82 protein-coding genes (1 of these 82 cut by a window edge) are annotated in these 54889 nt (G+C 36.6%); 28 read left to right on the top strand and 54 right to left on the bottom strand.

What is annotated here, in order from left to right:
* Positions 1-64 carry the 5' end (the start) of a hypothetical protein gene (locus tag BN1546_RS26340; protein WP_090739351.1) on the bottom strand. The gene continues 377 nt to the left of window position 1, outside the view, so the window shows 64 of its 441 coding nt (coding positions 1-64); the start codon lies at positions 62-64; the stop codon falls past the left edge of the window.
* A gap of 403 nt (positions 65-467) precedes the next feature.
* On the opposite strand from BN1546_RS26340, the gene BN1546_RS26335 reads away from it, so the two are divergent.
* Entirely contained in the window at positions 468-878 is a 411-nt protein-coding gene (locus tag BN1546_RS26335) for a helix-turn-helix domain-containing protein (protein WP_090739350.1), read from the top strand.
* 12 nt (positions 879-890) lie between these two features.
* Positions 891-1349: a hypothetical protein gene (locus BN1546_RS26330; RefSeq protein WP_255305647.1), complete on the top strand. Its 459-nt coding sequence runs from the start codon at positions 891-893 to the stop codon at positions 1347-1349.
* 49 nt (positions 1350-1398) lie between these two features.
* Here BN1546_RS26330 and BN1546_RS26325 read toward each other — a convergent pair whose 3' ends face one another.
* The 52 genes from BN1546_RS26325 to BN1546_RS26110 form a co-directional block, all read right to left on the bottom strand.
* Positions 1399-2430 (bottom strand): tyrosine-type recombinase/integrase, encoded by a 1032-nt coding sequence (locus BN1546_RS26325; RefSeq protein ID WP_090739349.1) that lies wholly within the window; start codon positions 2428-2430, stop codon positions 1399-1401.
* Positions 2431-2679: 249 nt separating this feature from the next.
* Positions 2680-4386 (bottom strand): DUF262 domain-containing protein, encoded by a 1707-nt coding sequence (locus tag BN1546_RS26320; RefSeq protein ID WP_090739348.1) that lies wholly within the window; start codon positions 4384-4386, stop codon positions 2680-2682.
* Positions 4387-4820: 434 nt separating this feature from the next.
* The gene (locus BN1546_RS26315) at positions 4821-5030 is read right to left on the bottom strand and encodes a hypothetical protein (RefSeq protein WP_090739347.1); all 210 of its coding nucleotides are present in this window, start codon (positions 5028-5030) and stop codon (positions 4821-4823) included.
* A gap of 92 nt (positions 5031-5122) precedes the next feature.
* On the bottom strand, positions 5123-5521 hold the full coding sequence (locus BN1546_RS26310; protein ID WP_090739346.1) for a hypothetical protein: 399 nt from the start codon (positions 5519-5521) through the stop codon (positions 5123-5125).
* 59 nt (positions 5522-5580) lie between these two features.
* Positions 5581-6168: a hypothetical protein gene (locus BN1546_RS26305; RefSeq protein ID WP_090739345.1), complete on the bottom strand. Its 588-nt coding sequence runs from the start codon at positions 6166-6168 to the stop codon at positions 5581-5583.
* 100 nt (positions 6169-6268) lie between these two features.
* Positions 6269-6865, bottom strand: coding sequence for a hypothetical protein (locus BN1546_RS26300; protein ID WP_090739344.1), 597 nt, complete (start codon positions 6863-6865; stop codon positions 6269-6271).
* A gap of 2 nt (positions 6866-6867) precedes the next feature.
* Positions 6868-7122 (bottom strand): hypothetical protein, encoded by a 255-nt coding sequence (locus BN1546_RS26295; protein ID WP_090739343.1) that lies wholly within the window; start codon positions 7120-7122, stop codon positions 6868-6870.
* Between the two features lie 54 nt (positions 7123-7176).
* Positions 7177-7494, bottom strand: a complete 318-nt coding sequence (locus tag BN1546_RS26290; RefSeq protein WP_090739342.1) for a hypothetical protein — start codon at positions 7492-7494, stop codon at positions 7177-7179.
* A gap of 65 nt (positions 7495-7559) precedes the next feature.
* Entirely contained in the window at positions 7560-7853 is a 294-nt protein-coding gene (locus tag BN1546_RS26285; RefSeq protein WP_255305646.1) for a hypothetical protein, read from the bottom strand.
* Between the two features lie 38 nt (positions 7854-7891).
* Positions 7892-8092 (bottom strand): CHAP domain-containing protein, encoded by a 201-nt coding sequence (locus BN1546_RS26280; RefSeq protein WP_090739341.1) that lies wholly within the window; start codon positions 8090-8092, stop codon positions 7892-7894.
* Positions 8093-8123: 31 nt separating this feature from the next.
* A complete protein-coding gene (locus BN1546_RS27530; RefSeq protein ID WP_176702384.1) occupies positions 8124-8294 on the bottom strand; it encodes a hypothetical protein in 171 nt (56 codons plus the stop codon).
* 35 nt (positions 8295-8329) lie between these two features.
* Positions 8330-8602 (bottom strand): hypothetical protein, encoded by a 273-nt coding sequence (locus BN1546_RS26275; protein ID WP_090739340.1) that lies wholly within the window; start codon positions 8600-8602, stop codon positions 8330-8332.
* A gap of 34 nt (positions 8603-8636) precedes the next feature.
* Positions 8637-8801: a hypothetical protein gene (locus BN1546_RS27525; RefSeq protein ID WP_176702383.1), complete on the bottom strand. Its 165-nt coding sequence runs from the start codon at positions 8799-8801 to the stop codon at positions 8637-8639.
* A 67-nt stretch (positions 8802-8868) separates the two neighbouring features.
* Complete coding sequence (locus BN1546_RS28365) at positions 8869-8994, bottom strand: hypothetical protein (RefSeq protein ID WP_255305645.1); 126 nt, start codon at positions 8992-8994, stop codon at positions 8869-8871.
* Between the two features lie 26 nt (positions 8995-9020).
* Complete coding sequence (locus tag BN1546_RS27520; RefSeq protein WP_176702382.1) at positions 9021-9194, bottom strand: hypothetical protein; 174 nt, start codon at positions 9192-9194, stop codon at positions 9021-9023.
* A gap of 83 nt (positions 9195-9277) precedes the next feature.
* Positions 9278-9664 (bottom strand): hypothetical protein, encoded by a 387-nt coding sequence (locus tag BN1546_RS26270; RefSeq protein WP_090739339.1) that lies wholly within the window; start codon positions 9662-9664, stop codon positions 9278-9280.
* Between the two features lie 65 nt (positions 9665-9729).
* Positions 9730-10017, bottom strand: a complete 288-nt coding sequence (locus BN1546_RS26265; RefSeq protein ID WP_090739338.1) for a hypothetical protein — start codon at positions 10015-10017, stop codon at positions 9730-9732.
* Positions 10018-10108: 91 nt separating this feature from the next.
* Entirely contained in the window at positions 10109-10303 is a 195-nt protein-coding gene (locus BN1546_RS26260) for a hypothetical protein (RefSeq protein WP_090739337.1), read from the bottom strand.
* Between the two features lie 14 nt (positions 10304-10317).
* A complete protein-coding gene (locus BN1546_RS26255) occupies positions 10318-10518 on the bottom strand; it encodes a hypothetical protein (RefSeq protein ID WP_090739336.1) in 201 nt (66 codons plus the stop codon).
* 40 nt (positions 10519-10558) lie between these two features.
* Positions 10559-10846: a hypothetical protein gene (locus tag BN1546_RS26250; RefSeq protein WP_090739335.1), complete on the bottom strand. Its 288-nt coding sequence runs from the start codon at positions 10844-10846 to the stop codon at positions 10559-10561.
* 19 nt (positions 10847-10865) lie between these two features.
* Positions 10866-11354: a hypothetical protein gene (locus tag BN1546_RS26245; protein ID WP_255305644.1), complete on the bottom strand. Its 489-nt coding sequence runs from the start codon at positions 11352-11354 to the stop codon at positions 10866-10868.
* 74 nt (positions 11355-11428) lie between these two features.
* Complete coding sequence (locus BN1546_RS26240; RefSeq protein ID WP_090739333.1) at positions 11429-11980, bottom strand: hypothetical protein; 552 nt, start codon at positions 11978-11980, stop codon at positions 11429-11431.
* 81 nt (positions 11981-12061) lie between these two features.
* Positions 12062-12274: a hypothetical protein gene (locus BN1546_RS26235; RefSeq protein ID WP_090739332.1), complete on the bottom strand. Its 213-nt coding sequence runs from the start codon at positions 12272-12274 to the stop codon at positions 12062-12064.
* 112 nt (positions 12275-12386) lie between these two features.
* Positions 12387-12761, bottom strand: coding sequence for a hypothetical protein (locus BN1546_RS26230; protein ID WP_090739331.1), 375 nt, complete (start codon positions 12759-12761; stop codon positions 12387-12389).
* A 42-nt stretch (positions 12762-12803) separates the two neighbouring features.
* Positions 12804-13043 carry a hypothetical protein gene (locus BN1546_RS26225; protein WP_090739330.1) on the bottom strand — a complete coding sequence of 80 codons (240 nt, stop codon included), beginning with the start codon at positions 13041-13043 and terminating at the stop codon, positions 12804-12806.
* A 66-nt stretch (positions 13044-13109) separates the two neighbouring features.
* Entirely contained in the window at positions 13110-13349 is a 240-nt protein-coding gene (locus tag BN1546_RS26220; protein WP_090739329.1) for a hypothetical protein, read from the bottom strand.
* A 26-nt stretch (positions 13350-13375) separates the two neighbouring features.
* Positions 13376-13588 (bottom strand): hypothetical protein, encoded by a 213-nt coding sequence (locus BN1546_RS26215; RefSeq protein ID WP_090739328.1) that lies wholly within the window; start codon positions 13586-13588, stop codon positions 13376-13378.
* Positions 13589-13651: 63 nt separating this feature from the next.
* The gene (locus BN1546_RS27515; RefSeq protein ID WP_176702381.1) at positions 13652-13822 is read right to left on the bottom strand and encodes a hypothetical protein; all 171 of its coding nucleotides are present in this window, start codon (positions 13820-13822) and stop codon (positions 13652-13654) included.
* Positions 13823-13837: 15 nt separating this feature from the next.
* The gene (locus BN1546_RS26210; RefSeq protein WP_090739327.1) at positions 13838-14239 is read right to left on the bottom strand and encodes a hypothetical protein; all 402 of its coding nucleotides are present in this window, start codon (positions 14237-14239) and stop codon (positions 13838-13840) included.
* A gap of 52 nt (positions 14240-14291) precedes the next feature.
* Positions 14292-14495 (bottom strand): hypothetical protein, encoded by a 204-nt coding sequence (locus tag BN1546_RS26205; protein WP_090739326.1) that lies wholly within the window; start codon positions 14493-14495, stop codon positions 14292-14294.
* Between the two features lie 43 nt (positions 14496-14538).
* Positions 14539-14664, bottom strand: a complete 126-nt coding sequence (locus tag BN1546_RS28360) for a hypothetical protein (protein ID WP_255305643.1) — start codon at positions 14662-14664, stop codon at positions 14539-14541.
* Between the two features lie 59 nt (positions 14665-14723).
* Positions 14724-15032, bottom strand: a complete 309-nt coding sequence (locus BN1546_RS26200; protein WP_090739325.1) for a hypothetical protein — start codon at positions 15030-15032, stop codon at positions 14724-14726.
* A gap of 48 nt (positions 15033-15080) precedes the next feature.
* On the bottom strand, positions 15081-15341 hold the full coding sequence (locus BN1546_RS26195) for a hypothetical protein (RefSeq protein WP_090739324.1): 261 nt from the start codon (positions 15339-15341) through the stop codon (positions 15081-15083).
* Between the two features lie 78 nt (positions 15342-15419).
* On the bottom strand, positions 15420-15749 hold the full coding sequence (locus BN1546_RS26190; RefSeq protein ID WP_090739323.1) for a hypothetical protein: 330 nt from the start codon (positions 15747-15749) through the stop codon (positions 15420-15422).
* Between the two features lie 78 nt (positions 15750-15827).
* Complete coding sequence (locus BN1546_RS26185) at positions 15828-16286, bottom strand: hypothetical protein (RefSeq protein WP_090739322.1); 459 nt, start codon at positions 16284-16286, stop codon at positions 15828-15830.
* 218 nt (positions 16287-16504) lie between these two features.
* Positions 16505-16822, bottom strand: coding sequence for a hypothetical protein (locus tag BN1546_RS26180; RefSeq protein WP_090739321.1), 318 nt, complete (start codon positions 16820-16822; stop codon positions 16505-16507).
* Positions 16823-16905: 83 nt separating this feature from the next.
* Entirely contained in the window at positions 16906-17217 is a 312-nt protein-coding gene (locus BN1546_RS26175) for a hypothetical protein (protein ID WP_090739320.1), read from the bottom strand.
* Positions 17218-17305: 88 nt separating this feature from the next.
* The gene (locus BN1546_RS26170; protein WP_090739319.1) at positions 17306-17545 is read right to left on the bottom strand and encodes a hypothetical protein; all 240 of its coding nucleotides are present in this window, start codon (positions 17543-17545) and stop codon (positions 17306-17308) included.
* Positions 17546-17578: 33 nt separating this feature from the next.
* A complete protein-coding gene (locus BN1546_RS26165; protein ID WP_090739318.1) occupies positions 17579-17953 on the bottom strand; it encodes a hypothetical protein in 375 nt (124 codons plus the stop codon).
* A 64-nt stretch (positions 17954-18017) separates the two neighbouring features.
* A complete protein-coding gene (locus BN1546_RS28355) occupies positions 18018-18152 on the bottom strand; it encodes a hypothetical protein (protein ID WP_255305642.1) in 135 nt (44 codons plus the stop codon).
* 37 nt (positions 18153-18189) lie between these two features.
* Positions 18190-18405 carry a hypothetical protein gene (locus BN1546_RS26160; RefSeq protein WP_090739317.1) on the bottom strand — a complete coding sequence of 72 codons (216 nt, stop codon included), beginning with the start codon at positions 18403-18405 and terminating at the stop codon, positions 18190-18192.
* Between the two features lie 180 nt (positions 18406-18585).
* Positions 18586-18849, bottom strand: coding sequence for a hypothetical protein (locus BN1546_RS26155; protein ID WP_090739316.1), 264 nt, complete (start codon positions 18847-18849; stop codon positions 18586-18588).
* Between the two features lie 77 nt (positions 18850-18926).
* On the bottom strand, positions 18927-19172 hold the full coding sequence (locus BN1546_RS26150) for a hypothetical protein (RefSeq protein WP_090739315.1): 246 nt from the start codon (positions 19170-19172) through the stop codon (positions 18927-18929).
* An 84-nt stretch (positions 19173-19256) separates the two neighbouring features.
* Positions 19257-19646, bottom strand: coding sequence for a hypothetical protein (locus BN1546_RS26145; RefSeq protein ID WP_090739314.1), 390 nt, complete (start codon positions 19644-19646; stop codon positions 19257-19259).
* A gap of 127 nt (positions 19647-19773) precedes the next feature.
* Entirely contained in the window at positions 19774-20115 is a 342-nt protein-coding gene (locus BN1546_RS26140; protein ID WP_090739313.1) for a hypothetical protein, read from the bottom strand.
* Positions 20108-20401, bottom strand: a complete 294-nt coding sequence (locus tag BN1546_RS26135; RefSeq protein ID WP_090739312.1) for a hypothetical protein — start codon at positions 20399-20401, stop codon at positions 20108-20110. The genes BN1546_RS26140 and BN1546_RS26135 overlap by 8 nt, the downstream gene beginning before the upstream one ends.
* A 28-nt stretch (positions 20402-20429) precedes the next feature.
* Positions 20430-20585, bottom strand: coding sequence for a hypothetical protein (locus BN1546_RS27510; RefSeq protein WP_176702380.1), 156 nt, complete (start codon positions 20583-20585; stop codon positions 20430-20432).
* A gap of 56 nt (positions 20586-20641) precedes the next feature.
* Positions 20642-21700 carry a hypothetical protein gene (locus BN1546_RS26130; RefSeq protein WP_255305641.1) on the bottom strand — a complete coding sequence of 353 codons (1059 nt, stop codon included), beginning with the start codon at positions 21698-21700 and terminating at the stop codon, positions 20642-20644.
* A 971-nt stretch (positions 21701-22671) separates the two neighbouring features.
* The gene (locus BN1546_RS28350; protein ID WP_255305640.1) at positions 22672-23820 is read right to left on the bottom strand and encodes a hypothetical protein; all 1149 of its coding nucleotides are present in this window, start codon (positions 23818-23820) and stop codon (positions 22672-22674) included.
* Between the two features lie 392 nt (positions 23821-24212).
* Entirely contained in the window at positions 24213-24707 is a 495-nt protein-coding gene (locus BN1546_RS26120) for a hypothetical protein (RefSeq protein ID WP_255305639.1), read from the bottom strand.
* Between the two features lie 299 nt (positions 24708-25006).
* Positions 25007-25570 (bottom strand): hypothetical protein, encoded by a 564-nt coding sequence (locus BN1546_RS26115; RefSeq protein WP_090739311.1) that lies wholly within the window; start codon positions 25568-25570, stop codon positions 25007-25009.
* A complete protein-coding gene (locus BN1546_RS26110) occupies positions 25554-26528 on the bottom strand; it encodes a ParM/StbA family protein (RefSeq protein WP_090739310.1) in 975 nt (324 codons plus the stop codon). Before BN1546_RS26110 ends, BN1546_RS26115 begins: the two co-directional genes overlap by 17 nt.
* Positions 26529-26843: 315 nt before the next feature.
* On the opposite strand from BN1546_RS26110, the gene BN1546_RS28345 reads away from it, so the two are divergent.
* Complete coding sequence (locus tag BN1546_RS28345; RefSeq protein ID WP_255305638.1) at positions 26844-27599, top strand: hypothetical protein; 756 nt, start codon at positions 26844-26846, stop codon at positions 27597-27599.
* Positions 27600-27948: 349 nt separating this feature from the next.
* On the opposite strand, the gene BN1546_RS26100 is transcribed toward BN1546_RS28345, so the two are convergent.
* Positions 27949-28989, bottom strand: a complete 1041-nt coding sequence (locus tag BN1546_RS26100; protein ID WP_090739309.1) for a tyrosine-type recombinase/integrase — start codon at positions 28987-28989, stop codon at positions 27949-27951.
* A gap of 218 nt (positions 28990-29207) precedes the next feature.
* On the opposite strand from BN1546_RS26100, the gene BN1546_RS26095 reads away from it, so the two are divergent.
* From BN1546_RS26095 to BN1546_RS25980, 25 genes are all read left to right on the top strand, one after another.
* Entirely contained in the window at positions 29208-31445 is a 2238-nt protein-coding gene (locus tag BN1546_RS26095; protein ID WP_090739308.1) for an AAA family ATPase, read from the top strand.
* 129 nt (positions 31446-31574) lie between these two features.
* A complete protein-coding gene (locus BN1546_RS26090) occupies positions 31575-32684 on the top strand; it encodes a hypothetical protein (protein ID WP_090739307.1) in 1110 nt (369 codons plus the stop codon).
* Between the two features lie 118 nt (positions 32685-32802).
* Positions 32803-33087, top strand: coding sequence for an HU family DNA-binding protein (locus BN1546_RS26085; protein WP_090739306.1), 285 nt, complete (start codon positions 32803-32805; stop codon positions 33085-33087).
* Between the two features lie 84 nt (positions 33088-33171).
* The gene (locus tag BN1546_RS27505; RefSeq protein WP_176702379.1) at positions 33172-33312 is read left to right on the top strand and encodes a hypothetical protein; all 141 of its coding nucleotides are present in this window, start codon (positions 33172-33174) and stop codon (positions 33310-33312) included.
* Between the two features lie 86 nt (positions 33313-33398).
* Positions 33399-33602, top strand: a complete 204-nt coding sequence (locus tag BN1546_RS26080; protein ID WP_090739305.1) for a YonK family protein — start codon at positions 33399-33401, stop codon at positions 33600-33602.
* A gap of 1 nt (position 33603) precedes the next feature.
* The gene (locus tag BN1546_RS26075; protein ID WP_090739304.1) at positions 33604-34863 is read left to right on the top strand and encodes a hypothetical protein; all 1260 of its coding nucleotides are present in this window, start codon (positions 33604-33606) and stop codon (positions 34861-34863) included.
* A 64-nt stretch (positions 34864-34927) separates the two neighbouring features.
* A complete protein-coding gene (locus tag BN1546_RS26070) occupies positions 34928-35821 on the top strand; it encodes a hypothetical protein (RefSeq protein ID WP_090739303.1) in 894 nt (297 codons plus the stop codon).
* The gene (locus BN1546_RS26065; RefSeq protein ID WP_255305637.1) at positions 35821-37494 is read left to right on the top strand and encodes a DNA-packaging protein; all 1674 of its coding nucleotides are present in this window, start codon (positions 35821-35823) and stop codon (positions 37492-37494) included. The genes BN1546_RS26070 and BN1546_RS26065 overlap by 1 nt, the downstream gene beginning before the upstream one ends.
* A gap of 13 nt (positions 37495-37507) precedes the next feature.
* Entirely contained in the window at positions 37508-39004 is a 1497-nt protein-coding gene (locus tag BN1546_RS26060) for a hypothetical protein (protein ID WP_090739301.1), read from the top strand.
* Between the two features lie 16 nt (positions 39005-39020).
* Positions 39021-40631 carry a hypothetical protein gene (locus BN1546_RS26055; protein ID WP_090739300.1) on the top strand — a complete coding sequence of 537 codons (1611 nt, stop codon included), beginning with the start codon at positions 39021-39023 and terminating at the stop codon, positions 40629-40631.
* Positions 40632-40670: 39 nt separating this feature from the next.
* The gene (locus tag BN1546_RS26050; RefSeq protein ID WP_090739299.1) at positions 40671-41168 is read left to right on the top strand and encodes a hypothetical protein; all 498 of its coding nucleotides are present in this window, start codon (positions 40671-40673) and stop codon (positions 41166-41168) included.
* Between the two features lie 129 nt (positions 41169-41297).
* Positions 41298-42275: a hypothetical protein gene (locus BN1546_RS26045; RefSeq protein WP_090739298.1), complete on the top strand. Its 978-nt coding sequence runs from the start codon at positions 41298-41300 to the stop codon at positions 42273-42275.
* 120 nt (positions 42276-42395) lie between these two features.
* Entirely contained in the window at positions 42396-43172 is a 777-nt protein-coding gene (locus tag BN1546_RS26040; RefSeq protein ID WP_090739297.1) for a cell envelope integrity protein TolA, read from the top strand.
* Positions 43173-43177: 5 nt separating this feature from the next.
* Positions 43178-43603: a hypothetical protein gene (locus tag BN1546_RS26035; RefSeq protein ID WP_090739296.1), complete on the top strand. Its 426-nt coding sequence runs from the start codon at positions 43178-43180 to the stop codon at positions 43601-43603.
* Complete coding sequence (locus tag BN1546_RS26030) at positions 43600-43896, top strand: hypothetical protein (RefSeq protein ID WP_090739295.1); 297 nt, start codon at positions 43600-43602, stop codon at positions 43894-43896. The genes BN1546_RS26035 and BN1546_RS26030 overlap by 4 nt, the downstream gene beginning before the upstream one ends.
* Positions 43897-44556, top strand: a complete 660-nt coding sequence (locus BN1546_RS26025) for a hypothetical protein (RefSeq protein WP_090739294.1) — start codon at positions 43897-43899, stop codon at positions 44554-44556. It begins immediately after the preceding gene.
* The gene (locus tag BN1546_RS26020; RefSeq protein WP_090739293.1) at positions 44556-45041 is read left to right on the top strand and encodes a hypothetical protein; all 486 of its coding nucleotides are present in this window, start codon (positions 44556-44558) and stop codon (positions 45039-45041) included. The genes BN1546_RS26025 and BN1546_RS26020 overlap by 1 nt, the downstream gene beginning before the upstream one ends.
* A 13-nt stretch (positions 45042-45054) precedes the next feature.
* Positions 45055-45801, top strand: a complete 747-nt coding sequence (locus BN1546_RS26015; RefSeq protein ID WP_090739292.1) for a hypothetical protein — start codon at positions 45055-45057, stop codon at positions 45799-45801.
* Positions 45802-45893: 92 nt separating this feature from the next.
* Entirely contained in the window at positions 45894-46649 is a 756-nt protein-coding gene (locus tag BN1546_RS26010; protein ID WP_090739291.1) for a hypothetical protein, read from the top strand.
* Between the two features lie 115 nt (positions 46650-46764).
* Positions 46765-47265, top strand: a complete 501-nt coding sequence (locus BN1546_RS26005; RefSeq protein ID WP_090739290.1) for a hypothetical protein — start codon at positions 46765-46767, stop codon at positions 47263-47265.
* Positions 47266-47270: 5 nt separating this feature from the next.
* On the top strand, positions 47271-47750 hold the full coding sequence (locus BN1546_RS26000; RefSeq protein WP_176702378.1) for a hypothetical protein: 480 nt from the start codon (positions 47271-47273) through the stop codon (positions 47748-47750).
* Between the two features lie 5 nt (positions 47751-47755).
* Positions 47756-48757 carry a tyrosine-type recombinase/integrase gene (locus BN1546_RS25995; protein ID WP_090739289.1) on the top strand — a complete coding sequence of 334 codons (1002 nt, stop codon included), beginning with the start codon at positions 47756-47758 and terminating at the stop codon, positions 48755-48757.
* A gap of 26 nt (positions 48758-48783) precedes the next feature.
* Positions 48784-49203 (top strand): hypothetical protein, encoded by a 420-nt coding sequence (locus BN1546_RS25990; protein WP_255305661.1) that lies wholly within the window; start codon positions 48784-48786, stop codon positions 49201-49203.
* A 66-nt stretch (positions 49204-49269) separates the two neighbouring features.
* Positions 49270-54273 (top strand): phage tail tape measure protein, encoded by a 5004-nt coding sequence (locus BN1546_RS28340; protein ID WP_255305636.1) that lies wholly within the window; start codon positions 49270-49272, stop codon positions 54271-54273.
* Positions 54274-54382: 109 nt separating this feature from the next.
* Positions 54383-54805, top strand: coding sequence for a hypothetical protein (locus BN1546_RS25980; RefSeq protein WP_090739287.1), 423 nt, complete (start codon positions 54383-54385; stop codon positions 54803-54805).
* The last annotated feature ends 84 nt before the right edge of the window (positions 54806-54889 follow it).

Below are 54889 nucleotides of genomic sequence, written 5' to 3'. Positions count from 1 at the left end.
GGAGTAGCCCCTTAAAACCCATTTCAATTAATTCCACTGATAAACCGCATGATTCATTACCCATTTTTCCAGTCCTCCAATGTGTTATCATGTTGTTCTCTTTTCTGACGTAAAATAAGAACGTATGTTTGGTTTTTCCGATCTACATCTGATTATATCTTAAACCAGTGGTATAATCAATGAATGATTTGGAAAAAATATACCTTCGACAACCACTCCCATATAGTTGTGCGTTTAACGACCCGTCTAGTCGTGTTTCAGGACTTACATTATGTATGTTACTATTCTTACATTAAACCAAAGGTTTAATATAAGAATAGCGTTATACATAATGATATTCTTGAACAGAAATATATACAAGGCGCAATAATTTCCAGTAAAAATTTAGGACTTATCTACAGTTACTTATACGCTGTGATACTACAAAGGGTTTCACTTGTGGTAAAATAAATCATGGAGGTGTCCTTTTGCGCTCAGAATATGTTCCTGATGAGTCTAAAAAAATTTTTGGCGAACTCATTAGCATAAAAAGAAAGGAAAAAAAATTACATTTAAAAGATGTTGCAAAATATTGTGATGTGTCGTTGAACTTCATAAGTCTGATTGAGCGTGGCATAAAATCTCCTAGTGATACTGTGATTGTTAAATTGTCTGAAATTTTGGAAATAGATGAATACATACTATTTCAAATAGTGGGCAAAATTCCTCCAACAATCAAAGATAATGTCAACACCCTGATAGGCGAACATGAAGGCTTGAAGGAATTGCTTGGTGAGCTGTCTAAAAAGGTAAAAGATGAAAAAATGAGGGAAAAATTATATCAAGAAGTATATGAAGTTTACTTGGATTTCCTAAGAAGAAATGGTTTGGATAAATAAAGGGGATACAGCATGATAAACACAATCAACCTAGAGGGATGGTTTATTGCGCAGTTAGCAACACTTTTTGGCTATGAAAACGCAGTACGAATAGAAGATGCGTTGATGATACTATGCACACTTCTTCTTGGGTACATGTTGGGACAGCTAAAGGTTGCCTATCTGTTTAAACCAAACTATCTATTTACCAGCAAATTAAAAAATCTCGTTTTCATAAGAAACAAACATGGCGATATAGTGCAGTATGATTTCAAGTTTCCCAAGACGTTTTTCGAGAAAGTTGAAATCATAATTGGATTGCATATGGCTAATCGAAACAAGTCTAAGAAATTATCTGTCGTAAAAGCAAAGTGGTATTCTCGATTAGCCTTTGCGCTCCTAATATTACTGATTATATGGCTTGTTTTAATATTTACATTTATGTTCAATGTTGTTGAGCTTGAAGACCTAGAACGAATGAAAAGTATGTAACTATAAAAAGTATATAAGCATTTATGAATTGGAAATCGCAATGGCGCAATTAATTGTCCATTGCGATTTTGCGTTCACTAATCTTTTGGTTGATCTCTTTCATTTCAGACGGGTACAATTCTTTTAGTACATCTACATTCAAGAAATCACGCAAAGACCACTTATATTTCATATTATATTTATTACAAATCTCTTCTATTTGCGCTCTTTCAATTTGACCGTCACGTTCGTATAGGCTTAATGCCATATAGATCATGCCACTACGGACTATGTTCTTTGATACAAGGGCATCCTTGTATTCTTCCATTTCTTCAAGGCTTCTAACCATATCCAAGCGGTTGTATATAGTATGGTGGCTTACCCGTTGACCGCCTCTTGGCAGACCTTTATGCATCGTGATAGCACTTTTAAGTACATATTCAGAAGGAGCTAGTTCAACTGTGTCTTTTAGGTTCGCTGTATAATCTGCTTCGCCGTTCAGTCTATAATATTCTTTCTCCTGATTTGCCAGTATTGCCATTTCAATTAAAGAGGTATCATTTTTGTCAACATTTACAACGCGAACTATTTCACCCTTATCATTGCGTAGAGAAATTTTTCTATTCTTAATGTCTATATCATCTATTTTTAAATTAGCTAATTCATTTACTTTAGTCCCTTGTATACCATTCCAAAGTGCTTCAATTATGAAGCTGTCTTGCTTGTTTACCAATGTGCTAAGTATTGCTTCTTTTTCTGCATATGAAAAATACGTTTTTCTTTCTTGTACAAACTCAAAAAAATATTCTTGCCTTCTTTTGAGGGGATTTATCAGTAATTGAGAATGATTATTATCTATAGCCCATTGGACATAGTTAGCAAGTACGTTGCAATATGACCTTGCACTTTCTTTAGTTCTTGGTCTAAGAATGTTCTTAAAAAAATATTCCCAATCATCTTCGTTAAAATCGAATAAATCTTTTCCGAATTTGGTTTCTGTTTCGTAAGCTTTTCTAAATAGTCTAGTATATACCTCCTTAGTTTCTTCGTTCTCAAAGGGGTCTAGATATGTTGTTTTAATATTAAGGTTGTAAACGCTCACGATGGGTACACTCTCCTAAGTTTTTTTGGCGACCTCTGCCTTTTCTTTATTATATACGTTTTAAGACTCCGAATAAAGTACTGAACTCACACACGTTCTGCGACTATTATAATATATGTGTGTGGAAAAGGCAAAGGGTATTGAGTCAAAATTAAATTCCTCAATACCCAATATATACTCTGAGGTGTGTCCTGATCAACTGGTATTTGCCTATCCTACACTAACGCATTGTGCCTATGTGAGCATTCTTCATGCAGTCTCCTGCTCATCATCCATATCCATTTGTCTGTCGATACCATTTACATCGGCAAGATGTCTGTCGAATTGCTGTACTCCTTCTTCCATGCTAGATGCCTGTCTAATCATTTGAGTAAACTGTTTCAAGGAAGCAGACATTTCATCCAAACGAATCAAAACATTTTCTTTCTTCGAGGAACCAGCTTGGCATGACTTACCATATTTACTTTCCACGCTATAGCGTGTAATTAAGAAACTTCGTATAAAGTCTCCATATAATTTCGGTTGAAGACCCTCTTCCATTGCAGTTTGTGCATTCCAGAAGATGATAGGGATGTGAATTTTTTTCAAAGATTTTTTTATTTCATCTATATCATAATCTTCGAATGCTAGAGTCAAATAAGTGGATACCTCTTCGAATTGTTGTATAAGTTCGTCAGAAATAGTTTTATCAGACTCTTTCAAACGTAATACATATTGCTCGATATGCCCAGCACCAAAACCCTTGATTTTTTCTTTCCCTTCCTCCAAAAGCATAGCGATTTGAAGGATGATCTCTTGGTCTACGAATCTGTTTCTAGCTTTACGAGACAATTCAATATCATCTTTGAAAAATGGTAGATTCGCCAGTTCGTTAATAGATTCGATCAACTCACTATGCATTGCTCTTGTCATTTCTATGCGAGTCAATGGAGAACCACTGTTTTGTTTAACAAACATTTCGTCTCGTTCTGCTTCTGTCATATTCTTTATAAGGACTAACGTAATTGTTTCGTCAAGGATTTCTTCCTGCATTTCTATAGGCAAATCTTTGAACTTCATGCCACTAATTTTGAATCCATATACATTCTTTGTCTTTTTGCTTAATGCCCATACACCATCAATATAAGTCAAAAGAGTTGTCAGGCGTTGCTTACCATCAAGAAACCACTTTTTCCCATCACTAGAATCCTCTACGAGTACAGGAGGAATATAATATCCATACAAAACAGAATGAATTAAATCACTCTTCTGAATATCTGACCATGTTTCATTACGTTGAATCACTCGATCAAACCTAAGTGTTGTTTCATCTTCGTCATCTGGAATAGGTTCCCCTTTTGCCTTCGCTTCTTCCACATCTGCTTTTCGTTGCGCTCTAATTATTTGATCTTTTCTCCACTCTTTGAACAAACTCTTAATAGTAACATCGCTGGTAGATTTCACGATTCTTGTCTTACGAACAAATTTCTCGCCTTCTCCTTTCTTTTCGCTATCTTTTAACAGTTTGTTTTCCCCAATTTTCGCTTCGCCATCATCCTCTAACATCATTTGCCCTTCCAATAATTCTTTGCCTTTATCTTCATCTTCTATTACACCATCACGTTTTCCTTTATCAAACTCTTCGTCAGCTAAATCTTCTAGTTTCTCACCTTGTTTATCAAGAGATTCTTGCTCTGTTTCTCCATCTTTCTTATCTTCTTCTCCAGCAGATATTTCAGATGTGCCAGCATTAACTTCTGTGCCAGCGTCAGTCTTAGATGGTTCAGCAGGAGGTTCCACTTGTCCAGCTTCTTCGCCTGTAGGTTTTTCATTTTCACTTGTTGATTTTTGTTGCTCTTTGAGTTTCGCTGCCGCTTCCGCTTTCTTTTGAGCTGCTGTTTTTAATGGTGGTTTACGAGGTGATCTTGAAGTTGGATTTGTAGCAGTTCCCTCAGTTGTTTTAGTAGTTTTAGCCATGATTAATTTCTCCCTTCAATTCGTTTGTTTATAGTTATATGACAGTTCATTAAAATCACACACTTGTTAGAACTTTCTTCGGTTTTCATCTGCCGCCAGTAAATATTGATACTATAAAAAATAATATAAAGAAGAAAATGTAAGATACAAGAACCTCTTTAGTCAACGAATAACCAGTTATATTAAAATGAACTTCACAAATACGATCTCCGATGTTTTTCATGCAAGAAGCGACCTCCTTGCGAATCCTATTAACATTATATCACAGAAATTTATCCTGTATACTGTAGGCAGGAATCTTTTAGGGGTTTTTACTTGCCAACCGCGTACTGATGATTCGACTATAATGTGAATTTCCCCCTTTAAAATGAACTTGTCCTTCATATAGGGTATGATAATTCACGCGCTTATATGAAGGACAAGTTTCGACAAAGCTATGATATGAGAAATTGAGCGTAAGTAACATTTGATCTTGGAGGAAATACAGATACAGAATCCATGTTTACTCCCCTTTCTCTAATAGCAATCAGCTCTAAGAAGATTTCTCCTTTGTTGTCTAACTCTAAGACAACAAACCCCTCAACATCCTTATAACTCAAAATCCACTTGTCTAACTTGCCTTTAGGTAACAAATTCGATTTCAATATAATCACTCTCCTTTTTTATTCCATCACCTCCTAGTGTATGTATTTTTATTTTAATTTATACTTAATTATACGGCGTTATGGTTATCAGATTATCCATAGACAACCTCACCAAACAAAGCATACTGCAAGATGCAGTCACATGTTCCAGCGTCACCTTGTTCCAGATCGCAATCATGCGGACGCTGTTCACAATTCAACTGTAACCCCTTTATAAGCTTGTCTAGCGTTAGAATCCAATCCTCATCCTCATCTCCTTCAAGAGAATAGAATTTTATACTACCACCATCCAAAAGTATCTTCGTTGCCCAAGTGGAATTAGGCTCATCCTTTGGTTTAGCTTCCCATTCTGGTTTGTCTTTGTTGTCGAGTCCAACCCAATAATTACTTCCACCTTCAAAGGTGCCCACCATGATACACGCAATGTCGTTTTCAGTAATATTCTTCTTAATCGTAACAGTACCCACACTTTTATCATCAAACTCTAACATCATTTTCACTCCCTGTTCATGATTAATTCATATAATAGTTATATAACTATAGAAGCAAATCACACATCTGTAAAAATTTCTTTCAGGTGATTCATATGCTTTGCACTGTTTGCGATCATGTTGCTCATAATAATATCCTGATATTTTTCGAAAGAAGATTTAAGTTTCATGTCTATATCATCTGGATGCTTTAGCTGAAAGTATACTTTAATTGTAAGCATTTCCGATACTGCATCCATTGGATTCCCTGTATTGGATGGACAGTAAAGCAGATATTCACCCTTATAAAGAACAACACCAAGACCAATTTCTGTAGCTAGATCAATGTCAACTTCCTCATTGATTCTGTAAAACACCTGATTATCAATCTTTGGATATGGCGTTTCCGCAACTGCTTCAACGTTTTTTCCTGCAACCAAACTTTCAGCAAATGCGCGATATCCTCCTGCAACATTTTTAAATAGTTTAGTGCTATTCTTTCCAAGGAAACCGCCCAAAGAATGAGAAGCAAAATCTCTATCTAAAACCATAAACGAAATGATATTGAAGTCAACACCCTTTGTTAATCCATTTGCATTGACTCCATCAACCATCCACTTTGACACCCCTTCATCATCGTTTTTGTTCATATATATTAATTCTCCCATAGAGAAACCTCCAAGTAGCTGTTATATTTGAAACCTACTATTTAATATGTTTTCAAAACATGCCATCATCTAAAGATGAAGACACGCTTTCAGAACACATTTATTTCATTTCATCTTTGAAAAATAGATTCAAAAGATAGTCGTACCATTCCTGCCCTTCAAGATCAACACTAAGATGTGTTGCACAAGGTTCATCGCTTAAAGGATTCCATACAAAAAATTGATAGTTAAACGTATTAAATTTAACTTGTAACATTCTATTGTGCATGTCACGCAACCAAATCCAGTCTCCACCTTTGTCAAAGTCCTCTGTATCGACTTCCCATCCATCCGACTCCGCTTTTGAAATAATTTCATCAAGATTGTATCTATCAGAAAACTTTTTGCCTGTAAATTCACCTGTAACCTCTTTCAGTTTTTCCTTTTTAAACATGCCGTTTTCATCGTACAAATTAGGATTAGCGGCTGGTATATCCCATCCGAACATCGAACCATTCTTCATAGCTATCGCTTGAGCCTTAGTGATACCACGATCAGCATTTACCGCATCAGCAGTTTCTTCACCATACCATGGCTCATTTCCTTTTCTAGTAGGACTATACCCCATTTGATATCTATGAACCATAACCACTTCCCCTGTTGTTTCAAGCGCTACAAAACAATATTCTGGCAATCCTTTTTCATCTATATTAACCATTATCATTTACCTCCTATGTAATCATATTTATTTTTAAGAAGAAAGCTTGCTAAATCATTCATCATAGAAAAAGTATCCCCTTTAACAACCTTCAAGTCAATACTAATTTCTTTGCTGTTGCCTACATGGAATATCCTAGCGATTTCAAAGTTGTCTTTGGTTTCAACAAGAAAAATGGCTGTATCTTCTGTCATTTTTAGTTTTGCATAATCAGTAAACTCTCCATACCAATCTTTAAGTTTATCTGTAAATAACATTATATTTCACCTCTTTGATATTAGTTATATAAATGTAACGCGAAATAGCACTCCTTATATTGTTTCTTTCGCATCTTCAATATTACGTTTCAGACTTTCAAATTCTTCAACAGCATTAGTTAAAGATGATAAAATTGAATCTATGTTTGTAACTGCTTCAATTGTTGATTGAAACCGATCTAATGTAGATTCTTGATCTTCATTTAATTTACTCTTATTTTCTAATCTTTCAATTTGTTCTTCCATTCCTTCTCTTAGGCTCTCTGACAATTCGGATGCTTCTTTTATTAGGTTAACAGGGATGATTGATAAAATTTCATTTATTTTCACTTCGAGTTTGTCAAATTTATTATTCGCCTGTGTAATATTCATTTAAGTTTACTCCTTTCTCAAAAGAGGTGGGGGCAAATCATCAATTAGAACTGTCAACGAATCCCCTATATATAATCAGTTGCACAATATCCGATTGCTTGCGGACATCCATATAATGCTATGTTGTCTTGTTCGCCAAGACGTTTAATAGTTACCAACCTTACATCATTCCAGCCAATTCGATCATCTTTATATGCATCTTCCTTTATTACAATATCCTCTATATCAAATAGATTATTCCAATCTTTTACGATGTATTCTTTCATCTCTTGTACTGATGCAAATTCCTTTGCTTGCTCCATAGATTCGTCAATGTTACCTTTGTGTGGACGATAAATAATTTCATTGACTGTTCTCATATTTTAACCCTCCTGTATCTATATGGAAGTCATTTTATTTACAAAATATTTGACACAATCTCTCTGCTACAATCGTTTCCATCGACAACACCAAGAATCAATTCTTGTGGTATATTTCTGCGTGTTGCACCTGTTGCAACACGAACTCTACCATCTTCTAAAACTCTAATCACTATACCAGTTTCGCCATATGCGTTATCCTTAAATATAAGAATATCTCCTTCAATTGGTTTTATCATTTTTCGCAACCTCCCATCTTATACATTTTATTTACCATTCTCTTCCGTTTCTTACCGCTTCGAGTTCTTTTTCTGCAAATCTTATAAAATCATTGCATTTGTCTTTGCTCAAATCATCATTATAATTAAGTGGGTCATGCATTGTTTTTACTTTCTCTAAATTTCTTTCATAATAAGCAATTAATTCTTCTTTTTTTCTCATTGCTTCATTCCTCCTATATAAATGGAAGTCATATTTTATTTAGATACGTCGAAAGTCCATCTGCCAGTTTCCATGAACTCATTTAATTCACTTTGAGCGTCTTCTAACTTATAGTGAAAGTCTCTTGCGTCATCAGGCATCAAATTAGTAAGTTTGTCAATAATGCCCCAACCCTGAATGACCTGTGTCGCTTCTTCATCAGCGTTCATCCACTCTTTTGCTGTTTCTTCATCTCTTGATACTTCAATAAAACCACAATCTTTGTCAGCAGTTGCCCACATTTTAATAATTTCAAATGTATTATCCATTTTTCATTCCTCCTATATAAATAGAACTCACATTTCATTTAGATGTACTAATATCTTTTAATAAATTTTTTGTTTCAGCTTCAACTTGTTGCATGTAAAGATCGAAATTACCTTGAAAATGATTTTTAATTTCCTCTTTTGACAAATTTGGATAATCTTTTTCATTTATTTCTATTGTTACTGATAACTTAATTTTCACAATAATAAACCTCCACATTAAAAGGATAGGCGTTATAAGGCTCTTATAAAGAGAAGACAGTCATATTTTATTTATCTTTTAATCTAATTTCTTTTGATGTATCAATTTTTTCACTCTTACAAGCAGGACACTTTGAACCTTTGCTTCCACCATATATAGTATAGACCATATTACAATCCAAACATTTCGCCATTCTATATCAACCTCCTCAAACTTATATCAGTATTCTCTTGGAACCCCATATCCTTCAATGATCATATGCTCGCCTTCAACACTTACAGACGTAATACCAACAACTAGGATCGCATTCCCTTCATTGTCACTCGTATAATCTCCAACCTGTAATACCCTTCCAATCATTTTCACTTGGTATTTTCTTTTAAATGTCAGCATTGAGCCACACCCTCTTTGTAATATGTAACTAATCGCTTACACCTATAGTTATATAGGTGTAAGATCAAATAACACATTACGTTCTATGTTTCCTCCAATTCATATTCATATAGAGAACAACCAATTTCCTCGCCATCTTCTGTTTCCAGATCATACAATGCTATACCTTCCATGGATTCATCATATCCTGGGTGTTCATCGGTACTTGTCGCTACATGTGTAACGATCAGCGTCTTGTCACGAAAATCATCATACCCATCATTATCGTTGTCGCTTGCTACTTTTACTGAATCTCCTACATCAAATTTCGGCACTTCTTCTTCGCCATCAACTTCAAAAGAGTAGCTTCCAGAATCGTTACTATCAAATCCGTTTTTATACCCTTCTAAAACTTTCCTTTTTGCTTCGTCAAAAGCATTTTCAATATCACCCATTGTTTTCCCATTTAATTCAACTGTAACTTTCATCATGTCGTCGATCACCTCATTATATAGTTATATATCAGCACATGTAAATCACACACCGATGTTAGAAATTATTTAACGATATAACAATATTCTACTTCCCAACGTCTCCCTTCGTCTGGCTTTAGATTCATATACCAATCAAGCCGAACGCCTATATCTTTACCATCCAAACAGTTACCAAATAAAGAACTGCCAATCATGTTTGGATCAAAAAATTTAGCATCCCCTGAAACCTTGTAACTTCTTTCTTCGACAGTAAATCCACGATTACCAAAGCTTTCATCGGAAAATACAATTACAGCTTCTTTCCAATCTTTATTGACTTCCAATTCTTCAAATGGAATTTTATTTTCCATGCCGATCACCCTCGTTTAGTTTCATATTTATTTATAATTTATTAACCGAACAAACATATTTTCATTTGATATATTAATTGAAGTGTGATTTTTAATTTTCTTTTTTAAGTATATATTTTATTTGGTTGATTTCATAACCACACTCAGCATATTGTCTGACACATTTATACTTTTCCTCAAATTTTTCTTGCTTTATATAAAGATTCTTCATTTTATTTTTCAATTCAACTTGTTCTGGAGTATCCCAATCCTTAACCTCACATATAACTTCATATGATTTTTTCATATTTCACCTCTTAATTAATAACTGTCTATGAAATCCTTTGCTTCCTGCATTGTGCCAGCTTCCCATTCTGCCTGACGCAATCCAGAACCATATTCCCATTCTTCTTTAGTGTAGCAAAGGAATACATCCATATCGTATTGATCTTTCTTCTGCTTGATCTTCCAGCCTTGATATGTAATGATTGTAGATTTACTTTTCGTTTTGGTTTGTCCCATGTAAATCCTCCTATTTTATGATTAATTGCTTGCTTCTATTTTAGTCTTTATGATCTCTTCCTTTTCTCCAATCTGTATTCCAATGTTCAACTTTCTCGCAAACAAAACTTAAAATTTTTCCATCGGCATAACTTCTCCATTCAACAACACTTTTATCTTCAAACTCTTTATCAAAAACAGATATATGCTTTCCGTTTGGTTCAGTTGGAAGATGAATTGCATTAATTTCTTGAATCTCGCCATCATTATCGAGAAATTCACCCTTGCCGAATAAGACAGTGGTAAAGTCGTACTCCAGTTTGTTACCGCCATACGTAAACTCTGCCATGTTAATCCTCCTACAATTGTTATTTAATTGCATCCCACAATAATTCGATGCGCTTCTGAACATTTTCCTTTTTGGCTGTCCCTGTCATCGCATACTCTCTGTATTCTGAATGTCTGTATGCACTTTCAGAAAAGAACATTTTTACTCTTTCAGTGAATGCAGTTTTATCCATGCCTAATTTAATTGCTTTATCTGCCAATAAAAATACAATTGGAATATTCGTTCCTTTCCCAGCATTGCGTGAAGTCTCAATAATTTCACTGATGTAATTGATAATGCCAAAGATGTGTTCTTTACTGTATATTAATGGCTCTTTGCTATAGTAGAAGTCATATTGTTCTTTGTGTGTATATCCTGCACTTGGATTGAAATATAAATACAAACAAGACAGTGCATTTCGTGTTGAAAATTTTAGCCTATAGTTTTGGCTAATAGCTTCACTATTTCTTAATAATTCATCCAATGTTTCTAACTCATGAAATAGCAAATTAACTCTTATCGTTTTCACTTTCGACAACTCCCTATCATATGATTAATTGCTTGCTTCTATAGTTATATAGAAGCAAGATCAAATCACACGATTTATAAATAATCTTGAATTTTTTTGGAGCCACCACATAGCTCAAAGTTGTTCATGATAAAGCTTTCAATTTCCTTACGCGTATGTCCATCAAACTCTTCCAAAGAAGATGAAAGATACATTTCAGTCAAAGCATCATGCATATGAGGATATTCTTTTTCAACTATGTTTAATATAGTGTCGAAGTGGTGTAACCAAGCGCAATCATAAAATACATTCGCTTGTTTGTCGTATACACCAAATTTTGTTCTCCCAAAACCCTTCATTTTGTAATCTGTTTCTAGTATTTTATAATCTTCTCTTTCACAAATTACATCAAATATTAATTTAGCGTCTTTTCTCCAATTTTCAAGAGTTATAGCAGACAATCCTTCTTTTTTGGCATAAGTTTGTACTATCTCATCTAAAGTATTATCTTCTATATCTCTTAAAAAATCATAACACGCAAATTGTTTTGCCTTGTAGTATTTTCCTTCAACCTCTTGCTCAACATATCTTTGTAAAGCTATTTTTATCATAGCCATTGGATCAACTTTGAAATGAAGTGTTTCCATCGAATCATCAACCTTCCTATTTATAATATGTAACTTATTGCCCACGCCTATTCTTATATAGGCGTAGACTAAAATTACACATTAAGAATTTTCAACTTTTGTAGACCTTCCCCATGGCGCAACGTCACCTGTTACTTTATTTTCATGAAAAACATAAACAGCGTCACTTTGTACTTGATTTTGAAAAGTTAAATCGTTAATTTTTGCTATATTTTGAGCTTCATTTTTTAAGAACTCGATTTTCTTGTCATTATATAAAGTTTTCATTTTTCTTTTAAACTCTTTGTTATCCATCTCTACTTTCCTCCCAATAGGTATAGGTGCAAGTTAAAATCACACATTAATTTTCAAATGTTCGTGTTTCAACATCATTCATTTCGCCCCCTTTCCTCCATAGAATCAAGTTTTATTTAGAGTTGTTTAGACGCTTGAAAATATCTTCGTCGTCATGGATGGAAAAATCAATGAAATCAAATTCAATATCATCCACAAACATTTTCGCTTCCATTGAAAGCATTCCATATGGAATAAAATTTCCTATTGGTTCTCTGGAAATTTCATCATTAATGTATTGCTTTAACGTAAGGAATACCTGTCTTCCGTCAGCAATTACGCCACGATTAACAGCAATTTGGATGCCATCAGTTTTGCCAGTATTGATAATTGGTGTAATAAAATTCAACTTATGAAGAACTTCCCATTCGACAAATTGATTAGCATCAGTTCTTGTTTCAAGATTCATATTTACCAGCTCAATAAGCTTGACCTTCTTCTTTTCCATTTTCATTCTCCATTCTGTAAATTGAATTAAGATTCTATTCAGTCACATTATACCGCCCTTTCTGAAAATCTGGTCAAACTTACTGAATGCGTTGCTAAACACGACAGGTGTTTTCGTTTCTTTCCCATCACTTATTAACCTTACGTAAAAATTATTGGTTTCTTTGTCAAATCCCACGAACTCAACATAATTTTCTTCTTCGTCGTGTATTTCATAAGTTTTAACTTCGCCATTTTTCAGCGAACTCAGTGTCTCAAGAATAAAAGCTAACTGATCTTTCATTTGAAGCACCTCCTATAATGTGTAACTTATAGACCACACCTATAGTTATATAGATGTGGTCTAAAATCACACATTAATTTCAAGTTTGTTTGCGACATTGTTCACAAAAACGTCTGCATTAACAATAGGTATGCCTTTCTCTTTAGAAAGACGCATTGTAATCTTTTTCGCATAGGGAATTATCTCGCTATTGTTATTTATTTCATCTATGGCTTTATCAACTATAGACTTTGCTTCGACAACTGACAGATTAAAAAGAGTGCATATACCTGCCATCATTTTAATTGTATCAACTTTTACGTTCATTTTGCTATCTCCATTAATCAAAGTTGTTATTTAGAATCACACTCATTAGCTTGTTCGTATGCTGTTTTTTGTTGTTTCATTTGCTCTATTGACTTCCAATAGAAAGTTATAAGATGATCATCTAAAGTATGATGAAACTTGCCTGTTTGTAAAAGCGGTAATATTGTATTAATATCTTTTCTTTGATCTAATACTAGCATCATCGACAAACCATTTTTAAATTCTTCAACCTCATTCATTACAGCGTCACCCCCTATTATTTGATTGCTTGCAACCTTGCAATAGATTCGAATGCTGTTATATTAATCTTCAAAATCAAAATCATTGTCTATTGCATAATCATCAATAATTTCAAGCGCTTGATCTCCATTGACATGTCTCATTACATGTTCCAATATGTCTGTATCTGAATAACCCATCCCCCGTAATAATCCCAATCTTTGATACGCCAATTCGCTATTTGTTTTTGCCATTTTAAATTCCTCCTTTCATTGCTTCTCATTTAATATTACAGGAATATTGTCGCTAAATCGCTCTAGCTTGTTAGGGTTGTTACAATAGTAATTCATACATTCTGTAAAGCTAGACAAGAACCCTTGATACTCTTTTCTATGATCTCCTTTTAAAATATAAAACCTTTGACCCTGACCAAGTATAAGGGCAGTTGTTTCCCCTCCGTATGCTGATTCATATGGGTTATGGCTAATGTAGAATCCTTTAAATTCATTTGTTATATTAGGCTCCATGGTTAAACGACCATCGTCATGATGAACTAACCCACTATTTTCAAAAATTTCAATCCAGTTTTCTCTTCCATCCACAGTTGTATTGTTTGGAATTTTCAGTAATGCTGACATTTGTTGCATTGTATTTTGGTTAATGTAATCCATTTTTATTAATCTCCTTCTATGAAAAAGAATATAAAGTCAAGGTTTTATTTAGTTAAATGAAATGTTTCAGATTATCAAAAATTTCCTTGCCTTCTCTTGTGAGAGGAAGGTTGTCAACAGTTATCTTCGTAACCGCACGAACTAGGGCTAATTCGTTTTCCTCTCCACTCAACGCACCGCTTTTCTTTGCCTTTTCGATGTTGTTCTGAATTTCAAATAACACAAAATCAATATGTTCCTTCATTTTTTCGTTCATCGCAATCTCTCCTATTCTCAATAAAAGTAAACTTCAATTTAAATCATTGGCAAGCTGGGCATGGACGATCTTCACTAACCCAATCAAACCCACCTTCACCATCAGGCTCTTTGACTCGCACTGTTTCAATTTGCGTTCCGTTGCACACTTTACATTTGTCTTCGTTCATTCGATCACCTCCACTTATAGCTATATGAGCGTAGGACTAAATCCCACACTCACAGAAAATTAAATCCAACTTGACGCATCTTCTTCGCTTTCATCGCTATGTGAACCATATCTTTCACCTGATTCAAGCATTCTTAAACAGGTGATGCATGTTACATTCTCAGGTGTTGCGCTTTCATCGTATGACAAGACAGGCAAACCAAGATTACCATGACACATTGCAACATGATTCCCCTCGTCATCATGTTTTGCTTCGAAACCTCCACCTTTAATTAATCTAGCGTGGATTGGAAGCCTACTATAGTGTTTGCTTGGATTATAGTATTGAATAGTTCCTTTAAAATCTGTTGGCGTTTTAATATGTATCATCCTTTTCTTTTCTACCCTCATATATAGTTATATACAATTGAACTAAAATCACACACTCATTTGATTTTCAATCATTTTTAAAGTCGCTAATTCAGATGATAAATGTTCTGCTTCATATGATAGGTCATCAAGTCTCTTGCTAAACCATCTCAATCTTTCAGCAAGACATACATATCTTTCTGCTTGATCCTCTGGCAATCCAATATTCATATTATTTATTTCAGCAAGTAAGGTTTGCATGTTTTTTTCAACTCTTTTAAGCCTTGACACCTTTTCCTGAATCAATTCTTTTAACGTTTGAATATCCACTTAAACACCGCTTTCCTATGTCTTTATGAGTAAGAAAGCCCATGACCATTATACCATAGTCATGGGCTTGTTTGTCATTTATTGGACTTCATAGAATAGATCATTTTCATCTTCATCAAAACAATGTGCAATCAATTGGTTATTGTTCCGAATGAGAAATGCATTTAGCTCATTTCCATCAATTGTAATGTCTGGACTTTGCACACCAAGTTCGCTAAACCTTCCTGAACTTGTCCAAGCAAGACCAAAAAAGCTATTTGCGTTCATCTGTTCGTCATAAAATTCTGACAAAAATTCATCAAGTAAAGCATATACGCCAGCCTGTTCAATGTGGCTCCATTCGCGCTTGAAGTCCTCTTTTGTTAAGTCCGCTTCGATCAGTGAGAATTTTCCGTTTTGAATTTCCATGTCATATCATCCTTTCATTTTTTTGTTCGTATATAGTTATATGAGTTCACATCAAAAACACACGATAAAAACTAAAAATTAATAACAAGCATCACCATGCGGAGCTGTCACCATAACATGACGTTTTTCACCATACCTATTAATTTGAACTACTTCTACAGAGTTGTCAGCAAAGTTAATACGATCAACTTCTCGCCATTGTGGTAAAATTTCCTTACAGTAATAACAATAGCGTTGATAGCGTAGAAGAAGCCTAGCGACTTTCTTGTGTTCATCGTTTGTCATTACATCTTTATCCGATAAGTCAAAAATCTCCATCCTATTTTCAAACACTGTCACCCTTTCAATTGACCTTTTATGACCAGCACTATAAAATGCGCTTTTCCTATCAAGGTATCGTATGAGTTGAGCAATCGAAGTGTATTGAAAATTGCGCTGCTTAATAATATATTCATCATATGTCATGTGTTCAATAGTGCCATCTTCATATGTAACGCTTCCCATTCTATCAGTGAAACTTGCACTTTTAATGTTCATTATTTTATCACCTCATATATAGTTATATAATAAAAGCTAATAATTACACAGCTTTAAAAATTAATGCTCAATCAGGGGAAAAGGGTGATTAGAGGGAACCCGATTGAACACTAATTTTAAAAGCCATATAGTTAATTCAGCACACAAGCGGAAAAGGGTAATAAGAGGGAAAGCTTGTGTGCTGAATTAACTAGCCAACCGTAGTTGGCTATGCTTTATTATTTTTTCGGCATGATAATACCCGACATTTCACCCTCATGCATTCCAATGCCTTCTGGCGTAAATGTCATAGCTGTAAATATTACTGACACCTTGATTGATCCGCATTTTTTCGGGCATGGACATTCTATGATGTTTAGTTTTGTGTCTAACACAATGTCGAACTTCTTGTGCAGTTGTTCGTGAATGTGTTCTACCGCTTCCAGAACCACCATTTGCATATGAGCCTTTTTTTCGATTAATCCAAATGCCTTATGTAGCATTTCCTCAAAAGAAGCCTTAGCGTTTCTGTTAGTGTTGTTTGTAGATGTTTTCATTTTATATATCCCCATTCAGTTTAGTTTTTTGTTTGATTGTAGTTATACAATTGGGGATGCAATTCCACACATCCCCATTTTTTTCATTCAAACTTGCATTGTTTTACCATTGTATCAATCATTTCATCGCTCACCATGTTTACTGCTTCTTGTAGCTTCTTAGCTGATTTACGATTTACTTCTAGTAGAAGCATTTTTACACCGCTAAACCCCAACATCTTTCTCATGCTATAACCATCATGTTTTTCTACGGTGTATGGTTGAACATGCACATAATAACCTCGTGCATCAACATTGGATGTAAAGTAGTTCATTCCACCTAAGTCATAAACAATTTTAACTTCCACTCTCATTTTGTTCATTTCAAAATCCTTCACGATCTGTTTTTCTGCCATTATCTATCATCCTTTTCCGTTTTATTTTCCCACATATAGTTATACAAAAAGAGCGCGGTTTCCCACGCTCTTTAAAATAAGCTTAAATTCAATTTTCCAAATATGCTGGCTTCACTTCATATTCAATATAACCATACACTTCCATAGGACTCATATTTTTTCTCGGCTTCACATAATCTTCTTCAATAGACCAATCATCAAATTTAAACCACTTGGTCATAACAGCACATTCACATGTTCCATCAACATAATAAACAGCTTTTACTGTTACATGTTTAGTTATTTCAACCCAATCTATTAATTTTATTTTTTTTAATTGCACAGTCATTAGAGACACCATCCTTTATAAGAATATCACACATTAAACCAAATATTTTCCGTTTTCGTGCGGCTTGCGTGTATCCATTCTTTCTTGTCCTAATGTGATACGTCGCTTTGATTCATCAAGTGTTCTGTTTAGACAATTAACGATAGTTTCCAAAGTGGAATCAGGTGGACATTCTACGCCTTTACGCCCTGAACCTGTCTTTCTGTTTGGCTTGTGGACAGTGCTACACGACAAGGAAAGTGCATATTCAAACCTTTTGCTAAATCCCAATGTTTCAAGTTGCATGTATGCGCGGAATCCTTCTGCGTCTTCGACTGTGAAATATGTTTCACCTTCCACGATAATTTTGAATGGTAATGTTTTATCAGCCTTGATTGCTTCCGTGATTTCGTTGAATGATTTAAACATGTGAATTGTCTCCTTTTGTTTTGGTTTCATATATAATTATACAAGTGAATGATAAAATCACACACTAATTTAAAAGATTCCCAAGCGTACCACCTACCATAACAAACACCATAACACCGATCATACCATAATATAAGAGTTGACCTTCTGTATCACCTTGCAGATCAAAATAAACATCAATTTTATTTTTAAACTTCATGTAAAATTCTCCTTAAATGATATGGTGTATTGATATGTCATTCACTAAAAAGCGTCATTCTGTTATTTTTCTTGTTTTCATATTTTAGTGTAAGGCGACCATGATTATCTGTAATTATGAAAGAATCTCTATCTTCTTTATCCGCTATAATACTTTTGACAGGCTCTAAGTCATTTTGCTTAATGGGAAGAGACTTTATACAGTTTTTTGTCATTCCTTCAATAACACCTTTTAAAAACTCTATACGTTCCATTACTTAATACACCACCATATTATTTTATTTATTTTCATTCATTCTATTAGCTCAATATATAGTTATTTGGTTCAAGCACAAAAACACACACCAAAATGAGTTTGATACATGTTTTCAGGCATGAAAAAGGCGCGTAGCTAACGCGCCTATACATGTGTGTTATTAATAATTAACCTTCAACTAATTTTTATATACAAAAAATTGATCCTCATTTAAGCGTTCATCATTAAATACACCTGTCACTATATCGCCAACTTTAAGTCTATTGTCACCTACTACATTATCAGCGGTAAACCATAGTTGCGTACCTTCTGTGAGGTTGACAGACTTCATAAATGTATAACCATCTTGGACAATATGTGTGTCTGTCACTGTATATTCTTCTGTTTCAATTGTAGAAGCAAAAGAAATTAAAGCCTTGAGTAAAAGCATAGTTTTCAACATATATTAAAAACTCCCTTTGATTATATTATGTATGCTAATATAAAGGCGCGAGACGATCCCCACGCCTTTTAAATGATTTATACAATTTCACTGTAGCCCTCATCTAAAAAGTGTCTACGATAGGCATTACATGCGCGTGTGGTGGATTGTGTGCCATAGCTTGCATCAATACTAAATGTTTTGTTCACATCATCCACAGTACAAATTGTGGTGTTATAGTATATAAAGAATCTAGTTCCTTCTTCTTGTTTAGAATACTTCACTTGGTGACTACCAATCTTTTTATCATTGTTAGCTTGTGCGAGTTGTTGTACAGTTTTCATTTTTTTCATTTCCCCTTATGTTATGTATTTTTACCTCATATATAGTTATACGAGTGTGGAATAAAATCCCACACTCGTATAAATTTAATTTTGTATTTTGTTGTTTATCTCTTTGGTTAACTTGAGAATGCGCTTTTTCATTTCCTTTTTAGCATTACCTTCTGTTCCATAGTCTCTGACTAGACTATTCGAATATGATTTTTCAAGCTCATTATACGTTCGCTCGTCAAAGCTGTTATTGTACCAGTCATGTATTATCCTTACAGACTCTTTATCATTTACTTTATAACTGTCGTCCCACACTTGAATGTCACAGATCACGTTTGAATGCTCATCATTAAATGCATATGTTAAAAACTTTTTTAACTTGCTAATATCATTGTCAAAGGTGCTGCTACTCATCTCAAATGTTCCCACTATGCTATTCATTGAACCTACTTTAAAACTGGTTTCCACTTTAATAAATTTACTCATTATCTTATCCCCTTTATACTTATTTCCCTCATATATAGTTATATGTTTTGATCCTAAAATCACACGCTAAATTCATTTTAGCACGACATTTTAAAATCAAAAAAAGAGAATGAGCGTATGCCCATTCTCACCAAATATATTTCCCTGTTATTTCTGTTTCGTCTTCTGTTTGTACATCATCTAAATATTTAACAATCAGATAGCGACCTATGACGCGCTTTTTGAATTGTTCTAACGTTTCACCCTTTAGCGGTTCAAAGTCCATAACCCAAAAGCCACCTGTTTGATCCTTGACTGTATATACATAGAACACTCCATCTATTTCACTATATGAAGCATTTTCGATTTTGATAGTGTCTGTATATTCGATTCTTTCGTTTGTTGTGGTATATGCGTTTGCTGATTCTTGAAGTGTTGCACCTATGAATGATACGACTAGAAGCATTGCAATAATGAACTTTTTAAACATGTTTTTGTTCCTCCTGTTTGCTATTTTTTTTGAGTTGTTCAACCACATTCATTGCAGCATCTAAGCTGTTATAATGTTCAAGATATTCCCCTTGTACTGTCGAATCGTCTTGCAATTTAGCGATAGAAAGTTTATAGGGATTGTCAAACTCTTCATGGCTAGGTTGATATACAATTTCATACGCTTCATTACGGTTGATTTTCCCCACTTTGACTGTATAGTCATCTTTCCAAGTGTGTTTGCCATTCCATGCTTTTTTAACAAGCTCTTTCGCTGATAGTGTCATTTTAATTCCCTCCGTTTTTTGTTTTGTATTAGGACACAATAAACATTTCTGAATTTCGTCTATTTAAAGCAGCTAGTTCTTTTTGGGTCATGATAACCGCGCCGCGAATGTTCAATTTAGGCTTTCTCTTTTGGGCTTCTTTGCGTTGTTGGTATACTCTTTCTAAAGTTTCTTGTAGGCTCATTATTTTCCCCTCCTGTATATTAGTTATATGGATGCGCGAGAGAATCCCACACTTTTTTATACTGCTTTATAAAATTTTTGTTCCATTTTATTAAAAGTTCTATCAGTGCGTTTCCCAAACATTTTGTCAATTTCGTTCTTTTTAAATCCTGCTACACGCAATTGAATTATTTCCATTTCTGCATCTGTGAAAATACCCATTTCAACCGCCATCTGTAAAGCTTCTTCTTCTGTACTGTATGATGCGCCTTCTTCTTGGATATATTGTTTTTTGGCTGTTACTACTTTGGTTTGGTTGCGCAATTCGCGTGTTCTCACTTGGATAACGTTAGATATGCGGTAAAATATTGTTGTCAGTGCATTACCTGTATTATCAAACATAGATTCATTAAATGTTAGGCGATATGCATCAACAATCAGATCATTTAGGATATCGTCCGCATCGAATGCTTGGATATTACCTCTATTACTGGATGCTTGCATATAAGACTGCTTTTGTTCGATGTTCTCAAGGGCTTTAGATGTGTTCAGCTTCTTGTATCCTACGCCCATTTCTAAATACTTATTAATTACTTTCCTTGCATAGTCACGCATGAAGTACGCAACCATAACCGCTTGTAAGTCTTCTATTGATGTAACGTTTGTTAGTGCGTTCATACCATCAATATAGTTGAAGCGTTGCGCGTCCATATGTGCGCCTTCTTGTTTGTTGGCGTTCTCTATGTATCGCAATATGATCCCTTCCACTGTTTCGCGTTGTTCCTTTGTAAACTCATTCATGCTATCAGGTAATCCAGTATATACAATCTTTTCGGCTGGAGCTATTACTTTTTGTTTACGTTTAGCTTGTACTTTCTTTGGCTCATTGGAAGTTTGTTTAGGTTTCTTTGTTTGTTTAGCTTCTTCAACTGTTTCGGGTGTGATACCTGCTGTTACTACCAGCTTCACAAGTGTAGTCATTGATTCGCGTTCGAACAGTTCGTTTATTTCTGTTAGTCTGCAATTAGAAACGATTGCATGAGCTAGTGCCATGCGTGCGGCTCTGTCACCTTCCATTTTAGATGATACCATGTTTACCGCTTTAAAGAATGCGGATTTACTTTTAATGTTTACCATTGTGTTAACCACCTTTTCCTTTTAGTTGTAGTCCCTCAACCACATTCTTATTGTATCATAGGAACCGAAATAAGTACAGTCCATAAAATGGTAAATTGAATGTTTTTCAAATATTTTTTGCTTTGCATTTAAGCGTTAAAAGATAGGTTTGAATAGGATGGATAGGCTTAGGTGATGGAATGTGTTAGGTGGCATTGTGTGAGGTGTGAGAGGTAGTGAGGTTTGGAGTGTTGGGTGTTGGTGTGTGAGGTTTGGAGTGAGATAGTTAGCAGTCAGGTAGAATACTTGCGTTCGCGCGCCCTTGTTAATTAATGAGCGATGCGAAAAAAATTTTTTTAAGATGAAAAGTTTTTCTCTTAGGAAACATTTTTGAAGACAACTAAATAATATTTTTTATTGAAACAATTTAGACAAAGCTCAAACAATTTTAGTCATGACAAAAAGTTTCCTTAAAGAAACATTTCTGCACTAGGTTAAAACTGTTTAGAGTTAGAAATGTTTTTAACGCTCAGAAAAAAATAACGGTCACTTTTCCCATAACATAAATTATGTGAAAAGGATTGACAAGGGTGGGGGCATGGTTTACAGTTGAAAACCAAAAATTACCATTACATAACTGTCGAACACATACTCACGGCAACCAGACCACCTAACCGAGCCGACGAGCGCTAAAATACCCTCTCGTAGCCACGATAAAGCCCTGTCGTAACACCAGTCGAAATATACTAGAATCCCTCCTAGAGCCTTAGAGAGGCTTTCTATCGTCTCTGGTGATCCAATAGGGCAAAACACACCTATCGACACCTGTCATTATCTACAGGAATGCGATAGCGGTCAAAAATAAATCTATTCCACGATGTATAAACCTATCTACTACAGGCAATAATGATAATAGATTGCTAGACAAGAAGCTGCTATGATCTCTTACACTCGTTAGAGCGCAAAGATCGTCATAGAGCAGATGTGGCAGCTCACACGTAGAGGATAGAGGAATACTTGTCGTAATTCGCTACGATCCTCTTGATGGATTCTGGACGCATCATACGATATGCCCATTCAATGCAGCCTACAACATGCTCTTTGACAGCCTTATAATTATAATTCGGATAAATGCTCAAGCAAATCTTTTCAAACTCAGGAATAGAGCGCACAGCTTCACTCATGAGCGTATTTTCCTCAGAGTCATAGTCTTGCATATACTCTGTAGCAAGAGTGCTATAGATCGAATCTCTAGTAGCCTTATAAGCAAAGGCACACATCTCATCAACAGTCATTTCCGCATTCTGATGCGTTTTGTCTTTCCAAATCTGATAGATACGTTTAATGATTCTAGTACCAGTTTCAAGAAGATAGGCACGATCAAGAGAAGCATGTTTAATAGTTTTCCATGCTTGCGTAATCTTCTGCCAGATGAAACGTAGTCTAAAGTTGAAAATACCAGCATATAATGCATTAATCTCCTTTGGAACATATTTGATTATAGGCGTGTTCTCAAAATGAGTCTCAGACACATTAATATGTAAATCTCTTTTTTCAAGGTCTTGAGAAGGTAAAGACAAGGTAGCATCCTCAAAATTGCTTGGAGCGCTTGTCCCACAAGGGATTTCAGCGATTTCAGCTTTCCGATCAGCTTTCTCCTTCGGTTTCCAATCAAGGTTTAAGTAACCAATAATATGTGAAAAATATGGATGTATAGTGAAGAAGTGTACAGCACATCCTAAGCCGTTTTGTTTCTTAGAACATCTGTTCGCTTTGTAGAGTATATCTTGCTCTCTGAGTACTTTCAGAGCTTCATATACAGTAGATCGAGCAACACCATACTTATTAGCGATATGATCTGGACTCGCATAGATAAATCCACGCTCAAGAGATAGGAAACAGATATAATCAATCGCCTGTCTCGTTGAATCTTTCAAATTGAACCACTTATCGCCAAATACACCTTCTATAGTGTCCAGAAGGGAGTATTTAAGGTCTTTATAGCCATTTCTATCTGCATTGGGTATATAAGGCTCCATATGAGCCAGATAGTCAAACTCTAGGGTTGATATCTTACGATTTTTAGCCATATAGTCGTAATTAGGCGTGTTTAAGACACTTCCAAATAGGAAATCAGTCATTTCGGGTGTTTTTGATCTATTTTTAGCCCATTTTGAGTGATTTCAGGCAAAAATCGAGCATTTTTAGTCGATTTAAAAGGTTTTTAAACATTTTAAACACGATTTTTAATGCAAATTAAGAGAGTTTAAAGGTAATTTAAAAGAGTTTAAAAGGTTTTAAACGTTTAAAATGAAAAATTTACCTAAATTCTTTCTCAAAGGTATTGCATTTTTATCACAGTCTGCTATAATTAGAGATAGCTTAATAAGGCTATCGCATAGGTTTTTAAAACAAATTAAACCTTTCGTAGCTTTGTGTGATTTATCGTATTTAATATGGGTTGGACGACCCTTTGCTTTACCTACTTGGATGCTCCTATCGTACTGGTAATACGATGGGAGTATTTTTTTGCCTAATTTTCTCCTTTCCGCATTTTTAACAACTCGGTAATAGTCAATGACTCTGCAATGAATGATCCATAATCTTCGTCTATATTAGGGTAGACATTCACTATACGCACATGGAGTCCATCGAATTTAAATACTAATCCTTCTTCTGCTTTCTTTGGCAGTGATTTTATGGATACAAGGCGGTTCTTTTCTTCTTTTGTAATACCACCTAGATCGTATCGCAAAGTGAATCTGTAATTTTTGTAGTAATCATAAAGAAAGTACTTGCCCTCTATGGCTTCTGATAACTTTTTATATCTTTCCTCTAAATGATAGGACGATAGAACGCAATTTTCCGTGTACCAATCTAGTGCAACGCGCAGACCTAAATAGGACTGAGAAGTATTATCGCTCCAATAGCCGCCTTCATGTGCTTTTATAAGCTTTTCAATCCTATCTCCTATGCCGCTATAAAGAATAAAGGATAACTCATGTGGAACGTGGATTATATCTCCCATGCAACCACCTCGATTTTAAAAGGTTTTAAATGTTTCAAACTGTTTTAAAGGTGCGATCATTGCTAAATAACCACAAGGTCAACATGACACCAGAATAGACGGTGCAATTCTAGTGCCGAAAACATGTAATTTTTAGTCTTTTATATACTTTTAACTGTAGCACATCATCAAAATGGTGTAAATATGCAAGAAAAAATACTTTTTCTTTTAAAATATCTTTAAACATTATAAAAGGTTTTAAATACTTTTAAACTATTTTAAACGTTTAAAAGGTACGGTTTAAAAAATAATCCCTCCACTTAATTAGCGGAGGGGTCTGTTGGTAGTTTTGCATTTGGATTGGCTTGCAAAAAACCACCACCAGAAGGTCGCTTTGGAGCAATTCGTTTCGCAGGTTGTCTTTGTTGTTTTGGAGTATTATCCACCTTTATCTCAACTGATGGACTACTCAAACTCTTTCTAGTCGCTGCTACTACAGACGCAGGATTGATCTTCGGAGTAGTAGGCATCGCTGAAACTTCCTTGTGATCAGGTGTGGATTCTACAACCTCATTTTGTGTCTGAATATCGCGAGTACGATGGAAAGAAATTGGAAAGTGAGAACTAGAGTTGGGAGACTGTATAGGCTGACCAGAGAAGTATATGGTCAACAAATGTTTAACTAATCCACTAAAAGAACTATGATCGAGAATGGATTGTTTCAATAACCCCATCTGCAACGAGTCATCCTTGTTAAAGGAGACTCCTTGCGTGATGTATTGACCTTTGGTGTCTTCGATCAGATCGAGAAGGTACTCATCAATATTAGATTGGTTAAGGGTAATGTTTCTCCATTTCTCTCTTCTACTATTCTTCTTCGACATATTCTTCATCACTTCCATACACATCTGATGTTAATGCATACTCCATCAAACCGCGAACCTGAATAGTAAGTGGGTCTTCTGCGACATCCATATTAGGAAAACGCACTTTCATCTCTTCTGCAATCTCTGGCACTAATGCACCGCCGCCGAAGATCGTCATTGGGTCGTTATCATCAAAGAAAGGACTGAGTTCATTGTAAATGTTCTCGATATATTCCTTAACGTATTCTTTTAATTCATCCTGTTCTTTATCTAAGACACTTCTAATGTCCAATCCTTCTTTTTCGATAGTGTCGCATTCATCCCAAATAGGGTAGAAGAATCCAGTATCTTGATCTCCAAATGTGGTTCCGAATCCAACAGTTCTGCTACCTAAATCAACCCATCTGTGTTTTCCCCAAGGTTTAATAGCATAACTAGCAATAATGGCTTCTGGAGCTACATAGCACTCTTCGATTTTGAATTTATAAATAGAGCCATTAATATTAATCTCATGATCGCCTATCAGTCTACCAATGATCAAACTCATTTCTTCTTCACTATAGCGAGAGTATGGAGTAGTGGTGATGAGATAGTTAATATCATATCCATAAAGAGCAGTTCCCATTAGAATAGACAAAACGAAGTAGTCAGTGGATTTAGTTGGAGTGAAACTGGATAAATGTCTTCTTGTACTATTCAGTAACAATCCGAAAAAGTAGGTTTTGTTATTCCAAGACACTCTGTATGTACCATCAGGATATTTCGCAGTGCCAAAAGGGTCATAACTGCTACCAAATCCCTTTTTGCTTGACATAATGACAGGTTTGTCCATGTCTTGTGTAAGAATCTTAGTGTTAAACCCTCCATTATCAACTGCAATGATTCCAATTGAAGGTTCTGCTTCCTCCACGATAATGTTTACTGGTTCGACAGGTTGTTTTGGCTCGCTCTTTTTTCTAACTGCTTGTTGTGCCATGCATGTTCATCCTTTCTTGTATTCAGCTTTGTATGATTAATCTATCTGTTTAGCATGTTACCACAGTAACCATTGCTTGGCAATACCTTTTAAACATTTAAAACAGTTCAAAGTTCGACAGAAGCTGCAAATGTTTTAAATGTATTAAAGCTTTGAAACGGTTAAAAATATTTCAAATCTTTAAAATGACTTAAAGGTTTTAAAGGTTTAAAATGACTTAAAGGTTTTAAATAAGAGAAAAATATGTTACTTTTAGGATTGACTATAAGTGCTGAATAAAGTACTATTTATATTTACTAAGAATGGGGGAGTGGCATGGACAAAGTTGCTTTGGAATCATGGCTCAATGTTGGTGAATGCGTTAATGTCCAGATGCCGAATGAAATATTCGAAGACTTGGCTAAAGCGGATTTCAAAAGTTTTAACCACAAGTGCTTTGCATATGCTTACTATTATCTGACTTGCTATATTTACAGAAACACTCTGTATGGGGATGGTAAGACAGAGCAGTACAGCCAACAAAATATAATAAAGGTTTTTACAACGAATAAATCATCTGTGTCTTACATCACAAAATCCGATGGGATATTGGATGAAATGAACTACACAAAGACAACGACTGATTATCCAGTAGCTTATTATATGCATGATGGCATTTTGGAGTTTGGTCTTATAAAGGAATTGAGAAAGAAGATACCTGACCTAGAAATCAATCATAGTCCACGATTTTGCGTCAAGGAACCAATCAAAGGAATGGCGAGATTTGATGGGGAAGACTATACAGGGACATTCTATTCGTTTCAGAATACACATAAGATTGATGTGAATCAGTTCATTACCATTGTGAACGATGGGAAGCTTGGACATGTTGGATTATATTTGTTTGGATACATTAGTATGATGTGCGATAAGTTCTCAAAATACAGAATCACAAACGAGGAACTTGCCAAAATGGTAGGTTGCAGTGAAAGAACCATCCAATCATATATGATAAGACTTGAACAATTAGCTTTAATTCAAAGTACAAAGGTGACATTGAACAACAAGACTCAAAAATTATATTCAGTGTGATTTGAGAAACCATGAAGTTGGGTATGTGTTAACAGGCTACCAGACAAACGGAATTTGGTGTGTACGCTCTCGGAGGACGCAAGTGTAGTCATTGGAGGGGTGAGAACAAAAATCGCTTATACGAGCCATAAAATGCCTTAGAATTGATGTACGGTACTTTCTTTAGTTCCATTGAATATCCCAAATATTACTATAAACCTAAAAGTAACAAATTCTGCCGCCTTTATAAATAGAATTAATATATATTAATATATATTATAGATTATATAATATAAATATACTATCAAATTATAAAGGGTGCGAAATTTGTTACTTTTAGGTTTTTCACTTTTAAAGGGTAGCCGCTTGGCTACCCTTTATTGATAATTCTTAGTAATTCATGCTGTGCGCTATTACTCATCTGAGATATTGCCATGATTAATTGTTCATGAGATAAGTCTTTAATTTCATCAATAACATTTGCATCGTTGTCCAATGTGTAGGAAGGCTTTAACGTAAGATCATCTTTAAGTGCTACATAGCTGTTCTGTGTAGTGATGATAGATTTATGCTTTCCTTGAATCTGAGCCTTCGTCAGATCACCTGTTTGCTCCAATACTCTATTTACACCGCACTTCTTAAAACTATGAAATTTAATGTTTCTTTTTGGGTCAATTTCAAAGTAAGCCAAAATCTCTTTCAAAAACTTTCCTACTTTGTGTTTATACAGGTTCGGGAACAGTTTACCTTCCGTACCAAGCATTTCTCTCAACTCATTATACAACTTATCAGATACAGGAGTTTTGTGTCTGGTTTGTTTATCGACCTTATCAATGTAATTAACCACTACACCTTTTTCGTTTTTCACTCGAAAATCTTCCCAAGTCAGAGAGAGCAGGGCTTCCAATCGAATAGAAGAGATGCAAGCCAGCTTTAAAAGCATAGCCATCTGATTTCCTTCCATTTGTTCAATATGAGCGTATTCGATAAAGATAAACGCTTCATCCCATTCCAAGTTGCCATATCCATTCCGATCTAAATCAGCGCTATCCAATTTCAAGTTGTCAAAGATATTGTTGTTGATATGTTGATAGTCTACTTTCAGAGCATCCAAGAAACTTCCAACCGCTTCAATTTTAGCTTTAATAGATGCATTCTTTAATCCTTGTTCTTTTAAATGATTGTGATATGTGAAAGCTTCCAGACTTGTCAAAGTTTCAATATCACTCAAACGTACATAATCCATTTCTTTTTTGAAAGTAAATTCGAAGAACTGCTTGATGCTTCTTCTATAGTTGTCGGCTGTGTTTACTGATCGTTGACCTTTGATGTACTCCTTGAAAAAAGAAACAAATTTATGATCATATGTATATGCTACGTTATCAACTGTTGCTAGTGCCAAGTTACTCATTTGTATCATCTCCGTTTCACATAACTGTTATGTGAACAATATATCATTTCCAATTTTAGGAGTCAACAAAAAACTTTAAAACATATAAAACTATTTTAAATGTTTTAAACTATTTTAAACAAATGGACGGTTTTGGACACTCTTGAAGTTTATTAAATATTGCAAGGAGCCGAAGAAAGTACTATAATAATATTAAAGAATATTTGGGGAGGTTTTTTATGTCTGATGAACAGTTTGAGATAGTCGTCGTTCCTGAACGGCGTGTCTATCCTAAACCGTTTGCTGAATATAATGATTTCGGCATATTTGCGGTGAACGTAGTGGAGACGGGAAATTGGGATTTAGTAGAACAAAATTCATATGGGAATATAACTCTAAAAGGAAACATGCCTGACTTGCAGATAGGGAAGACCTACACAGCTAAGGTTTCCAGAAAGAAAGACCCTAAGTTCGGAGTAGGTTACGAAGTCGGTCTGATCTATATGAAACAATTCACTACATTAGAAGAACAGGTAACATTCCTTTCTACTATATTAAGTGAGTTTCAAGTGAAAGCTCTAACGTATGCTTATCCAGATGCCAATCTCATTGATCTAATCAAGGATGATAAACTTGATCTGAGTATAGTAAAGGGTATAGGAGACACCACACTAGCAAAGATCAAAGAGAAGATCATAGAGAATGAGAAGTACCAGAGGGCAATTATAAAGCTTACTGGTGAGTATGGCATTCCATACAGCGCCGTGAAGCGTCTTTCGGACAAGTACGGCTCCCCTGATCTTCTTATAGATAAGATCAGCAAAAACCCTTACATCTTGACTGAGGTTGAAGGGTTTGGATTTAAGAAGGTTGATGAGATGGCTCTAAACATGGGGGTGTCAAAGGAATCGAAACATAGAATCACTTCATGTGCTGAATATGTTCTTAACGAAGAAGCTGGCAATGGTCATTCATGGATGAAGTTAACCACATTAATCAACGAATCCATTAAGTTATTAGGATTAAGTATTAATGGCATTAAAGATGCTCTGCTGGAAGAAGCTGTGGCACAGAAATACATGATTGCAGAAGATGACAACATGATCTATATGAGAGAATACTATAAGTATGAATCGAAGATTAAAGATAATGTTGTCCGTATTCTTGGAGCCAAGTTCGAACATAAGATTGAGGGCTTGGAAGAGATTATAGCAAATGTAGAAAAGAAACAAGGTTTCCCATTCACAGCAGAGCAGAAGCAAGCAATCAATTATGCTGTTGAGCATAATATTCTGATCGTAAATGGTAAGGCTGGTACAGGTAAAACATCTGTAATCAAAGGTATTGTTGAAGTGCTGAGGTCGATACAGGGTTTAGAGTATGCTACATGCGCTCTGTCAGGAAAAGCAAGTCAGAGAATCCAAGAATCTACTGGACTAGACTCATACACAATACACAGGCTCTATGGATATCATCCTAAACTTGGGTGGACATTTGATGAATTTAATCATCTACCTAAAGATATAATCATCCTCGATGAAGCGTCTATGGTCAACTCTGAACTATTCTTCTATGTAGTGAGAGCGATTAAAGATGGGGCGAAGCTAATCATTACTGGAGATACCGCACAGCTTGAACCAATTGGAGTTGGTAATGTACTCGTTGATCTGCTGGCAAGCAATAAAGTTCCAAAGGTTGAACTTACAATCGTTCATCGTCAGGCGCAAAAGTCTGGTATCTTGTCTTGTGCGAATTTGGTGAGAGAAGGGAAGAAGTTCCTCTCTAACTCTGACTATGGTCACAAGAAACTTGGAGAACTAAAAGACTTGTGGACATATGCATATGATAATGATGAAGATGTATTTAAGAGAGTTATGGCGATTGCCAAGAAATTTAATGGCGATATTCTCGACTTCCAGATCATTGTTCCGATGAAGACCAGAGGAATAAACTGCGCAAAGAATATTAATGAAGCTTGTCAGAAGCTATTTAATCAAGACCCCGATGATGTAGACTCTCGAAATAAAGTTGAGAGAAAAAATGTTACCTTCCTTGAAGGAGATAAGGTCATTCTTAATGGTAACAACTATGACAAGGGTGTGTTTAATGGAACGATTGGTATCATTAAATATATTGACACAGCGTTCATTCAAGATGGAGAAGCGTCTGGAGAGATTGTGATTGACTTTGAAGGCGTAGGCGACATTAGATTCACGAAGTCAGAGATGAGCAAGCTAGACCTCGCATACGCGATTACAGTACACAAAAGCCAAGGTAGTCAATGGAAGTATGTGGTGTTTGCAATGGACTACTCATCCTATGTGCTTCTGAATCGCCAGTTGACCTATACAGCCATGACAAGAGCAAGTAAGTTCCTGTTCATGCCTATCGAACTTAAAGCGTTACAACATTCTGTTGACACAAACAAGTCTACCAAGCGGAAAACATTCTTACCTGAATTACTCAAAAGTGCCTAAGAAAGTAGCCACTCTTTTTGAGTGGCTACTTTTATAAAAAACTTTTTAAGGGGAGTTTGCGGGTGCCGAAGAAAGTACTATAATTATAAATGTAGAGAATAATACAACACCAAGAGGGGTGCTTAATATATGAATAAACTGTCTGACAGTCTGGATTACACACTTGTTTCTATAGAAGAAAGAATGGAATTGGTCAAAAAGTTGGTGGAGGAAAATGATGAAATGCTCGTTGAATATTACGATTATCATTATAATCCTCATGTTAGTCAAACTGGGTTACTGAGTGAAAACACAAGGGTTGCCAAAGACCTTGAATCTCTCGCTAGTTACTTATTATATGCTAAAGACAGTGATGCTAGTGAGGATACGATTACTGATTACCGCCAAAAGAGAAACAATAATAGGGAAGCTTCTATTGAAAAACTGATGAAAGTAAGAGAGGTTCGGAAAGAGACGAATCGCTCAATCATTAAGACACCTAAGATCAAAGTGAATGGCAGAGATAGAGAGAGGTATCCTGAACTGGCTGAGACAGGGGAGTCCATTAGACTTCTTACCTCAATGATTGATTCTGGTATAGGTACAAATGGTCGAAAGTTAACTCTTCCAGAAATCAAGAGACTGAAATGGATTAGAACAGATATCCAAAAAGACGAGATTGCTGTAAAGAATGAGTTAAAGGGTTATATTCGATTCCAGAATATCAGCAAATCAGAACCAGATTACAATAGATTTTCTTACATTAACTTTGATGATGTAGAAGTGATGAGAGTACTCGTTGAGGATTATGCTGATCTAAAAGAGTCTTCCTACGATGACACATTCGGATATATGAAGATCATCATATTCGCATTCGAAGAGTTAGTTGAAGCGACAGACTTTAAAGATTACCTAAAAGATATATTCCTTTGGAAAGTGGAAGGCAAATCATACGACGAAATGATTGAAGACCTAAAAGAGAAGCACGATATAAAAATGACCAAACCTCGATTGAGTAAAATGACGAGAGAAACTATACCAAGCATGATTACCGAAACATATAAGCAACAGCGTGAAGATTGGATTTATACATATGCCCTTCGTGGAGAGTATAAAACCTGTAACTGCTGTAAAAATAACTATCTTTCCACGAAAAAGTATTTCAGTCCTAATAAGAGATCGAAGTCAGGATTGAGAAATATCTGTAAAAATTGCAGAAAAGATAAGTACCAAATTGATAGTGTTGCCAAAAGTGTGTAAAACCCTTCTTTCTTATCTCTATTAGATATGTAGGAGTGTAAGAATGCCGAAGAAAGTACTGGTAATCTAAAGCTCAAAATAAAAATTATCTAATGAGATAAAAGGAGATGTTTCGAAAATGACAAAAGATCAATTCGTTCGTTCGTTCGCAGAGGAAAATGGTGTTTCTATTAAGGCAGCTCGTGAGCAAGTAAATGCGGTTCTCGATCACATTCTGGTAGTAGTACCTACTTTAGCAGATGGTGAAAAGCTTGATTTCACTGGTATTGTATCCTTCAAGGTGAAAGATGTAGCCGCTCGTACAGTACGCAATCCTAAGACTGGCGATGAAGTTCAAAAAGAAGCTACTCGCAAAGTTAATGCAAGCGTGAAGGCGACTCTCAAGAACGCTGTGAAGGCTTAATTTAATAAACAAAGGGCAAGTCACTTTATGAGTGGCTTGCCCTTTTTGTTGTATAGTCATTCAATTCCATGGAGGTGACTTCTTATGAAGGAAAAATCTAAGAGGGAACGAAAAAAGCCAAAGCACATTAGAGATGCAGAAAAGGCTCATGAAGCAAATGTATATAATGAAGGTTTTCGTCATGGCTACAGCATGGGATTAGAAAAAAGGAAAGAGTTTGAATAAATAGTTTAAAAGAGTTTTAAAGCTTTAAAGAAAATTTTAAACAATTTAAAAGATATTTTAAACCGATTAAAAGGAGATGTTTTGATATGGCAAAAGAACCTAAATCAACACGCACACTAAGTCACGCAGTTAAAGGTTATCTTAATCTTGAAGATATGAAGGTTGTTGAGGTGCTTGATGCAGAAACAGGTGACGAAGTAGTTCATGATCTGGCGGCTATTCTAGCTGAGTATGATGACAAAGAAATGTCTATCACCGTTAGCATGAAAGACAAGCTGGAAGGTGAATAAGATGCGTTCATACACCAATAAAGAAGGAGAAGTTATTGAAGTTTCGCAAGAACATCTTGACACAGCAGTTCGTATTAAGCGAGAACTCCAAATGGCTTCTCCAAGCCATCGTACCAATTGGGCGCAACACGAAAGAATGATGCTACTGGAAGGTTTTGATGACAGCGAAGCTTCTGAATCGTATCGTCAAATGATTAAGGCGTACCAGACTGCTACAGGTACAATTGAGACTAGACAAAAACAAGCCGATCTTGTTGCTGATTCTAAGTTGGATTCAATCAAAGAAGCAGTTGGAGACATGTACTTCGCTAAGAGAGAAGTACAAATGGAGAGCCTAAAACTTGGAAGATTGAAGCGCGAAATCACTTTATATGGTGTAATCGCTGAACAGGTTCGTAACGCTATGTTAAACGAACTGTTTGAGATTATCCCAAGTTTTGCCTATCAAGAACGTCTACCTATTATCGGTGAAGGACAAATGGTAGTTATGTTGTCTGACTGGCATATTGGAGCAACAGTTGACAATGTAAAAGGAAATACCTTTAACTATGAAGTTGCTCAAAAACGTGTTGAAAAATACCTTTCTCGCGTAAAGAAGATTGCACATGATGAAGGTATTACCGAAATCAATGTAGTGTGTATGGGTGATATGACTGAACATGTGAGTATGCGTAAAGTCAATCAAGCACATGAAGCAGAGTTTCCTCTGGCTGTGCAGATTGTCAAAGCATATGAGTTGATTCGTAACTTTATTGTCGGATTGTCTGAGGATTTTAATGTCACATATCGCGGTATTGGCGGCAATCATGATCGCATGAATGGCGATAAGAACGACAATATTGATGGAGATTCTACAATCTTTGTAATCAATTTTATGATTAAAGAATTTATTGAGAAAGCGAAAGCATCTCGAATCTCTTATGTTGAAGTTGACCACATCAACTACAGTACTTCTTTTTATCTTAATGGATACAATATGAAGTTTGTACATGGTGACAATGAAAAAGGCAATAAGAAGCTTGCTAGTCACGCTGACATTGACAACACTAGCTACAACGTTTTGGCTATGGGACACTTGCATCACTTTTCGGTGAAGGAAGTTGGTCAAAACAAATATGAAGCTTATGTTGGCTCTTTGATGGGAGCCAATAACTATGGGGTAAAAGGTAAATTCCTATCTAATGCATCACAAGGAGTTATCCTCGTAAACTCGTTGGGTGAGATCGACATTAAGCGTGTCGATTTGCAAAAAAATATATGAGTACCGAAGAAAGGATTGATACAAATTCTTGTCAATCCTTTCTCTATTTGAAAGAGGTGATTGAATGACTCAAAGAAAGATTTGTAAAGGGGAATGTGGGAAGAGTAAATTACTGTCGGATTTTTACACATCTACAAGCATGATGTTCGATGGTCATGTCCCTGTCTGTAAAAAATGTTTGAAAGAAATGATTGATGAAAACAATATCGAGTCAGTGAAAACAACTCTGCAACGTATTGACAAGCCATTTATTGCAAAGGTTTGGAAATCAGCAGAAGAAAATGAGAGCGATACAGTTGGTACATACTTCCGAATGATTAACTCTCTCCAACAATACAAAAAATCAAGTTGGGCTGACAGCGATATGGAAGGTGAAAATGAGACAGATATCTACAAACATAAGTTTGATGATCTTGACGATGTAGACGAAATAGTGACAGATGAAGGCGTTATCAAGCTGACGAAAGATATCGCAATGAAGTTTGGTTCTGGCTACACTAATCGCGAATATCTAACAATGGAAAAATTTTATCATGACATGTCATATAGCCATGACATAAACACACCGCAGTTAAAGAAACAATTGGTTTACTTGTGTAAGCTCCAAATTTGGATGGATAGATCTCTCGAACAAGGTGACGATAAGGCATTCAAAAACTATAACGACAGGTATGAAAAGATTCTCCAATCATCTGGTTTCAGACCTATAGACAGAAAGAGTGCAAGTGAATCAAGTGGAATGATGAGCTTTTCTCAATTATTTGAGCAAGTAGAAAGGAATGGTTATGTTGAGCCTAAACCGATTGAAGAACGCATGGACTTGGTTGACATGGCAATATTATCGCATATTAATTATGTGCGTCAGCTTATTGGTCATGAAAAATTATCAACTCTTCCAGATGATATATCAGATGAAGTAAACAGTGCCAATGGTGTGCTATTGGGCGGTGAAGAGTGATGCAGGATAGGAAAGTGAAATCTTTTCAACAGATGTTACCAACTTGGATTATGTATCTATCTTTGTTTAGAAGTTATCCAGACCTATTCATTGATATGATTAATCCTGATCCTAAGAAATTTAAATTATTATTCTATCAAAGGATTATATTAAGAATCATTTTTAGGTATCGGAAAACTTATTTTACGTTGACTCGCGGTAGTTCAAAGTCATTCCTGCAAATCTTAGCACTTATGCTTCGGTGCATTATGTATCCTGGTATTAGACTAGCAATAACTGCACCACAAAAACAAATGGCGGCGGCAATTGCTCAACAAAATATTGAGTCTATATTTTCATTTTTGCCATTGCTTAAAAATGAGTGTAAGGAAAATGGGATAAGATTTGAGAAGGATTATACAAGGCTAACCTTTAAAAATGGGTCTATCCTTCATGTTGTAGCTAATAGCGAATCGTCTCGTGGTCTTAGAGCCAATGGTTTAAGCGTAGAGGAAATCATTCACGAACGTTTTGATGAAGAAAGTTATAACTCTGTATTGCTACCTATCATGGCGACCAATCGTATAGCCGCTTGCGGTGGAGAAGACCCATGGGAAAACCATAAGCCTATCACTATCGTTACAACGGCAGGAACAAAACAAAGTTTTGCTTTCAATGTACTTAAAGAATATTTATATGATATGGCTACTGGCAAATCAGCATACATTCTAGGGGCAGGATATGAGTTAGCAACTGGATTTAAATTATTGTCAATAGACTATATCAATGACTTGAAAGAGTCGCCAAACTTCAACCCAATCTCGTTCTTACGGGAATATGGAAGCGTTTGGTCTGGTAGTTCAGAAAACTCTCTGGTTGACCTTGAGACATTCCGTAAGGCGAGAGTGCTACCACACGCAGAAGAGAAGGCTGTAAATGATAAACACATTGAATACGTTTTAGCTTATGACGTTGCTCGTTCAGAAGGGAATGCCAACGCTCAGTCAGCTTTGGTAGTTATTAAATTAGCTCCAAAAGGAGATGGGACGTACACAAAGCATGTTGTGAACATTTACACTTTTGAAGGAACCCACTTTAGAGAGCAAGCATTGTTTTTGAAGCAGAAGGTAAATGATTTCCGCGCAAGAATCCTCGTAGTCGATGCTAACGGTTTGGGTCAGGGCTTGATTGATCAGCTTATTTTAGAAATTGACTCTAATCCTCCATACGAAGTCATTAATGACGAAAGGTACGCCAAGTTTAAGACTTCTAATAGTGTACCGATGATCTTCGCGATTAAATCTCAGACTAAGGATACTAATGCGAGTGATATCCATAACTTGTTCATTCAATGGATGGCTAACAACCAAGTTAAGTTCCTAGAATCTGAATCTCAAGCTAAAGCAAAAATGAAGAACAAAGACATTGAGAAACTTGCTGAAATGTTGCGTCCGCATGTTATGACAGACTTCTTGCAAGAAGAGATTATGAACTTGGAATATAGACAGTCTGGTCACAGAACGGAAGTTAAGCAAGTATCTAAGTCGATTCAAAAAGACCGATTCTCTGCATTAGAGTATGGGTTATTTTGGATTTATCTCGAAGAACAGCGGAACAAGACGCTTAGAGAAGAAGACATTGGTGATATCGCTTCATTCTTTATGGGAAGAAGTGTTAAAAAACCATCACGATGAAAGGAGGGTTTTCATGAGCGAAAATCCGCAAGCTAATACGTTTGTGAGGGAAAGTGTTATTTTGGATTATGCCAAGCTAACAGAATTGACGATCAAAGACCTTTCTAAGAACCAAACAACGACCTCTGCAACCTATACGAGAAATAACGTTTCAACTTACTTGGCAAACCCGAAACGATACTCGAAAGAGTTACAGAAGATGAGTGCATATCTTTATGATTTCAGTCCGCATTATCGCAGACTTGTTAATTACTATGCAAAGTTGCCTACGCTAGATTACTATGTGGAACTTTATGGTCTGGATACATCGAAAAGTGTAAACGTAAAGACACTCCGTAACAACTACAATAAAGCACTTGATTTTGTTGAATTGATGAACATTCGACATGAATTTGGTAAAGCTTTAGTATCTGCATGGAAGGTAGGAACTTTCTATGGTTTTGAGTTATTTACGAAAGACACCTACTTCATTAAAGAACTCCCTTATGATTTCTGCCAAATTAGTGGAATTGCAGATGGCATTTACACTTTTAGTTTTGATGTATCATACTTCGAGAGAAATACCGATCAGTTAGAGTTGTTTCCGAAAGAGTTCAAGAAGATGTATAACTCTTACAAATCGGGGAGTAAACCGAAGTGGCAAGAGGTTGACCCTGCAAGGTCGATCTGTATTAAGGTCAACGAAGAAGTGTATTACGATATTCCACCATTTGCTGGTTTGTTTGCAGATATCTTTGATATCGAAGACTATAAGGCATTAAGAATGGCAAGTGAAGTCGTTGGTAACTACAAGTTTATTGTTGAGAAGATTCCTATTAGAGAAAACTCTGATAAGAATAATGACTTCAATGTCGATTTGAAGACAGTTCAAATGTTTCACAATAAAACTGCGAGTCTTCTTCCTGACGAAATAGGTATATTCAGCACCCCATTTGACGTTGAAACCTTGGAGTTCACAAAAAGTAACTATGAAAGCGATAATGTTTCGCAAGCCGAAGAAGCGTTTTACGCATCGGCAGGAACGGCTTCACAGTTATTTAATCCAAAGGGAACATCGTCATCTACTCTAGCGAAGTCAATCAATGTAGACGAAGCAGAAGTATTTGCGATTCTTAGACAGCTTGAGCGCATTGCTACAGGGAAACTTAAAAATTCCATGAGCGGTTCCTTTAAGTTTAAAGTTAGAATCCTCGATAATACGATCTTTAATAGGAAAGAAAATGCTGAGACTCTTCTAAAGAATGCTCAATATGGTCTACCAGTAAAGATTATGCTTTGTGCTTGCCTTGGTATCTCTCCAAGTTCAGTTGTCTCAATGAACTTCCTCGAAGAACAAGTGTTAGGGCTTTCAAGTAGCTTTATTCCATTAACTTCTTCTCACACTCAAACAGGTGAGGAAGAAAGTACTGGTTCTACAGATGATGGCGGCAGACCACTTTCGGAAGATGATGAACTTTCAGAAAAAGGCGAGTCACAGAGAGAGGGAGAGGATAACGCTAACAAGGAATAGAAGGGGGTGAAATTAAATGAGCAAGAATGTACACAAAACTGTTCCTGTGAAGTTCGAAAAAGTCGATCAAATCGACACTCGATTTCAGAAGGTAAAGATTTGGTTGATGCATTTAGGGCAGAACTACAACAACAGTGTCTTCACAAGGGAAGCTGTAGAAGAAGCAATGGAAACTCTAAAGAACACCCCAATTTTGGGATATGTAGAAGAGTCTCGTCTAGGAGATAAAGACTTTAGAGGTCACGAAGTTGAACTTGTTGTTGAAGGTGGAGAATTTAAGACTCGTTATATTGGGCAAGCATTTGGAGTGATCCCTGAGAATTGCAATCCGCGATTCGAGACAAAGAAGGGAGACTTCGACAATGACTTGGAGTATCTAGTAGTTGATGGTTTGATGTGGACTAAATTTGATGATGGAGTCAATATTCTAAATCAGTATGGTGAAGTCGCACAGTCGATGGAGCTGGATGACAATTACGATGGATACTTTAATGAAGATGGCGCATTCGTATTTACGAAATTCGCTTTCTATGGTGCTTGCTTGTTAGGACAAGATGTTCTTCCTGCCATGCAACAGGCGAGTGTTGAGACTTCATTCTCAGCAAACGTCAATGTATACCAAGAAGAGATTGCTCGTAAGCTGAATGAATTTCAATTGGCTTATAGCAATAAGCAAGACAAGGAGGTGGAACAAGAAATGACGCTTGAAGAATTACTGGCTAAGTACTCTACAACTGTTGAAGCATTAGCTGAAAAGGGAGTTGCAGTTGACACTTTCTCTATTGAGGACTTGGAAGTGAAGATTGAAGAAGTATTCACATCCGATCAGGATGGAGAGGTTAAACAACCTGAAACTCAAATGAAAGCTAAAGAAGATGCAGAGAACAAGGATTCCGAAGACAAAGATGATGACGAAGATGAAGATGAGAAAAAGTTTTCGCAAGAAAACGAAGGTGACAAAACAGATGGAGAGTTTTCGCAAGACAACAAACCTGATGAGACACCTGAAAAGTTCACTTTGAATTTTGAGCTTTCTCATGACGATATTCGTAGCCAACTCTACACTGGTCTTGACCAACATATTGCATCTGCATTTGGTGGTGAAGCTGAATGGAGTTGGAATTACATCGTATCGGTGTATGACACTCACTTTATTACGGAAGATGATTATGGTCGAAAGTTCCATAAGGTTGAATACAGCAGAGAAGGCGACAATATCACTCTTGGCAATGTAAGTGAAGTATTCGCTATGTTCCTGACTGGCGATGAAAAAGGCGCTCTGGAATTGATGCGTTCTAGCTTTGCAGACTACGAGAAAGAAAACGCCGAACTGAAAGAGTTTCAAGCCAATGTTCTTCGTGGACAGCATGAAGCTTTGGCTGACGAAGTTATTTCTCAATTCGATAAGTTGTCTGATGAAGATGTTGCTGAAATTCGCGAGAATATTCACAACTTTACCATCGAACAAATCGAGTCGAAATGCTTCGAGCTTGTTGGTCGTAAGACTACGAAGTTCTCAGCACCAAAGACTCAAAGCTACAGTATGAAAATTGGTGTTAAGCAAGAGCAAGAGTCTACTGACCCAAGTGGTTATGCTCATCTCTTTAAAAAGCATGGGCTTTCCTAATAAAAATTAATCTCTTATTTTCTAAAGGAGGAAATAAAAATGGCAGTTATTCGTTTGGATAAGATTACTGGTGGACACCTTGAATCCATCAGACACACCGCTGTTATGACTAACGGTCTGTTTGTACAACTTGGTGATCTAGTTGATGGTGAGACTGAACTGTATCAAGTTGCTATTCCGCAGACAGATGCAGATTTGGAGAAAGAGTTTTTGCTTCACTCCACGCCAGAAGTTATGGCTGACCCTCGTCAAGCTGGTCTGAAACATTTTGTAGTAGGCGCTGGTGATGAAGGTCGCGGCTATCACTTGGTAAAAGGTGATGTAATCACTCTTACCAATGATCTGATTGAGGGTACACCTGTAGTTGGTCAATTTGCTGTACCACAAACTGGTTCCCTGAAACTTGAAACTTCGGCTGATGGTAAAGGTGGTTCCACTGGCACTGTAGCAGTTAGTCTGGTTCTTGAAGTAGTTCGCAAAACCACTCTTGGCTATGATGGCACTGACGCTTATCAACTTCGCGTTGTTAAAGCATAATAAGGGAGCCGAAGAAAGTACACATCCGATAATCACACAACCCCAACGCGCACATAGGTTCGCCTTGGGGTTGTTTGGTGATTCTCTAATCTTTAAAAAAATGAAGGTTTATCATAAGGAGGAAATAAAATGCGTGATGTAGCTAAATTAGCAATTGACTTTTATCGTAATCAGGGAGAAGCTACTAAATTCTCTCGCGCAGATGCTATGGAAGTGCTACGGAAGGAATTGATCGAAGCTAATGGTGGTTCTGAAAAACTGACACCTAAATCTTTCCGTAACAACCCGAATCTGTTTGCTATTCTTGAGGAAGCACTCGACATTTTGGTTGAAGAAGGAATTAAAGGTCAATTCGATACATTTGTTGAGACTGTAGTAATTGAACATGGTGACGCGAAAGTGTTCACAATCGAAGAAAATCGCTTGTTTGACGTAGCTATCGTATCCGATGGTAATGGCGACCTTCGTCGTGACCGTTTGGACGTTGGTGAATTGACAGTCAAGACTTACATGATGGGTGTAGCTGTCTACGAAGAACTTTCTCGCTTGTTGGCTGGTCGTCAAGACTTCGCGAAGCTGGTTGAGAACGTAGCACGTTCCTACGAGAACAAAATCCAAAATCTTATCTATGATGCTGTATACAACAGCTACAATCAGCTTGGCTCCACTTATGCTATCTCTGGTACATTCAGCGAAGCTAAACTGGACGAATTGATCGCTCACGTAGAAGCTGCTACAGGTATGGAAGCAATGATCCTCGGTACTAAATCTGCTCTGGCTAAGATTAACTATGGTACTGAGTCTGAGAAATCCAAGGAAGCACGTAACGATTTCGGCTTCTACGGTAACTTCCATGGCACCCAAATGATGGCTATCAAACAAGCGCACAAAGTTGGTTCCAACGAGTTTGCGATTGACAATGGCTTCATCATGGTTGTTCCTAAATCCCCTGATAAGTTCGTTAAATTGGTTATGGAAGGCGACTCCATGATCATTGAGGGAGATGGCACTAACCGTAAGGATATGCAACGGGAGTACACCTTCATTAAGAAGGCTGGTATTGCCGTACTGTCTGCCGCTAAATACGGTATCTACCGTATTTCCTAATCTATTAGGAGTTGGGTCTAGCACCCCACGCGATTGAGCGTAGAGTTAATCATTAAGCAGGGAGGGCTTCGGTCTTCCTTGCTTTTTTATTTATCAAGAGAGAAAAAGGAGATGTTTTAAATGAGAACAAAGGCACAATTGGTGGAAGAGATTTTGAGCATCGAAGAAGTAGATACTAAGTCCAACCTCATGAAGAAGTCTCTAGCGAAGCTAGAATCCATTCTGAGCGATCTGGAAGGACAATTGGTATCCCAAGAACCTCAAGCTGCTTTAGAGCCACAGGCGACTACTCAGGCGGCTCCACAAGTGGATATTCAAGCCCTGATGGAGCAAATGAAGAAAGAGATGTTGGCTGAATTAAAAGAGCAAGCAAGGAAGGAAGTTGAAGCAGAGCAAAAATCCGCCGAAACTGCTACCACCCCCACGATGGCTAAACCAGTATCTCAAAAAAAGGAAATTGACCGATTCGAAAACATTGCAGTAATGAATGTTACGAATGGCACTTTGGTATATACCTCTCGTAAGACTGGCGCAGAATGGATTTTCTCTGAATATGGAGACATTGAATACATGGAGTTCCAAGAACTTCTGACTATGCGCAGCTCTCAACGTCGATTCTTTGATGAGCCTTTCCTTTTGATTATGGATGACAATGCTGTTGAGCATCTTGGTTTGACTAAGATGTATGAAAATATTCGCAATCCAGAGCAGATCGACACTATATTTAAGATGAACCAACGTGAGTTTGAAGATGTAGTTGAGAAATCTCCAAAAGGCATTAAGCATCTCATTGTATCCAGAGCCAAGAGACTCTATGAAATTGGAGAATTGGATTCAGTCAAGAAGATCAACTATCTTAATGAGCGTTTCCAAACTGATATTGGTCAAAGGGGGTAATGTAAATGGCAACTCCCCTCGCAGAAGTATATGACTTCTTCCTTGTTAAAGTAACTGACTATTCCTTTTTGTCTCTTAATGAGACTGGCGATTTGGAATCTGTGTTGTACAAGCATCTAAGAAGTGCAGTCGTAAGATTCACTAGCACCTCAAAAGACTTAACTGTCGATACTAAAGCTCAAGAGTTTACGACGACACTAGATGACTTTGAAAAAGAAATACTCGCTACTTTGATGAGCATTAGCTATGTTTCAAGCAAGATCACACACATCAAGAACCTCGAACAAATTCTCTCTGACAAAGAATACAAAATTTATTCTACAGCCAACCACCTAAGCCAACTGATTGCTCTAAGAAAAGACATGAATCTCGAAGCATCCAATCTGATGGTTTCCTATTCTTATCGTGTCGGATTGGATGATCTGTCATGATGACTCAATATGGAATGATTGAAGATACTCAGTTGGTTGCATACTTGTCAAAACTCATCAATAGAGTTTTTAAAATCATTCCTATGAATGAAGAACAAGTGGCTACATTAGAGCCTTATGTGGATTCCCTTATAAGAGAGGTTGTAGGTAATTCGAAAGTATTCCTTGGGGAAGAGTTGCTTTTGGTGTGCGGAACGCTTAAAGGACTTGATTACAGCAATCATAGACTCTTAAAGAGCGATGTATTTAAAGTGATAGATGTAATTGTTCGAGCGAAAGAGAGAGTGATGTAAATGGACTTAACCCTCTATCAAAAGATGATTGGAGCAAACAATTCCAACATCACTCAGGCTTACATAAACGATACTATCGTTCATGTAAATGATATGTTCAGCAAGTCTCCATCTTATAGGCAAGTGCTGATAGATGGAGTGGAGTCTGATTGTATTATTAATCGGAAAAAATCTCATCAATTGGACTTGCTATTAAGACCTAGCAGTCTTGTTGATGCAGGATCATATGTGGAAATGAAACAAAACACATACATTATCCTTGACTTCATTGAAAATGAGATTTATCCGAAAGCAAATGCTAGTCTTTGTAACAGGTTTTTACGATGGAAAGATGGAAAAGACGAGATTAAAGAATACAAGTGTTTCGTTAAAGGTACGACATACGAAGAGAACGATGATACACAAATTGTGTACAACTCTGATGGAGAACTAACAGTTCAAGTTCAATACAATAACGACACAAAAACCATCAAACCTCAAATGAGGTTTATTTTTGATGAGAGCGTATATGAAGTTTCTTCTATCGACTCTGTTTCAAATGTTTATGATGGAAAAGGAGTTCTTAAACTCGTCTTGAAGTTTGCTAACTTGACAGACACAGATGACAAAGAAAATCAAATTGCTGACGATAGCGGCAATTCGGGATGGGGTGAGTGGTAATGAACTTTGATAGATTGTCGTCGAATATTATCACTATTATCGGAGAAGTTCTAAAAAACCAATCTCTTGTTAACTGTATTGGGTGGAATGGAGATAATCCTTTTACCCAAAAGATTAACCCATCTGAAATCGCTCCTAAAGGTAAAGGTGAAAGGGTTTTCCCTTATCCGTTTGATGTGACATTTAAAGAGGATGTTCGTACTCAACTACACATCTATTACCCGAATCTGACGTTCGAAAATAATGGACATGTAGGAAGGGCGATCATCTTTTTTGATATCGTTGTTCACAAAGACATTTGGCTATTCATGGATAATGAAAAAAAAGTCATTAGACCTTATGAGATAGCTAAATTGATTCTTGATTCATTCAAAGATAAGAATGTTGAGGGTCTTGGAGAGATTCATTTTGTAAGTGCCGACCATACGGTTGTAAATGAACAATTTGAAGGTTTCAGAATTGCTGCTACCACTACAGAGTTTTAAGGAGTGATATTCAATGCAAGATATTGATTTGAAGCTCAAACTCTTCACTGGTAGAGCGATCAACGCCAAAGGTTATGGAGACATAGCACCGCTCACAGTACGCGAGATCGTTGATATAGGTTACTCGGAGTATATGAAGTGTTTGAATATCATGACGCTGACGACAAAAGATTTTCTTGAAAATCCACCAGAAGAAATACATGTCCTTGAACTGCTGATGGTATATGGTGGTCAAGAAATTGAGAGTGCCTTCGAGCAAGCAATGGCGCTCTTTCTTGGTGGGACAGAAGTTGTTCTTGATAAAGAGGATTGTCGCGTATTCATTAAAATCAGCGACGAAGAAATCCTTATTGTCAATAAAGAAAACTACCATGAGATTCAGGAAGTTATCAAATGGCAGAATTACATCAATAGCTTTGATGAGAAAAAAATGGACAACTTTGATCCTGCTGACGAGGAAACTCGAAAGTTGAAAGAGCAAATGGATGCAGTTGCTAGAAGAAGAGATGAGTTAAAAAAGAAACAGCATCAAGACTCAGATGGAGATGATGAGAAGGATATTGACTTCTACGATATTCTGTCAGCTATATCATCCAAGTCATATGGCATTAATGAACTCAACGTCCCTGACTTAACTGTATACCAAGTGTATAGGAAATTTAAACGTATGGAGATTATTGACCAATATGATATCAGTATTAAATCTATCTTGGCAGGAGCAAAAGATGTTAAGCTGACGCACTGGTCTAGTAAGGCTTAGTTTCTGTATCCAAAATAGACGAAGAATGTATGTGCTAACCACTATTATGTATGAGCGCACTAAATATGATTTCTCAAAGGAGATGATTACACATGGCACGTTTTGGTGTTAAGGAAGTTGCAGATGTAATTTTTTATAATCTGCTCACTGGTAAAGCTGAACTGTTCTTGGACACTTTGAAGTTGTCCAATCTGGAAAATGCCGCTGAAACTGTATACGCAAACGGTGGTAAAGGGAACCCACGACTGATTTCTTGGGACTTCAACCGTACTGCTACGTTTAACGTACAGGATGCGTTGCTGAACCCTAAAGCAATCGCAATGCAGTCTGGCACTGAGGTCGAGAAGAAAATAGAGACGATCTATGAGCGTATCGTAGCTGTAACAGTTGACGATGGTTCTGGTAACTCGAAGATCGCTCTGGACGAAACTCCAGACACAGGTTCCGTACAAATCTTCGAATCAACAGATGGTTATGGTCAGGACAAAGAAGTTACTTCTGCTTCTATCACTGTAACTGGTAAAGACATTACTGTTCCTGCTGCTTCCTTAGCTGTAGGCACAACTGTAATCGTTTATTTTACTTATCAAACAGTTGATGAGTCTGAGGTAATTACTCTGCACTCTGATAAGTTTGGTGGATTCTACCGCGTTGTTGGTAAGACTTTCTGGCGTTCCGAAGCTACAGGTAAGGATGAGAAAGTACAGATCGTCATTCCTAAAGCTAAGATCGGTTCCGCGTTCACGCTGACAATGCAACCTGATGGCGACCCTTCCGTATTCGATATGGCTCTTGATGTATTTAAAGACCCTCGGAGTACTGAAATGGTTAAACTTGTTCGTTACTAATTTGCCCAAAAAGCCGAAGAAAGTACTGAACAAACACTTTAATGGTGAGAGGGAAATTTCCCTTTCACCATTTTTTTTGTGTCTTCATCTATGAGTATAAAAGGAGGAAATATCAATGACAGAAACATACCGCAATCTTGATTTTCATCTAATCGAAAGGGCAAGCGAAAAATTTGAAAATCTAAAAGAAGTTCTTGTTCAAATGGAGATTGATGGGAAGATCGAAAGTTTCGTGGTGGAGATTTACAAACACTTTGCCACAGTGCAAATTACACAATGCTGTCAAGAATTGATCGAAAAGCTTGATCATGTTCGCGTAAAGAACAAGGGTCAAATCGAAACTGTTCTTGTGCCATATATGATTTTTATGCTCATCAAACATTTCACAACTTTAGAATTGCCGAATAAATTTGCAGAGCAATTGAAGGCTATTGAACATATGACGAACACAGGAACTATGTTTCAAATATTTATGTCGTTTGACGAGAATGAAATTGGAAAAGTGCAAAGCGAAATTTCTAAGGTTCTTGAAAACTTCGATAGCAAAATGGAAGAAGTGGAAGAGTTTAAAGAGCAGATTCGCGCCAAACTTGTAGATAAAAGTCTTATGGAGTGATGTGAATGTCACACAAGAATTTTGATTCATTAAGGAAGGCTGTATTGGCGAAGGCTAAGGAAGGTATGAGAAAAGATGTGATGACTTATGCAAAGACGCAAATGGTACAGGCTACTTTGGATGAAGTTTATAAGGTTTATGAAACATATCAATACTCACGAAGAAGGTATTCTGGTGGTTTGCTTGATGAAGATAATATCATTGGCAATCCTCTCAGTAGTAATAGGCGTGGTGGATTTGATTACGAAATCTACAATAATACGAAGACCAATTTTAAAGGTAGTCCAGAGATTTATTTGACCCCACTTGTTGTGTTAGGTCAAAAAAAAGCGAAATCATATGGATTTGACTCAGAATATCTTTACTATTCTCATTCCGAACACATGCCTTATGCGCAGCCTAGAGACTTCATTAGCGCTACGAAGAGAAGGTTGAATAAAGGGACTATGGTTTCACTCTTGGAAGGTCATATGAATAAGAGGTGATAGAAATGGCGAAAAGAAAATACGTCAGGTATGTCACCAAAGACAAGCTTGCTAAAGTATCTGACGAAAATAAAATGCATATACAGAAATATTTTAATTACAAGAATATGAATCTTAGTGACTCTTCTAAAACGAGTTACGAGTCAGACTTCAATCAATGGTTGGTATTTATTAATGATAAGTTTGGCAAAGGTAGTTTAATGACAGAGGATATTCTAATAATGCTGAAAGACGAAGATGGCATTGAGGATATGGTTGATCTAATAGAAGATTACGTGGCGTTTTGTGTCACAGTTCTTGGTAATAACGAGCGAAGGATTCAGCGGAGACTGAGTTCCATTTCCTCGTTTTTTCTTTATCTACTCAAAAAACGGAAAATCAAATCCAATCCTTTGGACTACATCGAAAGACCTTCTGTTAGAGCAGGAGAGAAGCCACAAATTACACAGACTTACTTGTCGGAATCACAATTAGATCAGATCAGGAAGCATTTCAGCAAAAATGACGATCTGCAATTGCAACTGTACTTCGAACTGTCATTGTCAACAATGCTTCGTGTTAATGCAGTCTGCAATATAAAGGTTGACCAGATTGATTTCGAAACAGGAATGATTTCGGGGATCAAAGAAAAAGAAGGATATATTGTTGATGGATACTGTTCTGATGAGACTATGAAGCTTATTAGAAAGTGGTTAGATTATCGCAAGGAGAATGAGATAGAGTCTGAATATTTGTTCATTACAAAGTATGGTGGGGAATGGAAGCAAGCGAGTAAGAATTTAATGCAAACGTATTGGACAAAGAAGATCGGACAGATCATTGATGTTCCCGAACTACACCCCCATGATTTTAGGCATAGTGGTAGTTCGTTGTTGTTCAATAAGGGCATGTCCTTGGAGGATGTTCAAGAACTACTGAATCATAGAAGTCCAGACACAACCTTGAAGCATTATATCAAGCGTGATATGAAGAAGCTTCAAGATGCTAAGAAGAAGTTTGAACTATAAGAGAAAAAGGAGTGTTTTTCGTGAAGATGAAGAACGATGAAGTTGAAGATTTTGCGAAATTTCTGATGGGATTGGAATTGCCAAGTTATGAGTCTCGTTTGCGAACTCGGTTTGTAAAGCGTGTTTTGGCTGAACGAATCCAACTTGTAAAAGAAGAACATGTGGAACTGATTAAAGAGTTTGCTAGATTCGACGAAGAAGGTAATCCCATTATTATACAAGATGGAGATAAACAAATGTACGATGTTCCAGATCGTACAGCATTCAATAGAGAGTACTTTAAGCTTCTGAATGAGGATTTCGTTATTGACGAAACAGAAGAACGCAAGGAAATGCTCCTGCTAATAAAAGATATAATTTTGAACTGCGATAAGACTTTTAAAGGTAGAGAAGCTTTAGAGTACGACAGATGGTGCGAGATCGTTGAAGAAATTCAATACGAATAACTTTGAAGGAGTGTGATAAACACTCCTTTTTTGTTTTTTATTTTAGCATAAAGGGAGTGTTTATTAATGTCGGATTTTAATATTCTGATTGGCGTAGATATGACGAACGCTGAGAATGACATAAAAAGGTCTATCGAAAATATTGGTGACTCATACAAGTTAAAACTAAATATGATTATCGGAAATAAGGATGTCGTTTTCAAGCAAATCAGAACAATTCAAGACCTTTTTTCGAAGTTAGGCAAACTCGATATCGACTTTGGTCTTAAAAATGATCTTAAAGATGCTACGAACATCAAAGAAAAACTAGAAGGCATGTCAAAAATCGACTTATCGGAAGTTGGTAATGATCTTACGAAGTCTTTAGGTGAAGCAAAGAAAAAGCTGAAAGAGGTTCAGGACGAATACAAAGGTCTTATGAGTGTTATTGACAGGACTGATAATGCTGGCAATAAAATGCGTACTACTAAGACAGGAGACAAGTTCTCCAATAAAACACAGTCTAAAGGAACTAATGAGAGAAATGAAATTATTGAAAAATCCCCTGTTGATACTCGTAATTTCTCTGCGTTAGATAGCTATGTAACTAAAGCCATGAACAAGATTGATTCCATGAAGAATGTAACCAAATCTAGTTTGAATGATGTTGCAAAGCTTACTGAACGTTTGTCTATGCTCCATACAAAGTTGGCTAATGGCGATGAAGGATTCCATGATGAAGTAAAAGCAATCAATGACTTGATCGAGTATTATGACAAGCTTGAACGCGAAATGATGGAAGTCAATAAGACAAGAGAGACGCAAGTTAAAGAAGCAATCAAATGGTCTAATAAGCTTGCTGATGTTGAGAAGCAGAACTTTGCTAATCCTGCTTCTAAGAAGAAGATGGGTCGTTTAGTTGGAGAACTTGATGCTGGCGACTTTAAGAACTTGGATCAACTGCAAAAGAAACTTCAAGAGATCCAGAATCAGTTTGCTAAGATTCAAGGTCAAGAGAAGAAGGTTGCGTTTGGTCGTAAAGTTGCAAACGAATACGACAAGATCGACAAGAAGGTCAACAGCGGTAAGATCGACAAAAAGTATGCATCAACAAAAGATACAGCCAAGTTGAATGAAGCTGTAGATAGCGTTAAAGCTTCTGACAATATGCTTCAATTGGAAAATGCTTTGAAGCGTGTAAACAAAGTGTATGATGATATGCTGAGAAAACAAGCGGAAGCAATTCAGAAAGAGAAGCTTCAAGTGAAAGAAGCGGAAGACCTTAAAAACCTTCAGCAACACCTTTCTGATACTGAAAATGAAAGAGGAAGACTTTCTCATGAGAAGAAAGAAAGAGAACATGATGTTCGTGAACGTACTGGACTTGTCAACGATAAGTCTGATGAAATTAGTCAGAAGAAAGGTAAGATGGTTGACTCTGGCTTTATTGATGCGAAAGATTTCGAAAAGATCGAAAACAAGCTTCGTGAACTTGGTCGTCTTGCTCAAAGTGAATATGTAGACAAGCTGGATGTTCAGAAAGAATTGAACGCTATCGACAGTGAAATGAGTAAGATCACAAGTCGCTATGAAGACATGGATGCTAAACAGCGCAAGATTCGTGTTAGCACTCACGATTGGGGCAAGGAGATCGACAAGATTAAGGCTGAGGGCTTCGTAAGCGACAATGAGTTCGATGGTGTCAGAAAGTCCATGCAGTCTCTTAGCGCCGATTCTAAGACGTATGAGCAGGATTTAAAGCGTGTCGAGACGCAGATGAAGAGACTGAACGACTTGTCTACGAAACGTGGAGAGCGTCAAGAGACACGCGATATTACCAAAGCAAAAAATAACAATAAGATTGAGAGCATGAGAGGTACGGTTCCAGACAATGTTCTTGATGATGTCAAGGGTATGAACAATATGCTTGATTTCAGTTCGTCCAAGAAAGACATTGCGTTGATCGAAGACGAAATGAGAAAACTTGCAAAGCTCAATGACGACATTGTTAGTGCTGGAAAAGACGAAGAAAAGATTCGTAGAGTTATCGCAGAACATCAACAAAGTGCTGTGAAATCTGCTGATAGATATGCTGATAGTATAGCTGAGGTCGTTCATAATGCAACTCGCCAAATTCAAGACGCAACTAAGCTGAACGCTATTGAACAGGAAGCCATAAGCATCCAACGAGAAATTAATGAACTTAGAGAGCGTGGAACACAACTTTCTTACGATGAGCAAAGAGCAATACAACAACGCATTCAAGCCTTGAAACGATTAGCGCAACGCCAAAGAGATGTTGAAAGTGATGAGAACGGAAGAAGTTCAGCAACTCAACGAATTAGAGATAAATTTGAGAGCGCAAGCTATCGTGCAACACGAGGTTTTAGTGAAAATTCTTCCGAAGCGAGAAAGATCAAAGAAACCATTAAAGAAATTGAACGAATGGTTAATGGTCTTGGTGATAAGGTTGGAGATGAGTTTAAGGATGCCACAAAAGAAATAGAAACAGCTATGAACAGACTTAACTCTCAGTCTCGCAGATTGCGTGAAGAAGATTCTCGTAGAAGAAATTCAATGTCTGGTCAACTTGTGAATGCACTCAAGAAAGCACCAATTTGGGCGGCAGCAATGAACCTTGTTTATGGAACAATGGAACAGATAAGACAAGGCTTCCAGTCTATTCTTGATATTGATGCAGCAATGATCAACTTGTCAAAAGTTTCAGAAGCAAGCTCTCAACAACTTGAAGAGTTTAAAACTACTGCATCTGAGATGGGTAGAGACTTAGGTGTTGTGGCAACTGATGTAATTAATGCAACAACCGCATTCCAAAAGCTTGGATATACTCTCGAACAATCGACAAGTCTTAGTAAAAATAGCCTTTTATATGCCAACGTAGGTGATATGAATGTAGAGACAGCTAGCGATAATCTCACAGGTACAATTCAAGGTTTCGGAGTTGAAGTGGATAAAGCTGGTAAAAATGTTCGTAAAGTTGTAGACATGTTCAATGAAGTGTCGAACAATTTCGCTATTTCAGCGGAAGGAATCGGGGAGGTAATGACTCGTAGTGCTGCTGTTCTGCATCAAGCTGGTAACTCTATGGAAGAATCTGTTGCCCTCGCTGCTTCCGCAAACGCAGTTATTCAAAATCCTTCAAAAGTTGGTAACGCACTCAAAACAGTGGCAATGAGACTTCGTGGTGTTTCAGAAGAGGGAGAAGCGGTTGAAGAACTTGGTTCTAGTCTTCAAATCACATTTGATCGAATCAACAAGGAATTTGGATTAATGGGTGATAAAGCACTTAAAGTAATGGAAGACGATGGGAAAACATTCAAATCAACTTACAAAATTTTCGAACAAGTTGAAGGTGTTTGGAATAGGCTTACCGATTTGGAACGTGCAGACCTTACAGAAAAAATGGGTGGTAAACAGCAAGGTAACGTTGTAGCCGCAATCATTCAAAACTGGGATGATGCAGATAAAGCCGCTAAAACTGCTTCCAATTCTGCTGGTTCTGCTGCAAAAGAATTTGATACTTACATGGATGGTTTTGAATATAAGATTGGACAATTAAAGAACGCTCTTGAACATTTCTGGACTACTGTAATTGACGATGATGCAGTTAAGTTATTTATTGACGCACTTACAGCCATTATTGATGCTATGACGAAGTTGGTCGAAATTACTGGAGCATTGCCGCTTGTTTCGGTAATTGGTGGTTTGCTTGGTCTTTTGGGAAGCAAGGGTCTTCGCGAAGCTGTTCTGAATGTTGGAGGTCTTGGTGGGGCTTTTAAAGGATTGGGTGGATGGATTCTCAATGCTGTTAAGCTGATTCCTAAATTTATACCTTATATTGGCGTTATGCTTGCGATTGGTGAAGCGGCTAGTCTTATTTATAAGGCGTTTACTATGGAATCAAGAGCAAGGAAAGAGCGACTGAAAGTTCTGGACGCTGAAATCTCTAAACAAAAAGAGTTTCAAGCAAGCTATAAAGAAACATTTGAACAGAAAGATTTTGATCTGAATGACTTCGCTGACCTTCAAGCAAAAGGTACAGCTAGAAACACTGAGGAAGAGCAAAAGTATCTTGAAACGGTTAATAAAATCAAAGATACGATGCCAGAACTAATATCTTATTACAACGAGAAGAACGAAGCTGTTATCAAGAGTGCAGATGAAATTCGCTCTTTGGTAAAAGCTAACGAAAGCCTTATCCTTCAAAACGAGAAAGAGCAACTTAAAATTAACATTGATGAAGGTAGTTTTGATGAAACAGAGGACAGACTGAGAAGAATCAAAGATGCAGAGAATCAGCTTGGCGCTTCTGAGGGAACAGAGAAATTGCAAAGTGTTGCTAAAGAATATTTGGATAACGAAGTTCAGGAGATTAATGAGTCTAATTATATGGATGTTCTTGAAGGGTTTAGAAATAAACTATCAAAAGAATATGATTCTCTATCCGAAGACGAAAAAAACTATGCCCAAATCCAATATCAAGCTATTCAGAATATCATTCCTCAAACGCGAAACAAAGAAGCAGCACAGGCAGTTCTTGATGGGTTGATACGTGATAATGAAGCTATGAGACAGTATTGGCAGGATGATGTCAAGAAAACAAAGGAGTCCATTCAAGTTGGCTCTGATGAGATCATTAAACTTATTGATCAAGCATATAGCATCGCTACTCGTGAAAAAGGGGTAGAATCCAATTCTAACACATTCTTGTTTATCGACCAACTTAGACAAAACATGATTGACAATTTGGAAACGTTTGGCACTGATGTTAAATCAACAATAGAGAACATTCCTAGCTACATTGATCAAGCTTTGGCTGACATTCAATCTCATGGAATTTCTATTGACGAACTTATAACAACGCCAAAAACGGAAGAAGACTTAAAAAGAGTCAAACAAGAAATTGAGGAAATAAAAGCTTCGTTAATGGCGACTGATCCTAACAATCCTATGATTCAGATGTACGATGCACTGATCTTAAAACACACACAGGCATACAATGCTATTAAAAACACACCTATTCAGCCATTTAGTTTTGCAGGAGATGTGTTAAACCTGTCCATACTTTAATGGGTGAAATTACCGACTTGGCTTGCGTATCGAACATTGCAAGAGGTGAAGAGTTGTCGTTGGATACAACGATGGACTTGATCACTAACACCCTGAGCTTATCAAAAGCATGAGAGTGGAAAACGGTGTTCTTAAACTCACTGGTCAAAGTGTAAGGGAATTAGCTAAAACCAAGGAGAAAGAATTTAAAGCTGATATACGACAAAAGAGACAACAGCAAGTAGAAGCGCTGAAAACAGCAAGAACACAAATTAGCGCTAACAAGGCTGAGATTTTGTCATTGCAAGAAAAAATGAAAGCTTTAAATATTGCTAACAGTGCATCAGCAGCCCTTCAAACCCAATTTTGTTGCCCAGCCAGAAACAAGCACCAGCAGTACGAATCCTTTTCCTGGCTTGCCTTTTATCCGATGAAGCGAGTTATTGACCAATCGACAAAGCATATAACGAAAAGATTAAAACAGCACAAGAAGCTGTTAAAACAGGAGAAAGACAAATTGGCGAAATCAGAGCAGTATCGAAGCTATGGATAAAATCCTCGCAACAGACTTTACAGCAGGGACTACTCCTGCTGCTAAAGAAGAGAAAAAAAAAGAAGACAAAGGGAAAGAACTTCA

This window comes from Paenibacillus sp. Mc5Re-14 (assembly GCF_001049835.1).
In the GTDB taxonomy this organism is placed as follows: Bacteria; Bacillota; Bacilli; order Paenibacillales; family Paenibacillaceae; genus Paenibacillus; species Paenibacillus polymyxa_C.
This window is presented reverse-complemented; position numbering and strand designations above follow the sequence as displayed.

Coding starts and splice junctions, on each gene's coding strand:
- BN1546_RS26330 (WP_255305647.1), top strand. CDS start 891: ATGATAAACACAATCAACCTAGAGGGATGGTTTATTGCGCAGTTAGCA.
- BN1546_RS26320 (WP_090739348.1), bottom strand. CDS start 4,386: ATGGCTAAAACTACTAAAACAACTGAGGGAACTGCTACAAATCCAACT.
- BN1546_RS26310 (WP_090739346.1), bottom strand. CDS start 5,521: ATGTTAGAGTTTGATGATAAAAGTGTGGGTACTGTTACGATTAAGAAG.
- BN1546_RS26305 (WP_090739345.1), bottom strand. CDS start 6,168: ATGGGAGAATTAATATATATGAACAAAAACGATGATGAAGGGGTGTCA.
- BN1546_RS26300 (WP_090739344.1), bottom strand. CDS start 6,865: ATGGTTAATATAGATGAAAAAGGATTGCCAGAATATTGTTTTGTAGCG.
- BN1546_RS26295 (WP_090739343.1), bottom strand. CDS start 7,122: ATGTTATTTACAGATAAACTTAAAGATTGGTATGGAGAGTTTACTGAT.
- BN1546_RS26290 (WP_090739342.1), bottom strand. CDS start 7,494: ATGAATATTACACAGGCGAATAATAAATTTGACAAACTCGAAGTGAAA.
- BN1546_RS26285 (WP_255305646.1), bottom strand. CDS start 7,853: ATGAGAACAGTCAATGAAATTATTTATCGTCCACACAAAGGTAACATT.
- BN1546_RS26280 (WP_090739341.1), bottom strand. CDS start 8,092: ATGATAAAACCAATTGAAGGAGATATTCTTATATTTAAGGATAACGCA.
- BN1546_RS27530 (WP_176702384.1), bottom strand. CDS start 8,294: ATGAGAAAAAAAGAAGAATTAATTGCTTATTATGAAAGAAATTTAGAG.
- BN1546_RS26275 (WP_090739340.1), bottom strand. CDS start 8,602: ATGGATAATACATTTGAAATTATTAAAATGTGGGCAACTGCTGACAAA.
- BN1546_RS28365 (WP_255305645.1), bottom strand. CDS start 8,994: ATGGCGAAATGTTTGGATTGTAATATGGTCTATACTATATATGGTGGA.
- BN1546_RS27520 (WP_176702382.1), bottom strand. CDS start 9,194: ATGCTGACATTTAAAAGAAAATACCAAGTGAAAATGATTGGAAGGGTA.
- BN1546_RS26270 (WP_090739339.1), bottom strand. CDS start 9,664: ATGATGAAAGTTACAGTTGAATTAAATGGGAAAACAATGGGTGATATT.
- BN1546_RS26265 (WP_090739338.1), bottom strand. CDS start 10,017: ATGGAAAATAAAATTCCATTTGAAGAATTGGAAGTCAATAAAGATTGG.
- BN1546_RS26260 (WP_090739337.1), bottom strand. CDS start 10,303: ATGAAAAAATCATATGAAGTTATATGTGAGGTTAAGGATTGGGATACT.
- BN1546_RS26255 (WP_090739336.1), bottom strand. CDS start 10,518: ATGGGACAAACCAAAACGAAAAGTAAATCTACAATCATTACATATCAA.
- BN1546_RS26250 (WP_090739335.1), bottom strand. CDS start 10,846: ATGGCAGAGTTTACGTATGGCGGTAACAAACTGGAGTACGACTTTACC.
- BN1546_RS26240 (WP_090739333.1), bottom strand. CDS start 11,980: ATGGAAACACTTCATTTCAAAGTTGATCCAATGGCTATGATAAAAATA.
- BN1546_RS26235 (WP_090739332.1), bottom strand. CDS start 12,274: ATGGATAACAAAGAGTTTAAAAGAAAAATGAAAACTTTATATAATGAC.
- BN1546_RS26230 (WP_090739331.1), bottom strand. CDS start 12,761: ATGGAAAAGAAGAAGGTCAAGCTTATTGAGCTGGTAAATATGAATCTT.
- BN1546_RS26225 (WP_090739330.1), bottom strand. CDS start 13,043: ATGAAAGATCAGTTAGCTTTTATTCTTGAGACACTGAGTTCGCTGAAA.
- BN1546_RS26220 (WP_090739329.1), bottom strand. CDS start 13,349: ATGAACGTAAAAGTTGATACAATTAAAATGATGGCAGGTATATGCACT.
- BN1546_RS26215 (WP_090739328.1), bottom strand. CDS start 13,588: ATGAATGAGGTTGAAGAATTTAAAAATGGTTTGTCGATGATGCTAGTA.
- BN1546_RS27515 (WP_176702381.1), bottom strand. CDS start 13,822: ATGGCAAAAACAAATAGCGAATTGGCGTATCAAAGATTGGGATTATTA.
- BN1546_RS26210 (WP_090739327.1), bottom strand. CDS start 14,239: ATGGATTACATTAACCAAAATACAATGCAACAAATGTCAGCATTACTG.
- BN1546_RS26205 (WP_090739326.1), bottom strand. CDS start 14,495: ATGAACGAAAAAATGAAGGAACATATTGATTTTGTGTTATTTGAAATT.
- BN1546_RS28360 (WP_255305643.1), bottom strand. CDS start 14,664: ATGAACGAAGACAAATGTAAAGTGTGCAACGGAACGCAAATTGAAACA.
- BN1546_RS26200 (WP_090739325.1), bottom strand. CDS start 15,032: ATGATACATATTAAAACGCCAACAGATTTTAAAGGAACTATTCAATAC.
- BN1546_RS26190 (WP_090739323.1), bottom strand. CDS start 15,749: ATGGAAATTCAAAACGGAAAATTCTCACTGATCGAAGCGGACTTAACA.
- BN1546_RS26185 (WP_090739322.1), bottom strand. CDS start 16,286: ATGAACATTAAAAGTGCAAGTTTCACTGATAGAATGGGAAGCGTTACA.
- BN1546_RS26180 (WP_090739321.1), bottom strand. CDS start 16,822: ATGAAAACATCTACAAACAACACTAACAGAAACGCTAAGGCTTCTTTT.
- BN1546_RS26175 (WP_090739320.1), bottom strand. CDS start 17,217: ATGGCAGAAAAACAGATCGTGAAGGATTTTGAAATGAACAAAATGAGA.
- BN1546_RS26170 (WP_090739319.1), bottom strand. CDS start 17,545: ATGACTGTGCAATTAAAAAAAATAAAATTAATAGATTGGGTTGAAATA.
- BN1546_RS26165 (WP_090739318.1), bottom strand. CDS start 17,953: ATGTTTAAATCATTCAACGAAATCACGGAAGCAATCAAGGCTGATAAA.
- BN1546_RS28355 (WP_255305642.1), bottom strand. CDS start 18,152: ATGAAGTTTAAAAATAAAATTGATGTTTATTTTGATCTGCAAGGTGAT.
- BN1546_RS26160 (WP_090739317.1), bottom strand. CDS start 18,405: ATGGAACGTATAGAGTTTTTAAAAGGTGTTATTGAAGGAATGACAAAA.
- BN1546_RS26155 (WP_090739316.1), bottom strand. CDS start 18,849: ATGTTGAAAACTATGCTTTTACTCAAGGCTTTAATTTCTTTTGCTTCT.
- BN1546_RS26150 (WP_090739315.1), bottom strand. CDS start 19,172: ATGAAAACTGTACAACAACTCGCACAAGCTAACAATGATAAAAAGATT.
- BN1546_RS26145 (WP_090739314.1), bottom strand. CDS start 19,646: ATGAGTAAATTTATTAAAGTGGAAACCAGTTTTAAAGTAGGTTCAATG.
- BN1546_RS26140 (WP_090739313.1), bottom strand. CDS start 20,115: ATGTTTAAAAAGTTCATTATTGCAATGCTTCTAGTCGTATCATTCATA.
- BN1546_RS26135 (WP_090739312.1), bottom strand. CDS start 20,401: ATGACACTATCAGCGAAAGAGCTTGTTAAAAAAGCATGGAATGGCAAA.
- BN1546_RS27510 (WP_176702380.1), bottom strand. CDS start 20,585: ATGAGCCTACAAGAAACTTTAGAAAGAGTATACCAACAACGCAAAGAA.
- BN1546_RS26130 (WP_255305641.1), bottom strand. CDS start 21,700: ATGGTAAACATTAAAAGTAAATCCGCATTCTTTAAAGCGGTAAACATG.
- BN1546_RS28350 (WP_255305640.1), bottom strand. CDS start 23,820: ATGACTGATTTCCTATTTGGAAGTGTCTTAAACACGCCTAATTACGAC.
- BN1546_RS26120 (WP_255305639.1), bottom strand. CDS start 24,707: ATGGGAGATATAATCCACGTTCCACATGAGTTATCCTTTATTCTTTAT.
- BN1546_RS26115 (WP_090739311.1), bottom strand. CDS start 25,570: ATGTCGAAGAAGAATAGTAGAAGAGAGAAATGGAGAAACATTACCCTT.
- BN1546_RS26110 (WP_090739310.1), bottom strand. CDS start 26,528: ATGGCACAACAAGCAGTTAGAAAAAAGAGCGAGCCAAAACAACCTGTC.
- BN1546_RS28345 (WP_255305638.1), top strand. CDS start 26,844: ATGGACAAAGTTGCTTTGGAATCATGGCTCAATGTTGGTGAATGCGTT.
- BN1546_RS26100 (WP_090739309.1), bottom strand. CDS start 28,989: ATGAGTAACTTGGCACTAGCAACAGTTGATAACGTAGCATATACATAT.
- BN1546_RS26095 (WP_090739308.1), top strand. CDS start 29,208: ATGTCTGATGAACAGTTTGAGATAGTCGTCGTTCCTGAACGGCGTGTC.
- BN1546_RS26090 (WP_090739307.1), top strand. CDS start 31,575: ATGAATAAACTGTCTGACAGTCTGGATTACACACTTGTTTCTATAGAA.
- BN1546_RS26085 (WP_090739306.1), top strand. CDS start 32,803: ATGACAAAAGATCAATTCGTTCGTTCGTTCGCAGAGGAAAATGGTGTT.
- BN1546_RS27505 (WP_176702379.1), top strand. CDS start 33,172: ATGAAGGAAAAATCTAAGAGGGAACGAAAAAAGCCAAAGCACATTAGA.
- BN1546_RS26080 (WP_090739305.1), top strand. CDS start 33,399: ATGGCAAAAGAACCTAAATCAACACGCACACTAAGTCACGCAGTTAAA.
- BN1546_RS26075 (WP_090739304.1), top strand. CDS start 33,604: ATGCGTTCATACACCAATAAAGAAGGAGAAGTTATTGAAGTTTCGCAA.
- BN1546_RS26070 (WP_090739303.1), top strand. CDS start 34,928: ATGACTCAAAGAAAGATTTGTAAAGGGGAATGTGGGAAGAGTAAATTA.
- BN1546_RS26065 (WP_255305637.1), top strand. CDS start 35,821: ATGCAGGATAGGAAAGTGAAATCTTTTCAACAGATGTTACCAACTTGG.
- BN1546_RS26060 (WP_090739301.1), top strand. CDS start 37,508: ATGAGCGAAAATCCGCAAGCTAATACGTTTGTGAGGGAAAGTGTTATT.
- BN1546_RS26055 (WP_090739300.1), top strand. CDS start 39,021: ATGAGCAAGAATGTACACAAAACTGTTCCTGTGAAGTTCGAAAAAGTC.
- BN1546_RS26050 (WP_090739299.1), top strand. CDS start 40,671: ATGGCAGTTATTCGTTTGGATAAGATTACTGGTGGACACCTTGAATCC.
- BN1546_RS26045 (WP_090739298.1), top strand. CDS start 41,298: ATGCGTGATGTAGCTAAATTAGCAATTGACTTTTATCGTAATCAGGGA.
- BN1546_RS26040 (WP_090739297.1), top strand. CDS start 42,396: ATGAGAACAAAGGCACAATTGGTGGAAGAGATTTTGAGCATCGAAGAA.
- BN1546_RS26035 (WP_090739296.1), top strand. CDS start 43,178: ATGGCAACTCCCCTCGCAGAAGTATATGACTTCTTCCTTGTTAAAGTA.
- BN1546_RS26030 (WP_090739295.1), top strand. CDS start 43,600: ATGATGACTCAATATGGAATGATTGAAGATACTCAGTTGGTTGCATAC.
- BN1546_RS26025 (WP_090739294.1), top strand. CDS start 43,897: ATGGACTTAACCCTCTATCAAAAGATGATTGGAGCAAACAATTCCAAC.
- BN1546_RS26020 (WP_090739293.1), top strand. CDS start 44,556: ATGAACTTTGATAGATTGTCGTCGAATATTATCACTATTATCGGAGAA.
- BN1546_RS26015 (WP_090739292.1), top strand. CDS start 45,055: ATGCAAGATATTGATTTGAAGCTCAAACTCTTCACTGGTAGAGCGATC.
- BN1546_RS26010 (WP_090739291.1), top strand. CDS start 45,894: ATGGCACGTTTTGGTGTTAAGGAAGTTGCAGATGTAATTTTTTATAAT.
- BN1546_RS26005 (WP_090739290.1), top strand. CDS start 46,765: ATGACAGAAACATACCGCAATCTTGATTTTCATCTAATCGAAAGGGCA.
- BN1546_RS26000 (WP_176702378.1), top strand. CDS start 47,271: ATGTCACACAAGAATTTTGATTCATTAAGGAAGGCTGTATTGGCGAAG.
- BN1546_RS25995 (WP_090739289.1), top strand. CDS start 47,756: ATGGCGAAAAGAAAATACGTCAGGTATGTCACCAAAGACAAGCTTGCT.
- BN1546_RS25990 (WP_255305661.1), top strand. CDS start 48,784: ATGAAGAACGATGAAGTTGAAGATTTTGCGAAATTTCTGATGGGATTG.
- BN1546_RS28340 (WP_255305636.1), top strand. CDS start 49,270: ATGTCGGATTTTAATATTCTGATTGGCGTAGATATGACGAACGCTGAG.
- BN1546_RS25980 (WP_090739287.1), top strand. CDS start 54,383: ATGAGAGTGGAAAACGGTGTTCTTAAACTCACTGGTCAAAGTGTAAGG.